Consider the following 47,601-nt stretch of genomic DNA (forward strand, 5'->3'; position numbering starts at 1 on the left):
TATATTATGGAACTAAACCATTGATTTAACTGTATATTTTATGGGTTTGCCAGGCAAAAGGCTGGATCAGCCGCTGCTCTATCAACCCTTGTCGGCCTTCTACGGTGCCGATTCCCAGCCTTGCGAACACCAACATGCGACCTTGGCGCTCAGCCCAGCCGACAAACCACCCCTCAGGGCGGCTACGCTGAATCTGACCACCTGCATTACGCGTCCAACCGCTCCCGGTCTTTCCGTGGACACGCCAGCCCGATTGTGTGCTGAACATCGGCACGATCGTCATTGTCTGCTCAATTGCGGCCCGAGAGACGGGCAATTCGTGGGCCAACATGCGGCGGATGAACGCCGTCTGCTCGCGGGGCGAGATCATCAATGACGCGATCCACGCATGCGATAGACCATTGTCTTTTCCCGGTTCGCCGGAAACATCCATATTACCGTAGTTAAAGTTGTCGACATAGGACGAGAAGCGTTGCGCACCTAGGTTGCGGGCGACTTCGCGGGAGTACCAGAGCACGGAGTCGGCTTGCCAAATGGTAGGATCGACCGGCTTCTTGTCTCGCGCCGGTGCCCGCATTCCTTCCTGCCAGTTCCACAGAGGGCTGTGAGCGTCCGTCAAGATTCCAGCATCATAACCCATGAGAGCGAGTGCGATCTTGAACGTCGAGGCCGCCGTATATCGATCGTCGCACGCTCCCGTTTCCTCGATGGTCGTACCTGTTTGAGCATCAACTATTAGGGTGCATTCCTGCGCATGGGCAGCGCTTGAGAAGGCGACTAGGATTGAGAAGATTAGTGCTGGAAGACGGAACACCTTGATCATGACGCCTCTACATTGAATCTTTGCCTTGGTATTAGGGACTTGGCGTTAGTAAACCGTTCATCAAACCAACCCTGTCGCAAATGTCAGGATTAGCGCGACAAGTGTGATGTAAGAAAATCGGCCGCGCTCCGGTGCGCTGCGCTGGCGTTCCTAGTTCCCGCTTTCAAGAAAAAGTCGTGTCCGCCGCCCTCGTAAACATCAAGGGAAACAGGTCCGCCAAGCTGCTGCGCCATCTGTTGCAGCTCCCGGCCGATCGACAAGGGGAAAGTCTGGTCGGAGCTGCCCCAAATCAAATGCAGAGGTGGCAACGAGCGGACAGGTTGCGCATAGCCGTTCGGGAAACCACCATCGACCAGCACCAAGGCGTCAACGTCGGCCTGTCCAACCGTAGCGGCTGAAGCTATTTGCGCGCCAAGGGAGATTCCGAGAACTCCGACCTTTCCGCCGTGGCGTGATTGACCGTCGAGATAGGTGGCTACGCCATGAACGGCGGAAATCCAGTCCGGCAACCGCTGCGCATAATAGGCAATGCGTGCCCGCGCGCTGCCCGCTGTGACGATGGCGTCGAGGTCGGCCGCCGACAGGACATGAACGAGATAGGCATTCAAGCCCGCTGCCTGGAACGTCTGCCCGATTTTGTCATACACGGGCGCTCCAAAACCTCTGCTGCCGCTCAAGATCAGAACGGCCGGGCAGGTTGCATTTGCACAATTTCCGAAGCGTTCGACCAAAACCCCGCCTCTTGCTGTTGGTACGGTGAATTGCTGTCGAGACGATTGAGCGTTAGCCGCTTCTGGAAAAAGCGAAATGGCTAGGCTCGCAACAATGATACTGAATAAGCGCATGATTCTGCTTGGTGCTTATGTTGCCAAGATCACGATATGGGACCTGGTTGGTCTTAAAATAGCGTGACCGAAGGGGTTCATGATTTTTTAAGCGTAAAACCAAATCGTAAAATTTTATCATTCTTGTTGCGTAAATACGGCACTAATAATGCGCCCACTATGGCAATCGGCAACTGGGGTGGCGCAAATGATTCACATTAGATTCCGCAGACTTCAAAAAAAGTTCCTTATCAAAGTAGCACTGGCGGTCTCTCTGAATATTTCGGCTTACGCTGCTCAAGCTTATGCGGGCTACGCCCACCTCATCGTCGATGCGAATACCGGGAATATACTGAGCGCTGACAACGCAGATGTTGTGAACCATCCTGCCTCCCTCACAAAGATGATGACGCTCTATCTGACGTTCGAGGCACTGCACGCTGGCCGTTTGGCGTGGGATCAGCCTATCACCATGACCAAGAACGGGGCCAACACCATCCCGACAAAACTCGGAGTAGCCGCCGGCAAGACATTCACAGTGCGTGAAGCGGTCCTCGGAATGATCGTGAAATCCGCAAATGACGCGGCAGAAGCCATGGGAGACCACCTTGGGGGATCCGAGGAACAATTTGCGGGCGTTATGACGCGCAAGGCCCGTCAGCTTGGCATGAGCCGTACCACATTCCGCAACGCGTCGGGCCTGCCCGACGGACGACAGGTAACGACCGCGCGGGATATGGCAACGCTCGCTATAGCTTTGATGCGGGACTACCCGAAGGAATATGCTCTCTTTTCCACACGCTCCTTCGTGTTCAGGACCCGCAAAATCGTTGGGCACAATAATCTAATGTACCGCTACAAAGGTATGGACGGCATTAAAACCGGCTACACCAATGCGTCAGGCTTCAATCTCGTTAGCGCCGTAAACGACAATGGCCGGCATGTGGTCGGCGTCATCCTCGGTGGCAAAACAGCTAGAAGCCGGGATGACCGCATGGCTGCTCTTCTGAACAAAGCCGTTCCGGCTGCCTCGGTCCGGAGCGGCGCGACGATCGCTCGCGCTTCGGTCATGACGGATTTCGAGTTAGCGCAAGACAGCATTCCCCTGCCGGTCCCTGCTGATCGAACTAACTCGATTGAGGTCGCCTCGGTGAGCGCTGACATTACGAACTCCATTCCCGCATCCGTAGCGACGCCAGTCATAAGTGAGCGTACCGGATGGGAAATCCAGATCGCCGCATCTGACTCCGATGCAGCCGCCCAGAACCTGCTTGCCAAGGCAAAGGCGGACGCTCTCGGCAGATATGGTGAGATAGCCCCCTATACGCAGAAGATCACAAGCCGCTCTGACACGCTCTATCGCGCACGGTTTACTGGCTTCGATAGCAAGGCTACGGCCTTATCAGCCTGCAGGGAGCTCAAGAGCCACTCCTATGCCTGCTTCGTGCTTGCGAGTAATGGATAGGTTTTGATGAAGCGCGATCCCTCGCGATCGCTGTGCCGGTCAGCATAGGTCACGGCGCAGCGGTCGCGAGCTGCTGTAACAGCTTGACGAAATTACTTGTCCGGATGCCCTTCGCGTTTTGAGCAGGGTCCACAGTTTGCACGACCACCAGATGCTTTGACGGCACAATGGCAATTGCCTGACCGCCATAACCGGATGCCATTGCCGCACCGGGGCCGAATACATCGCGGTTCAACGTCCACCAAAGATATCCGTATCCCATGCTGCCGCGATCGGTGGCAGAATAGGCGGTCGTGGACTCTTTCACCCATGAGGCTGGAATGATCTGCTGACCGTTCCACCGACCGCCATCTAGAAAGAGCTGGCCGAAACGGGCCGCGTCTCTCGCACTGAGGCTGAACGGATAAGCCGGGTGCTCCGACTGACGTTCGGCGATATACCGACCATCCTGCGACGAAAAATCCTCCATACCGATCGGCGCGGCGATCCGCAGCGCGAAGCTGCGGAAAATGTCCTCCCCGGTCTGTTGCCGATAGATTGTGCCAAGCGCATTGAAATCCCAGTTATTATACCACCAGAAGGTGCCGGGGGCGTGACTGCCGCGCTCGGGCCTGTTCCGCCGCATGTCGCCGGTTTCGTACGCGGCAGGATGATAGATGCCGGATTGGGCCATGAGCAGATCGCGCACGGTCGCCAACTTCTCGGTCGCCGTGAGAACCGGGGCCTTATCGTCAATGCCGAGATCGGCAAGGGTGCTGGCGAGACTGATCCGACCCTCCGAAACCGCGATGCCGTAAAGCGCGCTCAACAGGCTCTTACGAACGGAAGCGACATTCACCTCGCGGGACACGTCGCCCCAACTGGCGATCACCTTGCCGTATTGCACAACCACGACGGCCGTGGGTTTCAGGCTGGTGGCATAGTCCTGCGCCGCGTTCAGCTTCTCGACAGACCATCGGGACGACGCAGGATCGGCGCTTTGCCACGGCTGCGCGCCTGCGTTTCCTACGACGGAAAAGAAGATTAAGGCAGTGATAGCAAAGACGATTTCTCGCATAAATATCCCTGAATTCTAGTCGCAAAAATCCCGAAACCTGCAACATCGCTAGCTATCGGTGGAGCTCTGGGTTATCTCACACCCATCATGCCAAGAGCGTGATGAGCGGTGTAGTCAAGCAAGGCAATCGCAACGGTAATAACGCCGGCACAAAGCGCCGAGATTGTCACCGCGAGTATCGGCTGAGTGGTCCGACCTTGAACGATTTGCTTGCCGAGCAAGCCGCCCCAGGCGATCAGACCTAATACCGAATATTCCCATACACCTAAGCTCATACTCTAAATGCCCTCGTCTTCCGGATCGGGTTCGGAAACGAGCTCGCCCGCCAACTCGGAGAGCCAGGGCGAAACATCCTCAATGCGGACGGCATCACCATGAACGGCGAAATAGTCCTTCACTGTCCGGAACTGGTCGCCATAGCGGTCGACAAACAGCTCAGAAACTTTCCCATTGCGGCTCAAGACGCTGGAAATCGCCCGTCCCCCTCTGAAGAACTTTAGCGCGTGTTCCAGCCCCAGAAGATACAGGTATTTGCGCTTGTCCGTCTCGTACTCGGCCAGCATCAGGTAATCTTTGAAGATGCCGTTTTGCCGGATCGATTCAGCGCCGCCACGCCAGCGGATGAATTTGAACTCGGCTACCCGATAATTTGTCTCAAGATCAAAATCGCGGCCGGTGTTGCCCGCGCCTAGCGAGACGGATTGAACCTCTTCGCCTGGCTCAAGAATATGCGGCAGGCATAGCAGGATTCCGAGTGCATGGATGGTGACGTTGATCTGACCGGCCAGCCTCTTCATTTCGGCGGCCGCGGACAAAACTTCGCGCCCTGCCCCGGATTTTTCCAAAAAGGCATTACATTGGTCGGCCGTCACGCCGCGAACAGTGCCCTCGATGCCAGAAAGCGTGCGTGTGAGGTCAGGTCCGGTGAACCGAGCCAGCAGCTTCATGATTTCTGCAGGGTCCGACAATGCTTGCCTCCTAAATGACTTCGACAAGATCAGACCCGTCCCCGTCAATGCGAGCCTCTTCCCAGGTCAGCCGGCACCCTTCGTTGAAGACCGCGATCATCTCTTGAGCGGTCTTTCCGGCTCTAAGCGTCGCCGGCGTAGAAGGGTCGGCAGACATGACGATCTGCGTGATGTGGAGATCGGCTTTTCCCGCCTGATACCAGCGTTCCGCGCCGAACGGCTGGGATATTGAAAGCAGAACGTCTATGTCACCGGGGACCGCTTTTAGCGGCTCTTTGACGAATGAGCCGAAGATATAAGCGCGGTAGGTCCATCCCTTGGCAGCGATAACGGCCAGCTCAGCTTGCAACATGTGGATCAGTTCAATACGGCGGTGATTGAAGCCGTATTCATCCACGAACGCTGACCAACCCATTGCTTTTGCCAACGGCGCTTTCCCTTGCTTCTACCTGCCCGCATTGTGGTCATAGCTGGCTGTCCGGACAATGGGCAACTCGTCAATGCGCGTCGTGTACCTGGGCGAGCGCCTGTCGAACTTGGCTTGCCATTCCTTTTTAATACCGACAGCAGCCGCCACCAACGTGCCGCGGCCGAATTTCGCGTTCACAGCATCGAGGGCGGACATGAGACGGTCGGAATTTTCTCGATCGCGCGCATCAAATAGCGGCCGCGGCGCTGATCGCGCCGGGATCAGATCGTCCATGATGATGCCGGCCTTGGAATATCGAAAGCCATCCTTGAAGATCTTACGCACGCCGCGTTGCGCGGCGCGGATCAGATCGAACGTGTCTGCCGACGCTTCCGGCAGATCGATGGTCGTTTGCGCCGAGTGCGTTGGATCTCGCTCGTTGAATCGAGACGTGTGCATGAACACGGCCAGGTGGGAGGCTTCCAGTCCATGGCGCCGCAACTTCTCCCCTGCCCTCGTGGCATAGGACGCGACCGCTTCGAGCATACCTGCCAAGTCGGTGACAGGCGTTCCGAAAGACCGCGTGACCGCGCATCCCCTTCGTTGCGGCGGCACATCTTCTAGCGCCATGCAGGAAATCCCCTGAAGCTCTAAAACGGTTCGCTCTCCGACGACGCTCAGAAGGTTTCGCGCCAGTCGAGCATTGAGCCGGGACAGGTCGCCGGCAGTCTTGATGCCGAGCTCGAAAAGTTTGGCCTGGGAAGCTCTGCCCACACCCCAGACCTCGCCTACCTCGATCCGATCGAGCCATTCGGCCCGAACCGCATCATCGGTTAGGTCGCAGACGCCTCCCAGGTCGGCATTCTTTTTGGCGACGTGATTGGCGAATTTGGCGAGCGTCTTCGTCGGCGCAATGCCAACGCAGGTCGGTATTCCGGTCCACTTATGCACCGTAGAGCGCAGATCGAGGCCGAAGGTGCGCCGATCGCGCGGACGAACATGGGCCACATCAAGAAAGCTTTCATCGATGGAGTATATCTCGACGTCCGGAGCCCATTGCCGATAAATGGTATTGAGCCTCGCGCTCATGTCGCCATAAAGCGCATAGTTGCTCGAAAAAACCGCCACACCATTGTCGCGGCAAAGATCGCGAATTTTGAAGAACGGTTCGCCCATACCAATGCCGAGGGCCTTGGCTTCGGCGGTCCTGGCAACGGCACAGCCATCATTATTCGACAGGACAATGACCGGTCGCAGCGCCAGCTTGGGCGCGAACACCCTTTCGCAAGAGCAATAGAAGCTGTTGCCGTCGACCAGTGCAAACGACTTCATCGCCGCTTCCTGTCTCGCAACCAGTGGATATTCGACGTTGCCACACCCCAGATTTCGACTTCCGCAATTTCGGGAAGGCTGAAAAGCGGCATGTCCCGGTTTTCGAACAGTAGTCGCGCGCGGCCGCCGTGGAGGCTAAGCCGCTTTAGGGATCGCTCGCCGTGCACAATCGCCACAACAATATCGCCGTCCATCGGCGTCAAACTGCGGTCGACAACCAGCAGATCGCCATGGAAGATTCCGGCATCACGCATGGAGTGACCGTCCACGCGCCACAAGAACGTCGCCGGCGGATTAAGGATCAGCAGGCGCGAGAGGTCGATTGCCTCTTCGATATAGTCATCAGCAGGCGACGGAAAACCGGCGCAGAGCCCATGCAGCATGAGAGGAACGGAAATCTCCGCCTCAATTTTCAGGCTCGCCAGCATTCAAGAAAACTCCTTTCACCGGTGTTGAGCGAAAGGAACAAATAGGGAACATAAGCGATGCCGAAAATCAAGCACCCATAAGCTGCACCTCGATCAAATCAGCGGCGCAAGATCCGATTCGATCCACAAAAGATCGAACCATCGACCATCAAACTCGGTGATGATGAAGTGCTGGGCCTCGGTATAGGTCCGCTTTAGCCAGCCCCGGCTTTGCGTAAACTCGGCCATGTCATTGAACCAATGGCCGCTAATTATGCTGCCTTGAGCAAACACGAGGGCGTAAACGCCTTTGTTTGGAAAGCCCTGTATCAGCGGGATTTCCCGGTTTGATAGAGCAAACTGCATAGGGTTCTCAGTGGCTGTTTAACGCCGCGTCGCAGAGCGTGGCCCATGCCGCGCGCAGTTCCAGCAATTCGGTTTGATGCGAGGTCGGGAAACCGCGCTTCATGCGCTGCGCCATCGACAGGCCGAACCGGTTCTTATCCCCGAATCCGGACGGCAGGATTTCACGGGCGCTACACAGTGCGAAGAGCTTTGCGGTCGGTTCGTCAGCATCGGCCGACTGGATGGACAGATCGACGGCCGAGCCGAGATAGTCGGCCAAGAACTGACCGAACGCCGACGCCAGCCGTTCGCATTGATCGTTCTGCAGGGCAGACGGCAAGTGCCCCTCCCAGAGGGTCGCCAGATTGGCATCTGACCGCTTTTCGGCCTCTTCCGCGAGCGTCCAAAGATGCTCCCGATTTTCAGCCCAGGGCGCAGAAATGTTCGCCGGCACGATGATCTGAGATTGCAGAATCCGGCGTGAACAGGAAGGTCGATGGACCTCTCCATTCACGCCGCGCAGCTCCTGGCCGCTCTTATCAGCGGCGACAGCGATAACGCTGGTATTTTGGCGACGGCCGATCCGCACGACCTTGAGGACGTGCAAGCCGGTCGGAACGATAGTCATTAGCTGCCATTGGGATCGAATTTCAGGAACACCCGATCCTCCCATGTTGTCCGATTCCAGACATGCGGCCCGTTAGCTGGTTGATCGTCGGCGTTGCTCTCAATCACCTTGCCGTCGAACTCGATGCTGATCTTGCCGCTGGCGCGAAGGCCAACCTCGTTCAGATCGGCCAAGGCTTGCGCCGGCACTTCCGGCGATGAAATCACAACCGCACCGTCTTGCTGGCGACGGATCGTGAGAAAATTGTTGTTGCTGCCCCGCGCGTCGGGGAAGCCGACGACCGGTGCGGCTTCCGTCAACTCCCCATTGACCTTCATGGCGAAGTCATAACGGCCCTCGCCCACATAGGCGAAGCGCGTCATGCCGGGGAGCGCCAATCCTCCGGCCTCTTGCTTTTTCAAGTCTGCATCATGGTTTGGCGGTATTGCTTGACCCTTGGCGATCGCGCCCACTGTGCGCGGTTCAGCAAGACGGCCCTCAAGGGCAGCGTCATAGCTGTAACCCTTCATCACTATGTCGGCGTCGAGCTGTTCAGGCAAAACGCAGCCGCTCAAAAGAGCGGCTACGCCAAGGATCAACGGGAGCGTCAGGCCCCTTCTCGAAAGTATGGGCATTTATCTCTCCACATAGCCGGTTTGATAGGCGCCGGGAAAAACAATGTCCTGATCCACGAGGATATTGAAATTGTACCCCGGCCGAATTTCCAGCGTCGGCTGGATATTCATGTTCCGGTCGATGGTGCGATCCGCCACACGGCCGAAAGTCTCAGCAAAGTTGCGGCGGGCCGCGTCAGTAGGATCTTGCTGTGTCACGCCGAAAGCGTTCCGATTGCTTTCGGGCATTGCCATGTCGATGCCCGTTCCGATCGCTGCGACGAGGATGGCATTCCCCCATATGCGCCAGAAATGGTTGTCCACCTTGTCGTTGAAACCGCCATAGCCCTGCGTGTCCACGCCAGCCATGCCGCCGATTTGCAAGGTCGAGCCATTGGGGAAGATGATATCGGTCCATACGACCAACACCCGCTTTTGCCCAAAGGAAACCTCTGAATCGTAACGGCCAAATAGCTTTGTTCCCTGCGGGATCAACAGCCGATGGCCTGTCGCGCTATCATAGACATGTTGACGGACCTGGCCGGTGATCCGGCCGGGAAGGTCGGAGTTTATGCCGGTAATGAGGGTGGCAGGGATCATCGAGCCGCGCTTTAGCTCGAATGGCGAAAGCTGCGGAACAACTTGATTCGGCAAATAGCCGGCGTCAGCAATGTCCTGATTAAGGAACGAGATTTTGCCTTGCTGATTGTTCGGATCGGCCATGCCCCCCGCACCGCCCGGCCCGCCGCCAGCTGCGCGCATCGCGGCCGAAAGCAGGTCAGCATAGCCGCCCTGCTGTCCACCTGCACCGGTGCCCTGCCCCTGCCCTTGACCCTGTTGCCCGCCGCCCTGCTGCTGGGTCACACTGCCAACGTCAATCGCCATTGGGCTGTTGCGGGCATTGGTGTTTGCCTGCAAAGCCGCAAGTTGCTGGCGGTTTTGCTCACGCAAAAGGTTTTCCTCATGCTCGCGCATGAGGCGTTCGCGCCAGTCCGCTTCTGGCTCGAGTGTCGAAACCTGCTGTTGTTGTGCCGGCTGCTGTGTGTTGGGCCGTGACCCTGGCTGAAATGGATTTATCCCTTCGGGACTTTCCATCGCTCCCGTACCGGGCGTGATAATCAGCGGATCTTGCCGGGGCGGTTCATTCACCCCGTCGCTGATATTGCGCGTCAGCTCGTCCGCGAAATCCGATGCTGGCTGGCCGGTACTTTCCTCTGGCTGCGCGCCGCCGCCACCCATGAGGCCGCGCTGGGACATGCCCCAGATTACGACCACAACGAGGATGACGATGATGCTGATGAATATGATGATGGGGAGCCGGTTGAGGCGGCGGATTTTCGGTTCCCCCTCATTATCCCCGGCTGATCCTAAATCGATAGAACTCATATCCCAGCCCTCTTACGTTTCGCCGCGCTTCATCACGGAAAGCGGACTGGACGGCACGGCGCCAGTCGTCGTCGCCTGATAGGAGCGGGCCAGCTCGACGCTCGATGTCGAGATCCGCGCAAGCACCTGACCGTCAGCCGTATCAACCGTGTAGGCCAACGGGATCGCGCCGGCGCCGGTGGCGGCCGGATCGACCGCATAACCCCAGCTACGCAGATGCTTGTCGAAAGCCGTCGCAAAGGCGCTGTTGTCGCTCTTGAGAGCGATCGTGCCTGTACCTGGGCCAACATGCTCCGCGAGCCGTGCAACCATGTCGGCGGCTACGCCTTCTGCCGAGGTCGCGTCAAGTTTTGCGGCGTCCATGCTGGCCTGCGGCGAGAAGTAGCCGCCTGTCGTGGTGCAGGCTGCCAGAGAGAGCGAGACGAAGGCGACGGCTGCAATGCGCGAAATTTTGGAGTTTACCAGCATCGGTTAACCCCTCCTGTTGATGGTGATTTTCTGCTGCTGACCACCGACGCCAGAAATCAGGATGGCACGGTCGATCAGGTAATCGACCACCATCATGTTGTTGTTCAGCCGGTAGTTGACGATCTGGTTTTGCCCGCCTGAGACGACATAGAGGACCGGGGCATCACCGCTCCCGAGGTGGCCGGGGAACTGAATGTATGTCTTGGTGCCGTCCGTATAGATGCGGGTTGGCTTCCAGCGAGCAGAGCCCGACATGGAAAAATTGAAACTCAGATTTTCGGCAGGAACGCCAGCGCCGGGAATGATGCTGTCCGAAATCTGTTGATTGACGGCCGCAAGCTGCTGGCGAACGTCTTCCGGGTAGTTGAAGGCCACACGCGCCATGTAGCGCGAGCCGTGGGATTCCAGATTGATATGATAGGTGCGGCGCGAGGTCGTGACGACCATGGACGTCTTAAGGCCCGCTTCGGCGGGCTTGACGATCAGGCTGATACGCTGGCCTTCCGGCGAGCCGGAAGAGGCCGGCTCCACCTGCCAACGAACGGTGTCGCCTACCAGCACGTCGCGCACGGCTTCGCCGGGCTGCAACTGAACTTCGCAAAGCTGCAATGGCGCGCAAACAACCGTCGGCTGCGTCTCGCCAAAAAGATAGATAACCTGGCCGTCCGGCCCGCGCGTCATCACAGCGCCGGCACCCTGCCATTGACCCGAAAGCTGGGTTCCCCGCTGGGCGTTATAGTCGGCTGTCTGGCCCAACGAGGGCGCGACGGTGGACAAGATCAGCGCGGCAGCAACGCTCGCACGCAATTTCACAATGTTGAACATCAGTCTCTCCGCGAGCGTATTAAAGTTGGGCCGTCCAATCGAAGTCTTTGAGGTAAAGACCGATTGGATTCAGACGAATGATAGCCTCGTCCTGGGGTGGCGATAGGGTAACGGTGGCAACTCCGCGCCAACGGCGGGTTCGCAATTCTTTGCCGGAACGGTCGCGTTCAATCTCGGTCCAATCGATCTGGTAGGACTGGTTTGAGAGGGCGACGATGTTGTTGATTTCAACCGAAACCGTGATCGTGCGAGCGCGATCAAAAGGCGAATTGTTGCGGAACCAGTTGTTGACCTTCTCGGTCGATGGGTCCGTGCGCCGCAGCAGTGCATAGGTGCGGTCGATATAGCCCTTCTGGACCACATTATCCGGCGTGATCGAGCGGAAGTTCGTCACCCACTGGCCGATCATGTTGCGAACGACGCGCTCGTCCGCATACTCGATCTGGGCAGGAAAGCCGCCAGAAACCGAATTGCCGAGGGTATCGACCTCCACAATGTAAGGGACAAGTTTGACCTGTGTTGCCTGATACAGCGAAAACCCGGTGGTGATGGTCGCCAGCACGAGAGCGACAGAGCCGACCGTCATCCACGCTTTAGCGGCGCGGCCCGCGCCGCCCATTCGCTCATTCCACTCATGGCGAGCCGCAAGGTACGGGTTCTCCAAATGCTTTAGTTTTTTGGCCATGGCCTAAAATCCTGCCTTTTAAGATGCGCGGGCCATGCCGCTTATGATTTTGTCTTATTGTTTCGCAGGCCCATCGATCGCGATGAGCCGCCTACGTCAGAACCGTGCGATCCCATGGCGGCTTTCGCCGCCGTTCCGGCCAAGGCGCTCCCGCCACCCTTCATTCCCGCAGCTACTTGACCCATGAGGCCCGAACCGGCCGCTTTCGCTGCACCTGCCGCCGCGAAGCCCGCGCCAACGCCAGCCGCGGTTGATGCCGCAAAAGCTGTGACCTGCGCGCCGGATCTGATCGCCTCCATGCCGTTCGACACTGAGACGCCCTGGACGACACCTTGGATGATGTTCGGCACGTACATTGCGATAATAAAAACAACGACTGAAAGGCCGCCGACGATGATCGAGCTAAGCCACTGTTGTTCGCCTGCAGGCGGAGCCTGCGAGAACGAAATCAGCGTCTCGGAACCGATAGCCGCGATCATGACAAGAGCCATGAGCTTCATGCCCACCGAGAACGCATAGACGAGGTACTTGATGGCGAAATCCTTAGTGAAGCTGGACCCGCCAAGGCCGAGCATAATCATGCCGGCCAGCAGGCCCACGTACATTTCCACCAGCACGGAAACGAAGATAGCTGCGACCAAGGAAAAGCTGACGATGACGAGGATGCAGGCAAAAACCGCCGCGATCGCGCCAACATTGTCTTCAAACAAACCGACCTTGATGTGGTTCGAAAGCTCGCTTGCCACATTGATGCCGGCGTTGAAGGTATTGGCGGGGGAGGCGGACCCTGCGCTGCCAGATCCAATCTGGAAAAGACTGGAAACCATGGCTTTCGCGAACTCCGGCCCTGTCTGCAACAGGAACAGGAAGAAGCCAATGAACAACACGCGGCGGATGATTTCCGCAACCCATGTATCGAGTGATGGAGCAGCGATCGCGAGCCATACAGCGGCGATGCCGATCTCAATACCGGCCAAGATCCAGAACAGGGAAGTAGCGCCTTGAAGAAGGCGCGTTTCCCATGTTTTGGCGGCGTTAGACATGGAGTTTTCAAGCGTCGTGAGAACGCTACCGTCCTGAGCAAATGCCGCATCGGTCAAGCCGAATGCAGCGATGGCGAATACCGCCAATCCTAAAACCGTCGCCCCGCGCATGGTGTGATCCTTAGAACCTTGGTTGCATTTCCTGCCCGCCCGTAGTCGGGAGCGGATCTCGCGGCGCGAATACATTCCGCGACGGTTGCTCGGCGTCGGCTGGTGCCGACGCCTCTTGGTTCGTGACAAAAAAGTAGGAGATACCTCCGCCCGCCGCAGCAACGATCACGAGAAGGACAATCAGGAGGGGGAGTTTGATCTGCATCAGAACCGCACTTCCATGTCCTGCCCGCCGCTCGTTGACGGCTTATTGCTGTCAAAGAACGTTTCTCTACGCTGCTGGGCGAGATCCTTGGCCGCCTGTTCAGACTGGTACCAAGTCCCCATCATCGTGGACTGCTGGGCGATCAAAGCACGAAGCTTTTGCATCTGGTCGACCTGCTGGCTGGCGATCGAGTGGCCGACCTGCAAAGCCTGCATCTGGCCCACTGATGACTGCGACTGCTGCTGAAGCTGACGCATCGTGTTCTGTTCGGTATCGAACTGCTGGGCCGTCATGCCCGCCTGAGCGAGCGTGCCGCCGATCGTGTCGCGGTTGGTCTGTGACCACTTGCCGTATTGTTCGGAATAGTTTTCGCCGCCCTGGACGCCGGAAGCGAAGTCCTCAAAGCTGGGAAAGCGCTGTTTCAGAACATCGTCCAAGCCACCCATCGAGAAGGCGATGCCATCACCTTGCTGGGTCAGCTGGCGCAGGCGGTTGAGATCGTTCATTGCCTCGCCCCAGATGTTGTCGGGGAGCTTTTCGAGGTTCTGCAACATCGTCCGGTACTGGTCGAGCTGGTTCTGAATCTGTGTGACCTGGTGGGCAATCTGCTGCGCCTCGTTGGCGAGCGATTGCACCCCCTGCCCCGACTGTTCGAGCAGCTGGGCATTGTTGAGCAGCTGGGTCCACTCGGTGGAGCCACCAGCCGCTGCCCCGGCCTGAACGGCCGTAGGGCTTACGGCCAGCAACAGGCCGACAATTGCATTACGAAGCAAAGAGCTGCGCTGCATTTTCGATTCCTCTCATTTGAAGCCAATGACGCGGCCAGTCATCACCATGCTGGTCGTACAGTTCGTTGATGCGCTTGAGGTCTTCCTTGCCGGACACGCCGACGAAGGACAGGGTGATAGGGCCAAGAGCCATGTCAAAAAGGCGCCGGCCATCGGGCGAAACCACGTAGTATTCCCGCTTGGGCGTGGCGGTCGCGACGATTTCAATCTGGCGATCGTTGAAGCCGATCCGCTCATAGAAATCACGGGTGCCGCTCTCGCGTGCCGCGCCATTCGGCAGGCAAATCTTGGTCGGGCAAGATTCCTTGAGAACGTCCATGATGCCGGAATTGTCGGCGTCCGAGATCGACTGCGTTGCCAGTACGACCGCGCAATTGGCGCGGCGCAAGGTTTTGAGCCATTCGCGGATCTTGTCGCGAAAGGCCGGATGGCCGAGCATGATCCAAGCTTCATCGAGAATGATAAGGCTGGGCTGGCCGGTCAGGCGCTTTTCGATGCGGCGGAATAAATAGAGCAGAACCGGGACAAGGTTGCGCTCGCCCATGTTCATCAGCTCGTCAATTTCGAAGGTCTGGAAATTCGAGAGGTTGAGGTTGTCCGTCTCGGCATCGAGCAGATTGCCCATCGGGCCATCCACCGTGTAGTGGCGCAATGCTTCCTTGATAGACTTCAACTGGACGCCCGACACGAAATCGGAAATCGAGCGGCGCTGCGACTTCGACATGAGATCGATCTGGTGAGCGATCGCATTGCGATGGTCAGGCGTTACCGTCTCGCCCGACATGACGATCAGGGTTTCAATCCATTCGGATGCCCAGGCCCGGTCAGAGTCGGTTTCAAGCTCACTCAGCGGGCAGAACGCAAGCGTTTCGCTCGCCCCCACATCGTAGAAGTCGCCGGCGACTGCCCGCGTGAGCGGGTACATCGAGCGGCCCTTGTCGAAAGCGAAGACTTGGCCCTTGTCGTATCGGCGGAACTGCGCCGCGATCAGCGCCAGCAAGGTTGACTTACCCGAGCCGGTCGGCCCGAAAATCAGCGTGTGGCCCAAGTCGCCAACATGCAGATTGAGCCGGAACGGCGTCGAACCTGACGCCACCAGCATCAGCGGCGGCGAGTTTTCGGGGTAGAACGGGTTCGGGTTGTTCGGCTCGCCGGACCATACCGAATTAAGCGGAACCAAATCCGCCAGATTGCGCGTGTGGATCAGCGGTTCGCGGATATTCGCATACCAGTTCCCCGGTAGACTGCCCAAAAAGGCTTCCGTCGAATTGAGGGTTTCGATCCTGGCGCCGAAACCTTCCGACTGGACGAGGCGACGCACAAACTCGGCTTGCTTGCGCAGTTTGGCATCATCATCACCGAACAGGACGATGACCGGCGTATAATAGCCATAGGCAACGAGCTGGGAATTGGCCGCTGCAATAGCGTCCTCTGCCTCGCCCACCATCAGCAGGGCGTCTTGGTTCACCGATCCGCTATTGGTCTTGAAAAGCTGGTCGGTGAAGGGTCGAACCTTCTGAATCCACTTCTTGCGCGTGCGCTCAAGTCGCTGCGTGGCCTCAAGCGGGTCCATGAACATGAATCGGCTCGACCAACGATAGGTCAGCGGCATGAGATCCAGCACGTTGAGAATGCCGGGATAGCTTTCGGCCGGAAAACCGTCGATGGCGACGATCTGCATATAGCGCCCGTCCACCATGGGAGAGAGGCCATGGTGAAACTCGGCCGTCGCCAGATAGTCGAGATACATCGGTATCTCGGGCAGGCGAACAGGGTGGTTCTCGCCCACAAGGCAGAACCGCACGAACTGGAAAAGATCGTCGTATTTCGCAACGCGATAACCGCCGCGATCAGGCACTTCCTCAGTGACCATGCGGCGGATCGAGACCAGATTGCCCATGTATTGCTCGAACTCGCGGATCGAGTTTTTGAAATACTCAAGGATGCGGTCGGCATTGCTGGTAGTGCGGGATTCCGGGTCCGCGTAGATGTATTTCACCAGACCGGACTTGCGCCCATCCGGTTCGCGATAGGTCAGGATGATGGCGTGCTGGCTTTCAAAGTGGCCTTCCGCCGCCTCGAAACGCTGCCGGCGCTCATCATCAATGAGCGCGCTCACCTTGTCGGGGAAATGGGATCGATCCTTGGTCGGATAATCCGTGGTGGGCACCCGCACGGCCTCAACTTGGATCATCCAGCCCGTACCCAGGCGCGAAAGAATGGAATTAATGCCGCGCGAAACTTCGTTGCGCTCGAAATCGGTCGAGCTTTCGCTGTCGGGGCCAGCAAAATACCAGCCCGCCATCAGCGAGCCGTCCTTGAGCAACATGATGCCGTTATCGACAAGACCCGCGTAGGGCATGAGGTCAGAAAAAGATGCGCCGGTGTGGCGGAATTTCTTGAGTGATACCATCGTCAGTATTTCCGCCACGGCGTTGAGGTGGGCCGGTAGTACGAGCGGTATTTGATGTGCCGCAGATAGACTTGGCGCATGAGCGGATCAGCCTTCGCCATCATGCGCAGCGCGCCGACGACAAGAATCCAAATGGCGAAGCCAACCACGGCAGAAACGACCGTCAGCACCACGAAGATGAGGATGACCGCAGTTAGCCCGGTCACGAGGACAAGCTCACGGTCAGCCCCGAAAAGCAGGGTTGGACGTGAGAGGGCGCGGTGAATCCGCACCCTATCCAGTCGGCTTTCCTGCTCAGCCATGCGCACGATCCAGCGTCACAGTCTGGTGCGCCTCGAGCGGAACACCGATCGAGGAACCGCCGCCGCCGAACAGGCCAACAACCTGCGTCGCACCGAGCAAAATACCGCAGACAAGGACGACATAGGCGAGACGTCTGGCAAAGTCGTTGATCTCGCCGCCAAAAATGAGCATGCCGCCCGCGACCGCAACGGCAATCAGGGCGATACCCATAGCGACCGGGCCGGTGATGGACTGCTGAATCTGCTGCAACGGGGCTTCCCAAGGAAGACCGCCGCCGCCACCACCAGCGAAAGCGGGTTCGACCATCATAAGCGAGACGGCCGCGAAGCCGAGAAGCGTCAGAAATTTACGCGACATGGAGATTTCCCTGAGTTTTGGAGTTGGGCTTACCAACTGGCGTGATGAGATATTTTCCCTCGCGAAACCCATCGACCTTGAGAATTTCCCGAACCACGCGCCCCTTCGGGGTGCGCTCGATGGAGACGATCAAATCGACCGCCTCCCCGATGACTTCGGGCATAGGCTGGGAGCTTACTTCCGCGACGAGCTGTTCAAGGCGGGTGAGAGCCGCAAGGGCCGAATTGGAGTGAACCGTTGCGATCCCGCCGGGGTGGCCGGTATTCCAGGCTTTTAGAAGCGTGAGGGCTGCGCCATCACGCACCTCACCAACGATGATGCGATCCGGCCGAAGGCGCATCGTTGATTTCAGCAAACGGCCCATATCGACCGTATCTGTCGTATGCAGGATGACGTGGTTTTCCGCCGCGCACTGAATTTCGGCGGTGTCTTCCAGAATGACCAAGCGGTGATCGGGCGTCACCTCGACCAGTTCCGCGATAATCGCATTGGTCAGCGTGGTCTTGCCCGTTCCCGTACCGCCCGAAATGACGATGTTCTTGCGTGCCCCGATGGCTTCGCGGATCGCGTCGACCTGTGCCGGCGTCATGATCTCGTCGGCCACGTACTTGTCGAGCCGGATCGCCATGGAGGCTTTCTTGCGGATCGTGAACATTGGCAGAGGCGAAGCTGGGGGCAACAGCCCCTCGAAGCGATGCCCGCCAAGCGGCAGCTCGCCCGAGATAATCGGGCGGTCCTGATCGACTTCGGTTTTGAGAGCGTGGGCGACCTTGCCGATGACGATTTCAGCATCATGGGAGGTCATGGTGCCGGCGATATCCATTCCGGCGCCAATGCGCTCGATGAAAATATTTCCGTCCGGATTGAGCATCACTTCGACCACAAGCGGGTCGTCGAGTGCTTCGATGATGATTTGGCCGAGCGCATCGCGCAGGCTGTTTTCAAGCCTCCGCCGAGACTCTTTCGCGCCGTCCCTACTCATGCCCGCCCCCTAAGCGTTCAAAGTCATATGACTATGTTGCGCTGGTGGTTCTGATTTAGACTCTTATTCGTGTCAACCTCACCCTCTGGAAAACCTTCCTGGGCTGGATGGTTTTTGCAAGGTTGGGCGGAATGTGTAACTCGACAGCACCACCAGTCGGAATCGCCTAAAGGCGTTTTTCCGACTAAGAAAAAGCCCAGACACCATCAATTTCGATGGCTAGACTTTTCTATATGTGAAAGTTAAAAGGGATGCAACCGCAAGACCGACTCGTATGGCATCTGGTGAAACAGGTTGTTGAATCCATATTACCCGACGAAACAGGGCCGGCCCGCCTTCAACAGGTGGCCGTACTGCTCACCATCAATGCTTTGCAGGATGGACCCGAGCCGGTGACGACAGCCCGAATTGGGGAGATTTACGGGATCACCCCTTCGACAGCACACAAGCTGATTACCCGCCTACTGGAGCGGGGGCTGATCGAGAAAGAAGTAATCCGCAACAGGCAAAACCGTGGTCATTCCACGGCTTTGCGGATCGTAGAGACTGAAGAAGTTAAGCAACTTCGTTCCGTAATACACACCGGCAATTGATCGGCATGGGGGTTTTGTGACGCGCGGGCCAAATTATACAGACAAGATTAGCCCGCTGCGCTCCCCTATAGCCTTCCCCCTGTCCTCTTTTCACTTCCATCACAGCAACTCGCCCAGGTCGTTATCCACGGCCAAGGCAGGACCGGTCACGGCTGGATTGCAGATGGTTACTGGTAAATTAACGAAAGGGAGTAGAATTGGCCGGGTGCCAGATTCGCACCGAGTCGCGAGCCAGGGCGTCCCAAAAGGGCGGGGCGATTTAACATTCCTGCGGAACGGTCCTCATTTTTGAAAAATGTCGATCCGCAGAAAAATAAAATCGCGTTCCTCACGTTCGTTAAACACGGTCCTCAGAAACGTTAAGCGCTTTTGAGTGGCCTTGCATGTCAACCGCGAATCCGGCATCAATGCCAATGTCTCAGATCAAGATTGGAAGGATGAAGTTTGAAGACAGCCCAAAAAGAATAAAGGCCCCGTAGCCGAAGCGACGGAGCCTATCTTCATACCCTGGGTCGCCAAACCCTAGAGCAGCTGGAAAACTTGCTCTCGAAGATAGTCTCTCCGGAAATTTTGTCAATCAAAAACGCCGCTTCTGGCGACGGGATCGCTTTGCCATTTTCAAGGAGATCCTATGTCGACACCAACCGGATTCCGGGCAATGACGCCTGGAATAAACAAAGCCCATTTGCTCGCTGAGCAATGGGGCGCGCAGACGGCAGTTGCCAAAGACCGCGCCCTACTTGCGTTCAACATGACCGCGAAACTCATCGGGGTTTCTGCCCAAGGTCGCGAGATCATCAACATGATCGCCAGCTTTACCCGCGATTGCGATTGGGAAGGTGACAGCCGCCCGCTCGCATGGCCGGACAATCAGAGGCTAATGGATCAGACAGGCCTTTCACCGGCCGCGCTCAAGCGAAACTTTCGCGCCTTGGCCGAGGCCGGCCTGATCGCATTCAAAGATAGCCCGAACGGTCGCCGCGTCGGCCGCCGCAATGCTCACACCGGAAAGATCGAGCTGGATCGCAGCTACGGTATCGATCTGGCTCCCCTTGGGATCAGAACGCCCGAGCTGGAACAGGTCGCCGCAGAAGAGCGCCGCCGTTCCGATCACACCCGCAACCTGGCCCACCAGTTTACGAGACAGCGAAAAATGCTGACCTCGATCTTGGAAGCGGCCACCGAGAACGAACTTCCCGGCCCTTGGGAAGATTGCGCCGACGAGCTGGCAACATTGGCATATGCCCGTCGCGGCCGTTGCGATACCGCACGGCTCGAAAGCCTTTGCGACCGTATCGCGGCCGTCCTTGAGCGGGCCAATACGGCATACACCGCAGCGGTCGATAGATTCCGCAATGGTTCGACTGCCCGCCCTGCCCCCGCCGAGGCGACGACAGGAGCCGAAGGCAATTCATTCGACATGAATATGAGCCCCTTGGGGTCCGTCAGCGAGCCGCACATACAGAATACAACCGAGAAAAAAATCCACGATTTGTACAAGGATGAACGGCGAGCCGCTAACGCGGCCCAACTCGGTTTGTTAGACGCCGGCACTGCCGGCGAAGAGGGCTTTGGAATAAAGCCTGAGAGCGCGGAAGCGCCGGCGCAAGACGGAAAAATCAATGCCCAGCCGATCGATTTGACAACGATCAAGACGCTGTGCCCCGGTTTTTGGGAATGGGTGTACGCCAAGAACGGCGTGGCGACCTGGGATGACGTGGTTGTGGCCGCCGCTGGGGTGGTCCGCGCCGGAATGCAAATCCCTGAATCGACATGGAAGGCCGCGGCGCATCTTTTAGGCCGGGAAAGGGCCGCCGTTGCGGTCGCCCTGATCTTTGAAAAGAACGCAGAGGGTATTATTACGACGCCCGGAGCTTATCTAAACTCAATGGTCACGCGAGCCGAACAAGGAAACTTGCACCTGGAACCGTCGCTTTTCCATTGGCGTAAGCCGAGAAAAGGGCGCGGAAATCCGCCCAGAACGATAAATTAGGAGGCCGGCCATGCAGATGACGACCCGCACGGACAATGCCATCAAGATCATGCTCTATCTGGCCGCCCAGATGGAAGATCGATGGGTGCCCGCCTCTGAAATCGGTTCCGCCATCGCTGCATCAGGCTTCGTCGTCCAAAAAATCGTTCTCGATCTGTCGCTTGCAAACCTTCTCAGCACGTCGCGAGGCCGCTATGGCGGCATTAAACTCAAGCGCGACCTGGCCGACATTCCGCTTTCGGAAGTCGTCGCCGTGGGTGAACGCGAGACCGGCTGGAAGTTTACCGAGTGCGATCGGCGGCCCGATTGCGACTGCTATTTGAGCGGCGGCAAGTGTACTTTGCGCGCGATGTACCGAAATGTCCAAGAGCAGATCATGGGTATATTCGGGGGCATAACGTTAGCGCAGCTTCGGACAAAAGAAACTGACCAAGCCGCGCGTGAACACTATGCAAACTATCGTTCTAAAGCCGTTGATGACATAAAAGTGAACGTGAATACGTAAGCTGTGACGGGCATTTAGCCCGGAAATAGATCGTATTAGACGCTTTCGAACAGTTTGAAGCTAACATTTGTTATTTAAGGGCTTGCCGTGGAGCAATTGTCCAAACTATGGGCTTTGGCCCTATCAGCGATTGTGCTTTCAACATCACCAGTTGTAGCGCAGTCAATGAGCGGCAAGGTTTCCGTGGTCAATGGAAGCCAATTTCAGATGCTTGGAGCGAACGTTTCTGTTCAGCTCTATGGCATCGAGGCGTGTGCGATGGATCAGATCGCGCACTACAATGATGTAGCATGGCGCTGTGGCGTCGTTTCTGCAGGATGGCTTACGCAGCTCACTCTTGGATACGAGGTCAAGTGTTTGGAAGAGGGGTCAGCCGGTTATGCCTCCATTTATGGGCGATGCTTTTTGCCCAATGGAGATGACATCGCAAAGCTGGCCCTAGAAGCTGGAATGGCATTGGCCGCTCGTCAGAATGGTCAGCCGATCGAGAGTACCTATGGATTGATCGAAGACGAAGCCCGCAAGAAAAAAGCCGGGATTTGGTCTTCTAATTTTGTGCATGGGGGGGTGTTGTATCGCGCAGGGAGCCTTTGAGTGACGTTAGGACGTGCATTTAAGACTATTTTTGGCGCATCCGGGCTATCGCCCGACCCGGCTTTCCCCGCCCTTAAAGGGCTTATCGAGCCAAATCCGGCTCACTTCGGGGGCTTCCTAAAGCCCGCCGCCGTCTCCTACGGAGACGCCTGCCGGCAAGGAAACCCAACCTCGCAATTGGTTTGTCTCGCCCTATCGGGGTCAATCCGTCGCGCTAAACTGTCGTTTTCTAATCGGGGGAACGACGCGTGGACGTAAATTCCAGACAGGAGCTGCCGGCGCAGCTGGGGCCAGTATATTACCAATACGCCGTCGATAAAATCATCTGCTCGCGTGGCGACACGATCAACCAGTCAATGGCGATAAAATGCGTCGGCCTCTACACCGTTATCTGCCGCCTGGTTGCAGAAGATCCGGACCTAACTCAAACCAAATTGGCCGAACGCCTCGGGACAACATTTCCCGGTCTGAATCGTCCGCTCGACTATCTCAAAAGCCTCAAGCTCGTTTCGGCCGCGCTGCATAAAGTGCCTGGCACACAGATCAACGTCCAGCGTTTGCAGGTTCCTCGTCCAGTGGTCGAGATGTTCAAACGCGATCTCAAGCGCGCTAACACGAGCGAGCCAGACGAAGATATTGTCGAATACGGCCAGATGGTCCCGAAAGAATGGCTCGATATAGTCGGCCTCGTCATCACCAACCGCGGCTGCGACACCCCGGCCCGAAAGCTCAAGGCTCTCGGCCTGATACCATTCATGGCGCGGCTGGCCGCCGACGGTTTGCCTGTCACGCGACCCGTCCTTTCGCGGAAGCTTGGTATGGCTGAAAATACCCTGGGCCCGTTCATAAAGTTTCTCGAGCACACCAAGCTGGTCGAGATTGAGGAACGGCGCATTCCCGGACATATCGGTAAAGAATACGCAATCCACATCCCGGCCGCGATTGTCGATCGCGTCCGCCGTGCCGTGCGCCGGCTGGAAAAAGAGGGTGAAAGCCGAGACTGGCCGGGTAGCGTCCAGTTCCGAGAAATGGCCCGAGACATGCACCAGCAACTAGGCGAAATCTACGGCCAACGAAACGCGGCCGAATAAACTCCGGTCGCAACTTATGGGGGGTCAGCCGCGACCGGAGGTACTGATGCACCAATGGCGCGAATAATATAAACCATGGCTAGTCTTCATCGACAATAACAACCATGGCAATAGTTCAAGATCTGCGATTGATGCCATCGAATAACGCGATATTAGATCAACATAGAACGGTTTTGCCGGGGGCAGTCGGTCCCGGCTTTCGCTTCGCGGCGCTATGCTAAGCCTCCTGCGGCTACCCTGTTTCCGGTCAAAACCGTGTCGAGAATTCCCGCTTTCCCGCCCAGGGGCGGCGCTATGCTGAAAGCTCCGATGCTCGTCTTTGTCTGCATTGAATCTCGGCCGATGGCCGGTTGATCCAATCTTAGAGGGGAGAGAGGGAGCGGCCCCCTCTCCCCAGCAAGCCAGACAGGGCATCCCCCATCCTTCACTCATGCGACCAGGCGCAGGCTTTGCCTCGCTTGGTCTGTTCGTTGCAGGACGCGGACGCGGATTTGCTGCGCGGATCCGCGTTACCGCGCGCCTTTGGCGTGGGTGGTCCCCCCTGCCCTTTTCTGGCTTGCCCCCCTCTTCGCCGTTCGGATCGCCGAATGCTCGGGAGCAGGAGCGGGGCTCCTGCCCGATCAGGCAGGTGCTTCCGCTTCGCGGGAAAAGGGAAAAATAGGAGTTTCACCCCATGTCCGAGATCATCACCGTACCATTGAACAAGCTGGACGCTGACCCCAAGAACGTCCGCAAAACCTATACCGCCGAGAGCATCGAGGGCCTTGCCGCATCCCTGCTGGCACAAGGTCAGTTGCAGAATATCGTCATTCGCAAAGCCACAAAGGGCCGTTTCTTCGTCACCGCTGGCGGCCGCCGTCACGCCGCCTTCATGCTGCTGGCCGAGCGCGGCCAGATCGCGGCAGACTTCGCCATCGAGGCCAAGTTGAAGCAGGGCGATGACGCCACAGAAATCAGCCTGACCGAAAACGTCATGCGCGAGGACATGCACCCCGCCGACCAGTTCACCGCCTTCAAAGCCTTGTTCGATGACGGCAAGACCGTCAAGGACATTGCCGCCCGCTTCGGAACGACCGAAAACACGGTTACGCGCCGTCTGGCGCTGGCGCGTGTTTCCCCGGTGCTGTTTGAAGCCTACCGCGCCGAGCAAATGGCATTTGACCAGCTGGCCGCCTTCACCATCACCGACGATCACTCCCGACAGGAAGAAGTCTGGAAGTCCATCGCCGGGGCATGGGACAAGAGCGCCGACACCATCAAGCGCCGCCTGACCGGCGATGAAGTCGAGGCCAGCGATAAGCGCGTGGTCTTCATTGGTGGTCTGGACGCCTACGAGCTTGCCGGTGGCCCGGTTCGCCGTGACCTGTTCGCTGACATGAACGGCGGCTTTGCGTGTGATCCGGCATTGCTGGATAAGCTGGTGGCGGAAAAGCTTGAGGCCGAGGCCGAAGCCGTCAAGGCCGAGGGCTGGAAGTGGGTTGAAATCCACATGCAGCAGCCCAACAACTATTATTCCATGGATCGCATTTACGCCAAGACGGTCGAACTCAGCGAGGACGACAAAGCCAAGCTGGCCGAGCTTGAGGCGCAGCGCGACGAGCTGGCCGCGCAGATCGAGGCAGGACCAGAGGACGAGGCCGCAGAGGATCGATTCTCCGATCTGGAATTGCAGATCGACAATCTGCAAAACCGCGAAAAGGTCTTTACCGACGAGGACCGCAGCTATTCCGGCGTCATGGTGCTGATCGACTATCACGGCAAACTCAGCGTCACCCGTGGCATGGTCAAGGCCGAGGACGTCAAGAAGAAGGCACAGGCCGCAAGCGGCGAACCCATCGACAGCGACGACGACGAGGGCGAGGAAAAGGCCGCGACCCTCTCCCATTCGGCAACCTTGATCGAGGATTTGACCGCCCAAAAGACCGCCGTGCTGCGTCTCGAAATGGCGAACAATTCCGATATGGCCCTTGTCGCCGTGGTCCATGCCCTGCTGCTCAGCACCATCTATCGTGGCCGCGCCATGATGGGGAAGGCGCAGAGCGTCTTGCAGATCAGCCTTACCCATGAACGCCTTGAGGGATCGATGAAACGCCCCGACGAGAACAAGGCGCTTGAAGGCTGGGAAAGCCTCAAGGAGAACTTCGGCCATTCCCTCCCCGGCGATAGCGACGACCTTTGGGAATACCTCATGGAGCGTTCCCGCGATCAGCTTTTGAACCTGATGGCCTTCGCCGCCGCCCATTCGGTCAACGCCGTGGAGCTGAAATATTCCGGCGACCGGAAACAGGCTTTCGCCAATGCCGACCAGCTGGGCCAAGCCCTCAATGTGAAGATGGGCGACTATTTCACCCCGACCGTGGACACCTATTTCAGCCACTTGAACCGCCAGAGCATCGGCGCGGCTGTTGCCGAGGTTTGCGGCGCTGACTTCGCCGCTGGTGTTTCCAGCATGAAGAAGGCCGACGCCGCTGACTACGCTTTCAAGTCAGTCAAAGGCACCGGCTGGCTCCCGCCGCATATCCGCATTGCCCCGGCCCCGACCGACGAGGCCGAGGGCGCAGAAATCCACCAGTTCCCCGCAGCGGCTGAATAATCAGCCAATGCACCCCCGGCCACGTCGCTCCTTGCGTGGCCGGGTTCCCCCATTCTTGAGGTATAGACCCATGACCGATATTCGCCCCCTCACCAGCGACGAACATGCAGCCGTTCAGGCTTACGCCTTGGAACATGGCAGCGACTGGAAAGCCGCGCTGCGCGACGACTGGATGAACGCCAAAACCACCGGCACCCTACAGGCGCTGCGCAATTCTCACGGCCCAAGCTGGCTCGATGCCTATTCGATTGCCGACTGGCCCCGGTCCCTGTTCAGCGCCGAGATCGCGCTTGATCAGACCCCCGACCCGCGCCTTGCGGGCCTCGCTTGCCGCAAGCTGATTGCCGCATTCATCGAGTCCGAAGGATCGGTGAAGTGGGAAGAACTAGAGGACGCTTGCGCCCTTGCCGTCGAGGCGTTCGGACTGCCAGCGGATTTCATCGCAATAGCGCAGGAGGTGGCACCGTCCGATTGAGGGGAAGCCCGCTCCCCTTCCCCTCAAACTCCCCTTCCCGCCACGACCTCGCCCTTTAGGGGGCGGGGTTTTGAACTGGAAGAGATATGAAAACTAGGATATTATAATATCCTCGAAAGGATATGTTGCCATGCCGCTTTACATCAAAGACCCAGAGGTGGACAGGCTCACCAGCGAGCTTATCGCCATCACAAAAACTAGCAAGGTCGATGCGGTCAAGGATGCGCTCAAGAGCGCGATTGCCAGCAAAAAGGCCAAATTGCCCATCCGCGAACGTCTCGCCAAGACCCTCGCCATGGCTGATGCCGCAGGTCCGTTTCATCCCGGCGATCATAAGCAGGAAACAGATGAAATGTGGGGCGAGGATTAAGCATGCTGTTTATCGATGCCTCAGTGGCAGTCGCCATCATCGCCAAGGAGGACGATGGTCCTGCTCTCATGGAACGGCTGGAAAGTGACGGCGGCCCCTTTTACGTGTCCTCTGTCATGAGGCTTGAGGCTACGCTGTCCGTCGCGCGGCGTTTGGCCGGGAAAGACAACCCGGCCACACCTGAAATGTTCTCGACGGCGCGTGCCTTGGTCGAACAATTCATCGCTGACATGGAGGCCCGAGAGGTTCCGATTTCGGGCGATATTGGAACAAAAGCCGTCGATGCAGCCCAGGTGTACGGGAAGATCATCAACCACGCTGCCAAGCTGAATCTTGGCGATTGTTTCAGCTACGCTTGCGCGAGAGCCTACCGGACGAAGGTTGCTTATAAGGGCAATGACTTCATCCACACCGACATAGGCTGGCCGACACACTAGCTCTAAAGCCCGCCATTGGCGGGCTTTTTCATCTCTACAATTAAACATTTCCGAGCTTCGGGGCTTCCCGATAGCTTGACGGATTCATTGGCCCTATAGTGCCAATGTCACAAAGCGACGGAGAATGTTCGCACTATAGAAGGGGTTACACCATGGACGAGCTATATATGAAAATAGCAATTGGACTGGTCGGGATCATCGGCGCGGTCGTGGCCATCGGTGTGCTTCATTCAGTGGTCGAGACAAAGACCGGCTATAGGCCGTTCACCCGCCAAAGGCTCACCCTGTTGAGCTTTGTCGCTGCCCTCTACCATGGCGCGTTCTATCTGGCCGACCATACCGGCTACCTGGCCGGAAAACCGTGGGCTTTCCCGGCTATGGTCGCCGGTGCTGCAATCCTTGGCGGCGTCGTGATCTTCCAGAACTTCAAACATGCCGGAATTGTCTGGGGCGCAGTCGTCACCGCAGCGCAAGCCGTTATCCTGATCGTGCTTGGCCCGATGTTCGCGGCTATGCTGGCGCTGTTCGTCTTCAGAGGAATGACCAAGAGCTGGGGCAATGGCGGGGGCGCTGTCGCTTCCGCCCCGGCTCCCCAGCCTAATTTCCTCTACCCGAACAACATGCCGTACTGATTTCACTCCGCCGCCCTGTTCGGGCGGCTTCTTTTCATCATCGTCAGAATGTTGACCGTCCGTATTTGAAGGGCCGGAACAATGAGTCTTGAGTCCAAGAAGCCAACTTCCCTCGATAAAGAGATCGGCGCCAGAATTAGAAGCCGCCGCAAGGCGCTCAATATGACCCTTGCCAATCTTGGCCTGTCCGCAGGGATTTCCCATCAACAAGTGGTCAAATACGAGAAGGGCGATAACCGCGCCTATCCGGCTGCATTGGTGGCCTTCGCCCGATCGCTCGATGTGCCGATCAGCTACTTTTTCGGGGAAGCCCGCGACGAGCTGGCCGAGGACGAACCGGTTTTCCGGTTCGTCACAACGCCCGAAGGCATCGAGCTCAATTCCGCCTTCGCCAATGTCGTCGATGCTGGAAAGCGCCTTATGATCCTCGATATTGTCGAGGATCTTGCCGACTTGCATTCCCGGCTTGGGGCGGCTTCGCCCGCCCAGGCCGAAAACTACGCCGGAATGTAGGAGATCACCATGAACGACCAGCAGCCCGACAAGTCGCCCGAGGCCATCGCCGCTCGAAAGTCGGCCACCGATCAGGCTCGCGCCATGATCGCGCGGGCCGGATATCAATATGACCTCGATCTTGAAGCCGCGACCGCCGCCTATGTCGCTGGCGATCTCACCCATGAGGAATACCGGGCGCGGGCTTTGCTGACGGCCATGGACTGACGGCGGCCGCCAGCCTCGCGACCGGATCAGAAAAATGAAAGCCCGCCGATTGGCGGGCTTGCTTTCGTTCTGCAGGAGGGGAGAGAGGGAGCGGCCCCCTCTCCCCAGCAAGCCCGAAAAGGGCATCCCCCATCCTTCACTTCATGCTACCTGGCCGGACAAGCCGGGCTAGGTCTTTTCGTTGCAGGACGCGGGCGCGGATTTGCTGACGCGGATCCTCGCCGTCGCGCGCTGGCGCGTGGGTGGTCCCCCCTACCCTTTTCGGGCTTGCCCCCCTCTTCGCCGTTCGGGTCGCCGAATGCTCGGGAGCAGGAGCGGGGCTCCTGCCCGATCAGGCAGGGAGCCGCTTCGCGGGAAAAGGAGATAACCATTCATGGCAAAACTGACAAAGGCGCAGCGCAAGGCCCATGCCGAGGCAGAGGCAATTCTGACCAAAGACCGGCTTTCAGAGGACGAGCGGGAATTTGTGTTCCGCAATTGGCACGAGGGCGCGGAGTTCATCAACGGCGCAGCGGGCGCGTTCTTCACCCCTTATGATCTGGCGGGAGACTTCGCCCTTGATGGCGCGGGCGGTCGCGTCGTCGACCTTTGCGCCGGTATCGGCATTCTCTCTTATTTTATCGGAGAGCGGGCCAAGTATGGGAGCCGCGTCACCGAACTGACTTGCATCGAGATCAACCCAAAATATTGCGACGTAGGGCGCAAGCTCTTGCCCGATGCGCGTTGGATCAATGCCGATGTATTCGACTGGCGCGAGCTCGATCTAGGCCGGTTTGATATTGCCGTTGGCAATCCCCCGTTTGGCAAGGTCCGCCGCAGCGCGAACGGCCCCCGCTATCGCGGTGCGGAGTTTGAATTTCACATCATCGACATTGCCGCCGAGCTGGCCGACCACGGCGCTTTCATTGTCCCGCAGCAGTCAGCCGCCTTTCAGTATTCAGGGCGTCGTTTCTATGAGCGCCGCACCAGCGGTAAGGGCGTCGATTTCGAGAAGACGACCGGATTTGCAATGGAGGCGGGCGTGGGGATCGATACCGCCCTTTTCAAAGACGAGTGGAAAGACACCAGCATCATTACCGAAATCGTGTGCTTTGACTTTGCCGAGGCCCGCGACCGTCGCGCCGCAGAGGTGGCGCGGATCGCGGCGAAGCCGACGCCCCGCCCTTCCGCTCACCCCGCCCAACAGTTGGCATTGCTCTAAGGGAAGCCCCGATGAAAAAGGCATCGATGTGGGCCAGCTTGCGGCAGGACGTGGAGCGGTTTGAGATAGGGACCGATGCCCGTTGGCGAGCAGAATACAGGCAAGCCCAATATGAAAAGCGCCTTGCAGGCGTCCAACCGGATTTGTTCGGTGGTCCGACCATCGAGCATTTCCACCAAGTCACGACCGAGCGACCAGAACTGTGGACGCCCAATTATGAAGTGCAATGGTTTCAGGACCTGTCAGAAGAACAACGGTTGGAACTCCTGGGCGCTGATCCGCAAACGCCTTTTGCCCGGACAACCCGAAAGGCTTTTTCAAAAGCTGAGACAGATGCACTCGTTGCCTCTGCTCAAAATTGGCTGCGACTAGGCCAACGGGTGCGCGTAACTGGCTCGTCAGTGTCATTCGACGGGGAGCCGGAAAAACGTGTGGGGCGAAAGGGCACAATCTGGCGCTTATGCAGTGCTGCATTTTCAGACCGTGTCTATGTAAACCTTGATCCTCTTAGAAGGGAGCGCAGCGAAAAAGTCGCCTTCCTTGAAATACGAGATATCGAGCCGATTACCGACGAGGGCAAACGATGAGCCGCTACACCGTAGAAGTCAGATCAGAGACGGAAGCTGACCCAGAGGCGACCATTGGCTATGATCCGCCTTGCGCACCTTCTTTCTTACCGCCTTCGTCACCGACGAGGAAACGGACGCTACCGAGCTATGGCTTGGTGGCGCTCTTGAAGAATACCCCAACCTTGAGGGGCTTATTCTCAAAGCCCGATCCATGGGATTCGAGATTGTCGGACTGAAACATGCCGATATGATTGCCATGCTGGCCGAGGCTGGCAAGCAGTATCCGCCCAGCGTTGGCGAGTATTTCGGGTTTGTCCGATAACAGGACCGGCCCGGCCAACCGGCAGGCGCATCGAGCGCCTGCCGTCTGGAACGAGGGGAGCCCCTAAAGCCCCTCCCCTCGCGCTCCCCTACCCCCGCACGGACAACGCCTCGCTCCGCTCCGCGTGAAGGTCAGCCGGTTTTGGCGACTAAGGCAGGTTGTCGGCCTTTCTCATGACGCATCGCGGTAGATCGCCGGGGGGAAGCCGATGGTCACACCGTCGCGTCGTTCATCCGCCAAGCTGAACAGCTTCTTGCGCCCAGGTCGAAATGTGTGCCGCGCACCGGTGCTGGCCTGTTTCATGGCGGTCAAAATGATGAGCTTTTCGATGGTCTGCTGCGCGAATTTAGCGGCTGACCGTTTTCAGCAACCCTGCGGGTTCTCCACGTCGTTGCGATCGCTGCGCGATGCGAAAAACGGCCGGACGCCGTTGCATTAGCTACGCACCATGCGAAATCATCATTTTTAGGAGAACCGCCATGAAACAAACCATCACCTTCCTCCGTGTCACCGGTCGCCGCATCATGGGCTTGATCAAGAAGCTGTTCAGCATGGCTCAGCATCAGGGTACGCTCAAAATCGGTGTGACCATCGGCTTCCCCCCTCTTTTCTCGATCTCCCTAAGCTACGATGCGAAGTTCGACGGCAAGGCCGACAACGACAATAAGAAAGTCGCCAAAACCGGCTGACCTTCACGCCGCCCCTTCAGGGGCGGATTTTTTGTCCGTGCTCCCAAATCGGTTCCAACTCAGAACCGACATAGAACCAGATCGGTTCTAACTCGGTTCTGACAAAGAACCCGGTTCCAAGTCGGTTCCATGTGACCTTGTGGCGACCATGTGCCGGGTTTAAGGTGGCTTCCAACTGCGTTGGAAGTGACAATGTGGTAACTTCTTTATTGTATAGAACTGGGTAGGAACTCAGTTGGAAGGGAGATTGGCAATGCCGGTAATCGTACTTTGCTCGACCAAAGGCGGCGTGGGGAAGTCCACGACTGCCCTTGTCTTGGCCCAGGTCTTCGCCAAAGCGGGATCGAACGTCACGCTTATTGATGCTGACCCCAACCAGCCCATAGCCACATGGCAGAGCAGGTTTAGCGACACGGTACCCGAGAAGCTGCGGGTGCTTGGCGGCATCAACGAGGAAACCATTGTTGATGCCATCGACAATTCGGCTGCAGAACATCCGTTCGTGATTGTCGATCTGGAAGGATCGGCAAACCTTACGGCCAGCTACGCAATCAGCCGTGCGGACCTCGTGCTTATTCCCATGCGCGGCAAGCAGCTCGACGCCGACCAAGCGGGCAGGGTGATTTCCCTTATCGAGCGCGAGAGCAAGGCATTCCGGCGCAAGATCAATTACCGGGTTATCTTCTCAATGACCTCGGCCCTACAGAGCCGGGAACAGCGCCATATCCGCACCAGCCTTGAGGACAAGGGCATACCGATCCTTCCAGCAGCAATGATGGATCGCGCTGCATTCAGCGCCATGTTCCAGCTTGGCGGCACGATCTTTGATCTGTCCACAGATGATGTATCAAACCCGCAGGCGGCGTTGGTCAACGCCCAGGAGCTTGCAACCGCAGTTCTCAACGTTCTGCGCCAGACAGAGGTTGAAGCAGCATGAGCAAGGACCGCGTACCACTCGATCTGCCCGATCTCGGGGATATGACAGCCTTCAAGCCGCGTACAGCGCCGCCAGCCGACACCACGGAGGCGGTTAAAGAGGTGGCAGAGCGCAACAATTTCACCACGCGCCATGCCCCGGCCAAGCCGAAAAAGGCGGTCGAGCCAGAGCCATCGAGCTTTGATGCTCGCAGCCTTCGCCGGTCGAACAAGACCGCCAAGCTCAATATCGCCACGACCGAGGCCAACCGGGAGCGTTTCTGGATATTGGCACAGTCCATGGGGATCACATCAGGGGATGCCGCACTGGCCGCTATGATGGATGCCCTTGAGGCACAGCAGGGAAGGACAGGGGGCCAATAGGCTCCCGATCCATATTCATCCAAAGCAATGCCGGCCGGCGCCAGAAAACGCCGGTCATGACGCGCAGAGCATATAGCGGGCAGGTCGCAGCATTCCTTTGCCTTGTCTTGCTTTGATTGACGGACGGCTGACAGCGGGCGCGTCTGGCGCAGCATCGCCGCCCTGAAAATTTCCCCGGCCGTTCGCCTTCCTCGCGCACCAAATTTTAAGGGTGTTGACGCCCTCCATTTCATTCCGGCCCTTCGGGTGCGCCAGCCGCTTTACCCCCTGTCTCTTAGCCACCGTCAGCAAGACGAGGCAAAGGAGATCGCCATGAGCGAAGCCCGCACAGATACCTATCAGCGCATCACGGACACTATCGTTGAAGCCCTTGAGGCCGGCACCCGCCCATGGATGAAGCCATGGAGCGCCAAGAACATCGGTGGCAGCTTCCCCCGCCCCGTCCGCTCGACCGGCGAACCCTATCGCGGCATCAATGTTCTCCTGCTTTGGATCGCGTCGGCCGCTAATGAATTCCAGTTCGACCGGTTCATGACCTACAAGCAGGCGATGGAGCTTGGTGGTCAGGTTCGCAAGGGCGAGAAGGGCACCACGATTGTCAAATATGGCACCGTCACCCGCACCGTCGATAACGGCCGGGGTCAGGACGAGGACCGGGAAATCCCGTACCTCAAGGGCTACACCGTCTTCAACGTCTCGCAGATCGATGGCCTGGCCGAAGATTACTATCTCTCGCCCGAGCCATTGCCCGAAGATCAACGCATCGCGACCGCCGAGCAATTCATTGCCAATACCGGTGCTCGCGTCCGGCATGAGGGCGACAAAGCCGCTTACTTCCCAGCCTTGGACCTTATCAAGATGCCGCCGTTTGCGGCCTTCGAGAACCCCGAGAGCTACTATACGACCCTCTTTCACGAAACCGCCCATTGGACAGGGGCCAAATCGCGCCTCGATCGCATCAAGTCCACCGATATGCGGTCCCAGGACTATGCCTTCGAGGAGCTGGTGGTAGAAATTGCGGCTTGCTTCTTGTGCTCAGACCTTCACATTACCGCTAACGTGCGCCCCGAAAGCGCATCCTATATTGCCAGTTGGCTTAAGGCTCTGAAGCAGGATAAACGCCTTATATTCAAGGCGGCTTCGAAGGCTCAGGCCGCAGCCGACTACCTTCATACATTGCAGGAAAACCGGGCGGCGGCTTAGGCCGCCCCCAAAGAAAAGGGGGCACCATCCCTCGATTCACCTAACCATCTATGTTACATAGTGATTTAACAAATCTGAGGATCGTCATGGCACACGCTATCCGCACCAATAATGAAGCCACCCCGGAGGAAACCATTCGCGCGATTGCGCGGCAGCACGGCATTGTTGCCGAGCGCACCGCAACCGACGAACTGGCCGATACCATCACCGGCCTCGCCGGCGATGAGGTCGTGCATGACGAGATCGAGGATCTTGTCGTCACGATGCAGCGCAAGGGCGTTATTACCGCCGACAAGGCCACATCTCTTTACGGCGATTATCTAGCATCAGTATGACGTTCGATCCCTTCGGTGATTATTCGACCAAAGGTTATCTCAGGAATACCCAAGGTCTGGACGAGACCAAAGTAAAGCGGCTGGAACATGCCGCTTTCCGTGGCGCCCTAGATTCCGCTCTCGAAAACCTGAAATCCAAATCGACGCTGACCTATGAGGACGTTTTGCAGACCCATGCAAAGCTGTTCTCGAGCGTCTATCCTTGGGCCGGTCAGGACCGGACGTTGACCGCACCTGACAGTGCGATCGGCAAGAACGGCAATTTCAATCTGTTTGCCCATCCGGGAGATTCCCGGCGCGCGGTCGATATGGCTTTGGACATGGCCACCAATCGCAACACCATGCGGGCCAAATCCGGCGAGGTTATGGGGCTGCTGGCTTACGCGCATCCCTTCCTCGACGGAAACGGCCGCACGATCATGACCGTGCACGCCGAGCTGAGCCGGCGTGCCGGCATGAACATCGACTGGCAGCAGACCAATAAAACCGACTACCTCAATGCGCTCACCAAGGAGCTTGAGAACCCCGGAAAGGGCCACCTCGACGCCTATCTGAAACCGTTCGTCCGGATCGGCACCTTGGACCAGGCCCAGACCGCCGACGCGCTGCGCGGTCTGCCTGGGCTTGGTCCTGCGGAAACATTGAAACCCGGTCCGGTTATCATCCCGAAACGCGATCTGGACCCGGCCGCGACCAAAGAGGACGTTGCACAGGCCCTCGGTGCGACCGAGGCATTCAAGGATGCCGACCGGGCACTCGAACGCATGGCCGCGGCTGTCTACAAAGACCCGGCGCAGGTTATTGCTGATATTCGAGAAGCGGCCATCAATGGTAAAATTGACGACCGTTCGGTGGTCAAGCGCATCGAGTTGGACCCGGAATCCTATGGACCCTACAAGGGTGCGGGCGGTGTCTTTTCGAGCATGCAGGAGCGGAAAGACTACCGCAACGCTGTTGCTGCCCGATCAGGCTTGCGCGGCGTTGCTGATCAGATGATTACGGCAGCTCACAGCATCCGCCAGACAGTCGCCGCCGAAAAACAGCAGCTTGCAGAGCGCGGTAAGGTCGAGATCTGTTTGCCAGACGCCGGCATGATGAATGCCATCGAGAAGAAACAGCCATTGTCGGAGGCGCAGTCCGCCGAGATCGACAAGGCCATCCGCTCATTCGAGCATCGTTTCGGTGATGATATTGGCAAGGTGCGGACAGCCCGCAACCTTGATCCAGTCGCCCAGAAGCATGGACTTGACCCTCAGCAGCTCACCATGGCGCGGCAGGTTTTGAAGACGCTCGATAAGGGCCATTCCCAGGCGCGTGAGCAAGCACAGGCCATCAAACAGTCTCAGGGGCAAGCCAAGGGCGGTCCAGTCCGATAATCATGCCGGCGTGGCAATGAAAGCGGGGGGGCGATCACCCCCTTGCGAAGCCCCTTGAAGATTCACGTATTGCCGACGATGGGAAGCTAAGGGTGGCGTGTCGGCCAGCAACCGCGCCCAGCTACGATTTTCCCCTGCCTTCGGCATTCCTCGCGAAACAAAATCGCATCCGGTCCCGGTCCTCCGCTGCGCTACGGCCTTCGGTGCGGTCCAACCCGTACCCACCCTTTGAAAGCTCCCATCGGCAACACGCTATCAAGGAGCATCACAATGACCGACACCCTCGCAAACTTCATCCAGATCGACGGCACCAAAATTACCGGCAACATCGCCACCCTCTCTTTCGACATCGACGTGGCCGGCGAGCCGGTCAACAGCGACAACGAGAAAGCCCCCAAGTACCGGCTTTTCGCTCGCAGCCCCAAGGGTAAGAACGTCGAGGTTGGCGGCATCTGGGAACGGCTCAACGCAGATGACAAGCCGTACCTGGCTCTGACTCTCAACACCGGACACTCCCGCTGGTACGCGAACCTCGGCCGCTACCCGGGCCAAGACGACGACACGATCTTGGCCGTCATCCCGAACGATTACCTCAACAGCGATCGCCGGTCCTAATGGACCGGCCTTCCGGCTCAGCCGCTTCGGCGGCCGAGCCGAGCAGGGGAGGCTATCATGAGCAACGATAACACCCGTCTCTATCGCGTAGAGATCCACCACATGACCGGGCAGACAGATTGCCATCAGTGCCTACACGCCGATCAGTTCGGTGAACTTCTGGCGCCGATCGTCGCACAGGGCGAGGGCGCAGCGGGAACGACAATCGAGATCTTCGATTACCAACGTTGGCGTCCGGACGCGGCAAACAAGCCGATGATCCGGTTACAGGCGGGCTAACCCCCGCCCCTTGTTCGACGCGCCGCAGGCCGTCGAACATACCGAGCGGAGCGAGGGGCAGACGCCCCTCGTCCCGACACTTTCAGGACGCCGCGAAGCGCAGGGGAGGGCAGGGGCAACGAAGGAGGGACCGGAGCCACGCGCATCCGCGCAGCGGAGAGCATGGCGAGGACCAGCCCCTTGCCGGAGCCGAGCAGTGTGGCCGATCTCTTCGCTAAGAGCTGGTGCCATACGGAGAGGTGTTTTCTCTCTCAACATGGGGCTATTGGACCAAGCTGGCCGTCATGCGTCAACCATGGACGGTTCCCCCAATTTTGCCGCTGCGCAACAAAATCGGCTCCCCCATCCACCCTTCGGGCCGCTTCGCGGTCGTTGACCCAAGCCGTCCACCTTGGAGCCGAGCCTTTGTTTTAAAACAAAGGAGCTGACGATGACTGCACATGACCACATTCAGGAACTGCGTGCCGAGCTGGCGGTATCGATGGATGCTGTAGAACGCCGCCAGATCGAGGCCGAGCTTGCAGCAGCGATGCAGCAGCACGCAGCGGACGAGGCCGCTTTGGATGCGCTGATGAGCGCCGAGCCGTCCTAAAGGGCGGCTCTCATGAACCGGGTTCCGGCCCGGTTCGGTTTTCCAGCCCGGAGGGCCGAAGACCGCCCCTATGGGGGCGGTCGCAGCAGACGAAGGCCAGAACGCGCTTATCCAAATTGCGCCGAAGAGATGGCCGTAGTCTTGTGGTAAACCGAGCCGGGACGGCTTCCGCACCTATCTGTTGGGATGGATTACAGACCATGTGCCTTCGATCTGGCGCAGCACAATTGCCCTTGTTGTCTTTCGCCCATTGCCGGTCAGCTCAATTGTAATGTCGGCAGCATAGGTCGCTTCGTCCGACGCACGAAGGTTATCAACGGCCGCAATCGAATAAAGACCATCAGGAATTGCATGTAGGGCCGCTGGCTCCGGGCCGAACTGCTTAACCGCAGCTGCATATTCGGCGCTCATGTCTGTTTTGACAGCATTCCGAACCTGCTCCTCAGTAGGCCCGCTTTGGCCGCAGGCGGTAAGGATAATGGCGGTGACGGCAACAAGACCAAACCTTGCAAAACGCATATTGAACTCCATTCATATGAGACTCTATCGCCTCTGCTCTCAAGGGACGTGTGGACCTAGAGCTACGCGCTAGGTCGGTCAGTTTGGTTTTCCAGCCCGGAGGGCCGAAGGCTGCCCCATGGGGGCGGTCGTAGCAGGCGAAGGCATGAACGCGCTCCCCAATAGCGCCGAAGAGAATGCCGCAGCTTGTGGGAAACGTGGCCCGTAAGGCCTCCGTTATTCTACCTCAGCGTCTGCCTTTTGGTTCGGAGTGAACTTTGAGGCACCGACCCTCGACGCCATTTCCTCACGCCGGAAATAGATAGATCGTCCGCAGCGCAGCGGCGGGTTGCCGCTGGTAAATATGATCTGCTCATCGGTTCGCATCTGGGTAACTTCGTGCGGCAAGATCAGCAGCCTTTGGGTCAATTGCTTTGACCTTGTTCGGCCGCTTCGCCCACCGTTGGAGTTGCGCGTTACCTGATCGACCTCGATCGTGGTCGTACCGCAGCGTTTGGAAATGTAGTCCGCGGTGTCGGTGTCATTGACGGCCGCGAACGATACCCAGGACGCGGACTCGAACCATTTGCTGGTCGCGTCGCGGCCGCCAAACGCTTCGCGCATCTGGCCGAGCGACTGGAACAGGAGTAGCAATGTGATGCCGTACTTACGGCCGGCATCGCGGGCCGTCTCGATGATCCGCATATAGCCGAGGCGTGCAGCTTCATCGAGCAGGAAGAGGGCGCGTTCGGACACATCGCCATTGCGATTGTAGAGCGCCTTTAGAAATGCGCCGATAATCACGCGGGCCATGCCCGGATGGTTTTCGAGTGTCGAAAGGTCGATATTGATAAACACTGTGATGTCGCCGGCGGCGACGTCTTCGGTCTTGAAGGTGTTGCCTGACACGATGGCCGAATAGTTGTCATAGGACAGCCAGTGCGTTTCCTTGGTCGCGGTCGCATAGACACCTGAAAAGGTCTGTTCGGTCATGTTGATGAACGGCGCGACGTTCTCCCTCACGAACCGGGAAGACGTGTTCTTGTGGATCTTTTCGAGCTTCGCTTGCAGCGTCTTTTCTGGCTGGGCCAGTCGCCGGCGCACGATGCGCAGCGACTTTTCGCCAGTCATAAACTCCGGGTCTTCGTCTGGATCTTCTTCGGTTTCTTCCCGATCGCTCATCATCGTGTCAGCAATGATCGCGGTTATGAGCTGTTCGGCCATTGTCCGAAAGAAGTCATCCGAGCCGGATGACACGCGCGGTTTTTCGCTCATCAGCCATGCCGCGACAGATGCAATATCTTCTTCCGGTGTATTGCCGTGCTGGCCGATCCAGTCGAGGACGTTGAAACCAACGTGCGGAGTTCGTGGGTCGAGCGACCGCACTTTTTGATGATTGCGGTAGCGATGGTCCGTGACCATCGGCGCAATCTCAGTCGATGGATCGAGGACGATCAGCGAGCCTTTGAACTTAAGCGCCGTGGGAATGACGACAGAGGTTGTCTTGAAGCCACCCGATCCGGCAAAGGCGAGGCCATGCGTCGAACCGAACCCCGCATCGAAGCAGAGCAGGGGAGCTTTACCACCCTTTCCCCATGTCTCTTTCCTGCGTGGATCGAAACCGACCTGGCCGACTGTATCGTCGTCAGGACGGTAGTTCTCACCCACGACAATGCCACCGGTGGGTGGAAAGAGTTTCGCCGCCTGGGCGATGGGCATCCAGTCATTGGCGCCATGGACCGCCCGAGCGCCCTTGAGGCGCTTTGGGCCAGTCGCGCCAAATGCCATATTGCCGCGCTGTCCGACTTTCACGCCGAACATCGCGACAAAGAAGGTCGCGGCCGCCCCGCCGATTGTGAACCAATCGACAAGCGGCCCGAGGTCAACATTAGGCTGATTGGCTTGCAGCGCCATAAGTCGCGACACCTCGCCGCCGACGCCAAGCGCCGCCGATGCGAGGCCACCCAGCATCACGCCCCAACCAGCCCATTGAATGAACAGCGAGCCTTTCGTTGCGAACAGAACGATGACGCCGAGCAGTGCTGCGGCGACATACGGGACTGCAAGGCCAATGCGCCCGAGCGTTTGATAGGACTGATCGCTTGTGCCGAAACCGGCCAACCAGAATTCAATCCCTTTCATCCCGATCACCGCCGCCAGCATTAATGCTGCCGGCATGATCAGGAGCGTCACCTTTTTGCCCGTCATCCTCAAACCCTTTTTTGCCGATCGCTTCCAGTCTCGCCCACTCGCCCGGATCGCTCTTGAGCCGTTCCGCGAGTTCACCAAGCCATCCCAGAAGTACGGCTTTGTTCATTTCGCGAAGACCGGCTTTGACCACCAAACCGCCGAGCTGGATTTTCTCGCGCGTATCTTTCTTGCGATCTTCGGTGCGGGCAGTTTGCAACTGTCTCTCCGTCTGCGCGATCCGGCCTCTAAGCCGTCTGGTTCGACTGTTGCGCTTTGGACTGAAATCGTGCGACCACTTCTTTCAGCGCCTGGATCAGATCGGCGTCGTTGGCATCGATCTCATGAAGACCGGCTTTCACGGCAAGGCCACCGATACGTTCCGCCTCTCTGGCCTCTGCCTCTTTCAGCTCGTTCTTGAGCGCATCAATCTGTGCCCTGATCTCTGCTGGCGACTTCGGCTTCTTTGCCATTTTCTCTACTCCGTTGATGTTGCATATGAAGTTTTGCCCCATCAGGCAGCACCAATCAATTTAAAATTTCTGCGGAGCAGGCATTGTTGCTTTACACTGAACCGGCCTGCCGGTACTTTCTTGTCTGTGTCTAACAGCGCAGTAATACGTTACGTTGCAACGTCTGCTTTTCGCCCCCTTTGGCGGGGCGCTCATTGATCGGAGAATAGCGCTCTTGGCCATCACGCACTTTACGCCCAAGCTCATCAGCCGCGCCTCTGGGCGTTCCGCTGTTGCTGCTGCTGCGTATCGTCATTGCGCCAAGATGGAGAACGAGCGGGAAGGGCGCGTTACCGACTTCACCAACAAGACCGGCTTGGCTCACAGCGAGTTTGCTATTCCTGATCACGCCCCGGATTGGGCAAAGGCGCTGATCGACGGAAAGAAGGCCGCGCAATCGTCCGAGACATTCTGGAACAAGGTCGAGGCGTTCGAGGCCCGTAAGGATGCGCAGCTTGCCAAAGAATTTGTCCTGGCGCTGCCGATTGAGCTAACCACGGAGCAGAATATCGCGCTCATGCGCGATTTCGTATCTGCCGAAATTACCTCAAGGGGCCTCATCGCGGATTGGGCCTATCACGATGTTGAGGGCAATCCTCATGTGCATCTGATGACCAGCCTGCGCCCGCTCACTCAGGACGGATTTGGCGGAAAGAAGGTTCCGGTTCTCGATGAAAACGGCCAGCCATCGCGGGCGAAAAACGGTCAGATACAGTACAAGCTATGGGCAGGTGATAAGGCAGATTTCCTAGAGCTTCGGAATAGCTGGTACGCCTCGCAGAACAAGCATCTGGAATTGAACGGCCATGATGTGCGGGTCGATGGGCGGTCCTATGCAGAGCGCGGTATTGACCTTGAGCCTACCAGTCATATCGGTGTGGCCGCCAAGAACATCCATCGTGAGGCCGAGGCAGAGGGGCGGACGGTAAACCTTGAAAGGCTTGCCGAGCATCAGGCCGTCCGGGTCGAGAATGCCAGCCGCATTTCCAATCGCCCCGAGATCGTCCTTGAGGCGATATCGACCGAAAAGAGCGTTTTCGATGAACGCGATGTGGCGAAGTATCTGCACCGCTACGTCGATGATGCTGGTGAATTTGCGAACCTTTTTGCCCGCGTTATGCAAAGCCCCGAGCTGGCGTTGATCGAGGCCGAGGGCGTCGATTTTGCCACCGGCGAAGTTCTGCCGAACCGCTATGCCACCCGCGACATGATCCGCATTGAGGCGGAGATGGCCGATCAGGCAGAGCGCCTTGCGGTGCGCGGCGGCTTCGCTGTGTCGGCGTCATCAGGGGCGGAAGTCATTGCGGCCCAGGAACACCAATCTGCCGAACGCGATGTTGCCATTGAGCGCATTACCGGCGATGAGCGGTTGTCGCTTGTCGTCGGTCGCGCTGGCTCCGGCAAAACCACAATGATGAAGGCTGCCCGCGAAATTTGGGAAGCCAATGGGTACAAGGTTGTTGGCGGCGCACTGGCAGGCAAAGCCGCCGAGGGCTTGGAGAAAGAGGCGGGTATTACCAGCCGCACTCTCGCGTCATGGCAATTGCAGTGGAAGCGCGAAGAGAACTTGCTGGACGAAAAGACCGTGTTCGTCATGGATGAATCCGGCATGGTCGCGTCCCGTCAGATGGCGGATTTCATCGCCGCCGCCGACAAGGCGGGTGCCAAAATTGTTCTCATTGGTGACGCCGACCAGTTGCAGCCAATTGAAGCTGGCGGCGCTTTCCGCAAGCTTGCTGATACTGTTGGCTATGCCGAGCTTGGAACGATCTGGCGCCAGCGCGAAGAATGGATGCGCGAAGCTTCCATGGATCTCGCCAAGGGCGATGTTGCTGCGGCTCTCACTGCCTACAACGACAATGGGCATGTCAAAGAGACCAAGACCAAGGACGAGGCTATCACCGCTTTGGTCAAGGATTGGATTGCCGATTACGATCCCGGCAAGTCTAGCCTCATCCTTGCATTCATGCGCAAGGACGTTCGTGCCCTCAACGAGCAGGCTCGCGCGGCCCTCACAGAGCGCAAGCTGATCGGAGCCGATCACGCGTTCCGCACTGCCGATGGGGTTCGACAGTTCGCCACCGGCGATCAGATCGTTTTCCTCAAAAACGAGAAATCGCTTGGCGTCATGAACGGTATGATCGGGCGCGTGGTCGAAGCCGAGAAAGGCAAGATCGTCGCGGAGATCGGAGAAGACAAACGCCGTGTCGAGGTCGATCAGGCTTTCTATCAGAATGTCGATCATGGCTATGCGACGACCATCCACAAGAGCCAGGGCGCGACAGTCGATAAGGTCAAGGTTCTGGCCTCGTCGATGTTCGACCGGCATCTGACCTACGTGGCGCTCACCCGTCATCGCGACACCATGGAGCTTTATGCGGCCGCGGATGAATTTGGGCGCTATGGCCGTGTCGATCATGCAGCCGGGATCACCGGCAAGCTGATTGATGCCGGCATGGCGAAGTTCAAGGAAGGCGAGGACGTGAAACCCACGCCCTATGCCGACTTGCTTGATGCAGCCGGCACCACACATCGCCTTTGGGGCGTCAGCTTGCCCGAGGCAATGGAAAAGGGCGGCGTCACCATCGGAGATATGGTTCGGCTGCGAAAAGATGGGACCGAGGAAGTCATTATTTCCGTCCCGGTTGTCGATGAAGTCACCGGAGCCAAAACGTGGGAAGAGCGTGTTGGCGAGCGCAACGTTTGGACCGCTGCGCTAGTCGGTGATCGAGATCCAGCCTCGAAAAGCGTGGCCGCCGCGCACCTGTATTCTAAGGGTGATCGCGTCGATCATAACGAGGGTCTGGTTGGCGAGTTTCTTGAATGCGGCAAGGCCCACTTCCGCGAAAATGGCAAGGGCGACAAGACGCCTTACGCGGATGTCCGCACGCCTGATGGCGTCGTGCATAGGCTTTGGGGTGTCAGCCTGCCTGACGCCATAGACAACTCAGGTGTTGAGGTTGGAGACACTGTCCGGCTACAGCGCAATGGCGTGGAAGAAGTCAAAATTCCGGTGCGCGGCGTCGATCCTGTGACGGGTCGCGACACCCTCACTTTCGAGCCCGCCCAGCGCAATAAGTGGAAGGCTCAGGTTATAGAGATGCGCGAGGCTCGCGAAGCTCGCGCCGAGGCTGCTCAGCAGCAGCCAGAACAATCGAAGCTCCTGGCCCAGCTTGTGGCGCGCATGTCACGCGACGGCGGCAAGACCACCACGCTCGACTATGCGGGGTCGCAGCACTATCGACAGGCGCTCGACTATGCGACGAACCGAGGACTGTTCGGGGTCCGCGTGGCTGCTGCTCTTGCCAAAGATCAGGTCCGATGGGTCAAGACGCAGCGCGACCGGCTGGCAGCAGCAGGCGCGAAACTATCCAGCTTCATCGAACGGTTCGGCCGAGGCCAGACCGTTCAATCTCAGCCCGCCAAATCGGCGGTACAGGGCCGTCCTTGGTTGCGCGGTGTCGCGACCTGGGCCAGCTCGATCAAACAGGCAGTGGAGGCGAAAGTGCAAGGTGATGCCACCCTTACCGTTCATTGGACGGACATTAACAGCCGCATGAAGCTTATCTATGAGAAGCCGGACGACGCCATGAAGGCGATGAATCTGGCGCCGGCACTCAATGGTGATGACGCGACGGCAAAGGCCGCTCAAGATCGCATCATCAACCAACTCAGCACCGGCCCGGAAGCTTACGGCGAACTGCGGGGTAAAACCGGCATGTTCGCATCGAGCGCGGCGAAGGCACAGCGTCAGAACGCCGTGGGCCATGTCGATCCGCTAACGAAATCGATCAAAGATTACGTCCGCATCCGAGCCGAGGTGCAGGAGCTTCACACCGGCACTTTGGCCCAAGAGCGGGATCGTCAGCGCGTCGATGTTCCGTCGATTTCCAACGACGCCAGCCGCACGCTTGAGCGCATTCGTGACGCCATCGACCGCAACGATCTGCATTCCCATCTTGGCTTTGCCCTGTCCGACAGGATCGTGCGAGCCGAGATCGAAGGCTTGAACAAGGCGCTCGATCAGAAGTTCGGATCGAACACGTTCAAGGATGCCGAGGCGAAGGGCAAGACGTTCGATATTGCCGCCTCCAAGGTCGCACCGGCCGAGCGCGCAAAACTCGCGGCGGACTGGCCGCTGTTCAATGCGGCACATCAGGTAGGGGCGCATGAGAAGAAGCAGGCTCAGGCCGAGGCCAAGGCGCAGGCCCAGACCCAGAGGCCGGGGATGACCCGTTGAGCGCCCGTCGCAATGCCCTCGTCATTCTTGGCGCCGGCGCAATATTGATCGGTGGCATTGCCAGCGCCTTCGCCTTTGGCGGCTACCGGATCAATTTCACGCCGTCATACAATCTTGGCCTCTGGCAGATTGTCGCCCTGGACCGTGAGGTTAGGGCAGGGGATCGCATTTTCATCTGCCCTCCTGATGGCGAGGCGGTCGAGCTGGCGCTTGAGCGCCAATATCTTCCGCGTGGCCTTTGCTCCTCTGGCAGTGGTCCGCTCATTAAAACCGTCGCCGCGGTCGCTGGTCAGTCGGTCGAGATCGGCGGCCAGGTCATCATTGACGGAAATCCCCTTCATTCATCGCGCGTCCTCACGGCCGATGCAGAAGGCCGGCCCATGCCGGTCTATGCCGGTGGCACAGTCGGCGAGGGCATGGTTTTCCTGCATTCTGAATTTGTTGGTTCATATGACTCGAGATACTTTGGCCCACTCCCCGCAGACGGCACCCTTGGCCTCGCGCGTGAAATCCTCACTTACGCCCCGTAACCTCGCTATCGGCGCAGCCTTCGTCGCCGGTGGCGCATTCACTGGCGCGGTCGGCTGGAGCGGCTATGCGCTGGCTTTCCCGGTTGGCGTCGCCTTTCCGGCGCTGTGGGCGTTCGCCCCCTCGCGTACCGTGGCGGCGCTGGTGGCGGCCGCCCATTTCTTGGGAGCCTCGCGTGGTCTGCCCATCGGAACGTCGATCTTCTTTGGCGAACAGCTCGCCATCGGCATAGGCTTCTGGCTTGTCGCCTCGATCTTGTTCGTCATCGTTCATGCCGCCCTTTGGACCTCGAAAGGCGGCTGGCATCGTCCGCAGCGCTACGCGATCGCCGCCATTCTCATGAGCTTGCCGCCATTTGGGTTTACAGGCTGGGCCAGCCCGATCACAGCCGCAGGAATCTTGTTTCCGGGCTGGGGATGGTTCGGCCTGGCCGCGATGGCGACCGGCCTTCTCGTCATGACGACGAGGGCTTGGCCGGCCGCTGCGCTCGTCCTTGGAGGACTTTACGCATGGTCCGCCGCAACGTGGACGCCCCCAGCCTTACCGGAGGGGTATGCCGGCATCAACACCGAGTTCAAATTTACCGCTCAAGGGCAATATGCCGACTATTCCCAGCACCTTGAAACCATCGGCATGGTCAAGGACGCCGTAGGGCAGGGCGCGTCTGTTGTCATTTTGCCAGAGAGCGCGCTTGGCCTCTGGGGCACCACCACCGAACGCCTCTGGCAGCGTGAGCTTTCGGGCCTCGATGTTCGCGTGGTCGGCGGTGCAGCCGTAGTCGATCCGACTGGCTACGACAGCGTTATGATGGAGCTGACGCCCGACAGTTCCGGCATCCTCTACAAGCAGCGCATGCCGGTCCCGGTGTCGATGTGGCAACCCTGGACGACTGGCGGCGCTCACGCGCAGATATTCGGCAATCCTTCGATCGAGATTGCTGGTCAGCGTGCCGCGCCGCTCATTTGCTATGAGCTTTTGCTGATCTGGCCGGTGCTGCAATCCATGATGCACGATCCTGACATGATCGTTGCCGGTGGCAACGGCTGGTGGACGGGCGGCTCTAACATCGTCTCGATTTTGAAGGCGAGCGGGGAAGCTTGGGCTTCGCTGTTCGATGTACCTTTGGTATTGGCATTCAACGAATAAGGAAGGACCAGCCATGATTGATGCCGACTTCATCAGGCAATGCGCCGACCCACGATTGAGCGTCGAAATCGTTCAGCAGTTCGTTGAAGAAATCGCCGCGCCCGATCACCTGCAGGTCACTATCAAGAGCGGCAATCGCACCTTCGCCGTGCCAAAGCCGACGACGCCCGAAGCGGCCATGGACCTGACGAAACAGTATCTCGGTCAGGCCGTCATTCGCGTTGGTCTCACTCAATATCCTGCCGGTCTGGGCGTTCAGAACGTCGAGGATTTGAGCATGAACCTTTTCGATTCATGCGAGAACTTGCGCATGGGCACGGCGATGTTCAGCAAGATCTACCGCATCGTCACGAAATGGTACGGCGGTCCCCGGCCAGAGGCGTTCGAGGACGCCATGCTGTCTTATGCCAGCGGCTATTTTGAAGGCCAGAGCGTGTTCTACGCCGAAGACCCCGGCGATGTTGCGGTGTGGAAGCCAGCGCCGGCCGAACAGCTTGCGGCGGCACAGGAGCGCATGGGCGACGGCGAAGCCGCACCCGTCGCGCCCGCCGATCCAGTAGGGGAAGTCCTGGCCGCAGGGCCGGGCGAGGGGACGCCGACACCATCCGAGCCGCCATTTAGTGATGAAGACCCCAACCGCGCTTCCATGAGGATCAACCTCAATGGGATCAAGACCCACAATGTAGAGCCGAGGTCCACGAGCCAGTGAATAGCCATGTAATCATCGAAATCCTGTTGTGCGCCATCGCGTGCGAGCCTGTTCAAGTGAAGGTCTGGGACGGCGATACCATCAGGATCGAGAACCATGGCGTTGAGCGCGTCCGGATTTCCAACATTGATGCTCCCGAGATCGAGGGGCAATGCCGCTACGAAATCAACCTGGCTCAAGATTCCAAGCACCGGCTCGCTGCGCTTCTCGATGGTCAGCGCGTCGAGATCCGCCGAGAGGGCGAAGACCGATATAATCGGACATTGGCGACCCTTCGGGTGAACGGTCGCGATGTTGGCGACCAGCTCGTGAGCGAAGGGCTTGCGAGAACATGGGGTGGCCGACGCGAGCCGTGGTGTTAAATCCGCGCCATTTTCGGATCAGATCATTCCAGTATGAGGATAACTGCAATGCTCACCCACAAGCAGAAGGACGAAGTTTTGCGACAGGCATTTGTCGCCTTCGTGTCGTTCAGCAAGCACTCTCTCTCACCCACCCAGACGTCCTGGGCGCGGGAGCGGGCCGAAAACTGCCTTTGGGCGTTGGGCGTCAAGGAATTTGAGGGCTTCCAAGCTCGTGTACCTGATCCGATTGGCGACACCATCGACCTCGAAGCCACCCGGCTAATGCCGACTGATAATTCTGAATCATAGCTTGCGACCAGAAGCCGCTCTACTCGATGGAGCGGCTTTTTCTTGCCTTTGCTGGCGCGTCTTGTAATGGTGAACAATCGAAATCCATTGTTCGCATAATATATATTATGGAACTAAACCATTGATTTAACTGTATATTTTATGGGTTTGCCAGGCAAAAGGCTGGATCAGCCGCTGCTCTATCAACCCTTGTCGGCCTTCTACGGTGCCGATTCCCAGCCTTGCGAA

General features: G+C 58.2%; 58 protein-coding genes. 32 read left to right on the plus strand and 26 right to left on the minus strand.

The annotated features are described in order from the left end of the window. Positions 1-25 precede the first annotated feature (25 nt). Both blaOXA and ACRQ1B_RS28460 read right to left on the minus strand, forming a co-directional pair. A complete protein-coding gene (gene blaOXA / locus ACRQ1B_RS28455; protein WP_432297663.1) occupies positions 26-823 on the minus strand; it encodes a class D beta-lactamase in 798 nt (265 codons plus the stop codon). Positions 824-912: 89 nt separating this feature from the next. Then, positions 913-1,470, minus strand: a complete 558-nt coding sequence (locus ACRQ1B_RS28460; RefSeq protein WP_432297664.1) for an alpha/beta hydrolase — start codon at positions 1,468-1,470, stop codon at positions 913-915. A gap of 385 nt (positions 1,471-1,855) precedes the next feature. Here ACRQ1B_RS28460 and ACRQ1B_RS28465 point away from each other — a divergent pair, with 385 nt between their 5' ends. Then, the gene (locus ACRQ1B_RS28465; protein WP_432297666.1) at positions 1,856-3,112 is read left to right on the plus strand and encodes a serine hydrolase; all 1,257 of its coding nucleotides are present in this window, start codon (positions 1,856-1,858) and stop codon (positions 3,110-3,112) included. 49 nt (positions 3,113-3,161) lie between these two features. Here ACRQ1B_RS28465 and ACRQ1B_RS28470 read toward each other — a convergent pair whose 3' ends face one another. The 20 genes from ACRQ1B_RS28470 to trbB form a co-directional block, all read right to left on the minus strand. Further along, positions 3,162-4,169 carry a serine hydrolase domain-containing protein gene (locus ACRQ1B_RS28470; RefSeq protein ID WP_432297667.1) on the minus strand — a complete coding sequence of 336 codons (1,008 nt, stop codon included), beginning with the start codon at positions 4,167-4,169 and terminating at the stop codon, positions 3,162-3,164. Positions 4,170-4,240: 71 nt separating this feature from the next. Next, positions 4,241-4,444 carry a hypothetical protein gene (locus ACRQ1B_RS28475; protein ID WP_432297669.1) on the minus strand — a complete coding sequence of 68 codons (204 nt, stop codon included), beginning with the start codon at positions 4,442-4,444 and terminating at the stop codon, positions 4,241-4,243. A 3-nt stretch (positions 4,445-4,447) separates the two neighbouring features. Next, positions 4,448-5,137 carry a hypothetical protein gene (locus tag ACRQ1B_RS28480; RefSeq protein WP_432297670.1) on the minus strand — a complete coding sequence of 230 codons (690 nt, stop codon included), beginning with the start codon at positions 5,135-5,137 and terminating at the stop codon, positions 4,448-4,450. 10 nt (positions 5,138-5,147) lie between these two features. Beyond that, entirely contained in the window at positions 5,148-5,564 is a 417-nt protein-coding gene (locus ACRQ1B_RS28485) for a DUF6932 family protein (RefSeq protein ID WP_432297671.1), read from the minus strand. A gap of 18 nt (positions 5,565-5,582) precedes the next feature. Then, positions 5,583-6,878, minus strand: coding sequence for a Y-family DNA polymerase (locus ACRQ1B_RS28490; protein WP_432297672.1), 1,296 nt, complete (start codon positions 6,876-6,878; stop codon positions 5,583-5,585). Further along, positions 6,875-7,306 carry a LexA family protein gene (locus ACRQ1B_RS28495; RefSeq protein ID WP_432297674.1) on the minus strand — a complete coding sequence of 144 codons (432 nt, stop codon included), beginning with the start codon at positions 7,304-7,306 and terminating at the stop codon, positions 6,875-6,877. The genes ACRQ1B_RS28490 and ACRQ1B_RS28495 overlap by 4 nt, the downstream gene beginning before the upstream one ends. Positions 7,307-7,399: 93 nt before the next feature. Next, entirely contained in the window at positions 7,400-7,651 is a 252-nt protein-coding gene (locus ACRQ1B_RS28500; protein ID WP_432297675.1) for a hypothetical protein, read from the minus strand. Between the two features lie 7 nt (positions 7,652-7,658). After that, the gene (locus ACRQ1B_RS28505; protein ID WP_432297676.1) at positions 7,659-8,258 is read right to left on the minus strand and encodes a MobA/MobL family protein; all 600 of its coding nucleotides are present in this window, start codon (positions 8,256-8,258) and stop codon (positions 7,659-7,661) included. Next, a complete protein-coding gene (locus ACRQ1B_RS28510; protein ID WP_432297677.1) occupies positions 8,258-8,872 on the minus strand; it encodes a hypothetical protein in 615 nt (204 codons plus the stop codon). The genes ACRQ1B_RS28505 and ACRQ1B_RS28510 overlap by 1 nt, the downstream gene beginning before the upstream one ends. Next, entirely contained in the window at positions 8,873-10,237 is a 1,365-nt protein-coding gene (trbI, locus tag ACRQ1B_RS28515) for an IncP-type conjugal transfer protein TrbI (RefSeq protein ID WP_432297679.1), read from the minus strand. Between the two features lie 12 nt (positions 10,238-10,249). Next, complete coding sequence (gene trbH / locus ACRQ1B_RS28520) at positions 10,250-10,705, minus strand: conjugal transfer protein TrbH (protein ID WP_432297680.1); 456 nt, start codon at positions 10,703-10,705, stop codon at positions 10,250-10,252. Between the two features lie 3 nt (positions 10,706-10,708). Then, complete coding sequence (gene trbG / locus ACRQ1B_RS28525; protein ID WP_432297682.1) at positions 10,709-11,530, minus strand: P-type conjugative transfer protein TrbG; 822 nt, start codon at positions 11,528-11,530, stop codon at positions 10,709-10,711. A gap of 19 nt (positions 11,531-11,549) precedes the next feature. Next, the gene (gene trbF / locus ACRQ1B_RS28530; protein WP_432297684.1) at positions 11,550-12,215 is read right to left on the minus strand and encodes a conjugal transfer protein TrbF; all 666 of its coding nucleotides are present in this window, start codon (positions 12,213-12,215) and stop codon (positions 11,550-11,552) included. Between the two features lie 41 nt (positions 12,216-12,256). Then, entirely contained in the window at positions 12,257-13,369 is a 1,113-nt protein-coding gene (gene trbL, locus ACRQ1B_RS28535) for a P-type conjugative transfer protein TrbL (RefSeq protein ID WP_432297685.1), read from the minus strand. Positions 13,370-13,379: 10 nt separating this feature from the next. Beyond that, entirely contained in the window at positions 13,380-13,574 is a 195-nt protein-coding gene (locus ACRQ1B_RS28540) for a DUF2749 domain-containing protein (RefSeq protein WP_432297687.1), read from the minus strand. Continuing rightward, positions 13,574-14,362, minus strand: a complete 789-nt coding sequence (gene trbJ / locus ACRQ1B_RS28545) for a P-type conjugative transfer protein TrbJ (RefSeq protein WP_432297689.1) — start codon at positions 14,360-14,362, stop codon at positions 13,574-13,576. The genes ACRQ1B_RS28540 and trbJ overlap by 1 nt, the downstream gene beginning before the upstream one ends. Then, complete coding sequence (locus tag ACRQ1B_RS28550) at positions 14,337-16,775, minus strand: conjugal transfer protein TrbE (RefSeq protein ID WP_432297691.1); 2,439 nt, start codon at positions 16,773-16,775, stop codon at positions 14,337-14,339. Before ACRQ1B_RS28550 ends, trbJ begins: the two co-directional genes overlap by 26 nt. A 2-nt stretch (positions 16,776-16,777) precedes the next feature. After that, the gene (locus tag ACRQ1B_RS28555; RefSeq protein WP_432297692.1) at positions 16,778-17,077 is read right to left on the minus strand and encodes a conjugal transfer protein TrbD; all 300 of its coding nucleotides are present in this window, start codon (positions 17,075-17,077) and stop codon (positions 16,778-16,780) included. Continuing rightward, a complete protein-coding gene (locus ACRQ1B_RS28560) occupies positions 17,070-17,435 on the minus strand; it encodes a TrbC/VirB2 family protein (RefSeq protein ID WP_432297694.1) in 366 nt (121 codons plus the stop codon). The genes ACRQ1B_RS28555 and ACRQ1B_RS28560 overlap by 8 nt, the downstream gene beginning before the upstream one ends. Further along, entirely contained in the window at positions 17,425-18,417 is a 993-nt protein-coding gene (gene trbB, locus ACRQ1B_RS28565) for a P-type conjugative transfer ATPase TrbB (protein ID WP_432297696.1), read from the minus strand. Before trbB ends, ACRQ1B_RS28560 begins: the two co-directional genes overlap by 11 nt. Before the next feature lie 284 nt (positions 18,418-18,701). Here trbB and ACRQ1B_RS28570 point away from each other — a divergent pair, with 284 nt between their 5' ends. The 25 genes from ACRQ1B_RS28570 (at position 18,702) to ACRQ1B_RS28690 (ending at position 36,900) form a co-directional block, all read left to right on the plus strand. Continuing rightward, positions 18,702-19,010, plus strand: coding sequence for a MarR family transcriptional regulator (locus ACRQ1B_RS28570; RefSeq protein ID WP_432297698.1), 309 nt, complete (start codon positions 18,702-18,704; stop codon positions 19,008-19,010). Between the two features lie 631 nt (positions 19,011-19,641). After that, positions 19,642-21,003, plus strand: a complete 1,362-nt coding sequence (repC, locus tag ACRQ1B_RS28575) for a plasmid replication protein RepC (RefSeq protein WP_432297700.1) — start codon at positions 19,642-19,644, stop codon at positions 21,001-21,003. 10 nt (positions 21,004-21,013) lie between these two features. Then, the gene (locus ACRQ1B_RS28580) at positions 21,014-21,508 is read left to right on the plus strand and encodes an RrF2 family transcriptional regulator (RefSeq protein ID WP_432297701.1); all 495 of its coding nucleotides are present in this window, start codon (positions 21,014-21,016) and stop codon (positions 21,506-21,508) included. A 165-nt stretch (positions 21,509-21,673) separates the two neighbouring features. Further along, the gene (locus tag ACRQ1B_RS28585; RefSeq protein ID WP_432297702.1) at positions 21,674-22,102 is read left to right on the plus strand and encodes a thermonuclease family protein; all 429 of its coding nucleotides are present in this window, start codon (positions 21,674-21,676) and stop codon (positions 22,100-22,102) included. Between the two features lie 248 nt (positions 22,103-22,350). Next, positions 22,351-23,193, plus strand: a complete 843-nt coding sequence (locus tag ACRQ1B_RS28590) for a hypothetical protein (RefSeq protein ID WP_432297704.1) — start codon at positions 22,351-22,353, stop codon at positions 23,191-23,193. Between the two features lie 673 nt (positions 23,194-23,866). Continuing rightward, a complete protein-coding gene (locus tag ACRQ1B_RS28595; protein WP_432297705.1) occupies positions 23,867-25,786 on the plus strand; it encodes a ParB/RepB/Spo0J family partition protein in 1,920 nt (639 codons plus the stop codon). 70 nt (positions 25,787-25,856) lie between these two features. Continuing rightward, positions 25,857-26,261: a hypothetical protein gene (locus ACRQ1B_RS28600; protein WP_432297707.1), complete on the plus strand. Its 405-nt coding sequence runs from the start codon at positions 25,857-25,859 to the stop codon at positions 26,259-26,261. Positions 26,262-26,391: 130 nt separating this feature from the next. Continuing rightward, a complete protein-coding gene (locus tag ACRQ1B_RS28605; RefSeq protein ID WP_432297708.1) occupies positions 26,392-26,631 on the plus strand; it encodes a type II toxin-antitoxin system VapB family antitoxin in 240 nt (79 codons plus the stop codon). Between the two features lie 2 nt (positions 26,632-26,633). Continuing rightward, positions 26,634-27,068 (plus strand): type II toxin-antitoxin system VapC family toxin, encoded by a 435-nt coding sequence (locus tag ACRQ1B_RS28610; protein WP_432297709.1) that lies wholly within the window; start codon positions 26,634-26,636, stop codon positions 27,066-27,068. Between the two features lie 167 nt (positions 27,069-27,235). Continuing rightward, complete coding sequence (locus ACRQ1B_RS28615) at positions 27,236-27,700, plus strand: hypothetical protein (protein WP_432297711.1); 465 nt, start codon at positions 27,236-27,238, stop codon at positions 27,698-27,700. Between the two features lie 81 nt (positions 27,701-27,781). Further along, positions 27,782-28,213 (plus strand): helix-turn-helix domain-containing protein, encoded by a 432-nt coding sequence (locus ACRQ1B_RS28620; RefSeq protein ID WP_432297712.1) that lies wholly within the window; start codon positions 27,782-27,784, stop codon positions 28,211-28,213. A gap of 9 nt (positions 28,214-28,222) precedes the next feature. Beyond that, on the plus strand, positions 28,223-28,420 hold the full coding sequence (locus ACRQ1B_RS28625) for an antitoxin VbhA family protein (protein ID WP_432297713.1): 198 nt from the start codon (positions 28,223-28,225) through the stop codon (positions 28,418-28,420). Between the two features lie 373 nt (positions 28,421-28,793). Next, a complete protein-coding gene (locus ACRQ1B_RS28630) occupies positions 28,794-29,621 on the plus strand; it encodes a class I SAM-dependent methyltransferase (RefSeq protein WP_432297714.1) in 828 nt (275 codons plus the stop codon). Positions 29,622-29,632: 11 nt separating this feature from the next. Beyond that, positions 29,633-30,208: a hypothetical protein gene (locus ACRQ1B_RS28635; RefSeq protein ID WP_432297715.1), complete on the plus strand. Its 576-nt coding sequence runs from the start codon at positions 29,633-29,635 to the stop codon at positions 30,206-30,208. A 70-nt stretch (positions 30,209-30,278) separates the two neighbouring features. Then, positions 30,279-30,512, plus strand: coding sequence for a hypothetical protein (locus tag ACRQ1B_RS28640; RefSeq protein WP_432297717.1), 234 nt, complete (start codon positions 30,279-30,281; stop codon positions 30,510-30,512). 208 nt (positions 30,513-30,720) lie between these two features. After that, complete coding sequence (locus ACRQ1B_RS28645; RefSeq protein ID WP_432297719.1) at positions 30,721-30,951, plus strand: hypothetical protein; 231 nt, start codon at positions 30,721-30,723, stop codon at positions 30,949-30,951. A 40-nt stretch (positions 30,952-30,991) separates the two neighbouring features. Then, positions 30,992-31,201 (plus strand): trans-acting factor B, encoded by a 210-nt coding sequence (locus ACRQ1B_RS28650; protein WP_432297720.1) that lies wholly within the window; start codon positions 30,992-30,994, stop codon positions 31,199-31,201. A gap of 253 nt (positions 31,202-31,454) precedes the next feature. Continuing rightward, positions 31,455-32,138, plus strand: coding sequence for a division plane positioning ATPase MipZ (locus ACRQ1B_RS28655; RefSeq protein ID WP_432297721.1), 684 nt, complete (start codon positions 31,455-31,457; stop codon positions 32,136-32,138). Continuing rightward, positions 32,135-32,500 (plus strand): hypothetical protein, encoded by a 366-nt coding sequence (locus ACRQ1B_RS28660; RefSeq protein ID WP_432297723.1) that lies wholly within the window; start codon positions 32,135-32,137, stop codon positions 32,498-32,500. Before ACRQ1B_RS28655 ends, ACRQ1B_RS28660 begins: the two co-directional genes overlap by 4 nt. A 312-nt stretch (positions 32,501-32,812) precedes the next feature. Further along, on the plus strand, positions 32,813-33,703 hold the full coding sequence (locus tag ACRQ1B_RS28665; RefSeq protein ID WP_432297724.1) for an ArdC family protein: 891 nt from the start codon (positions 32,813-32,815) through the stop codon (positions 33,701-33,703). Positions 33,704-33,789: 86 nt separating this feature from the next. Beyond that, positions 33,790-34,038 carry a hypothetical protein gene (locus tag ACRQ1B_RS28670; protein ID WP_432297725.1) on the plus strand — a complete coding sequence of 83 codons (249 nt, stop codon included), beginning with the start codon at positions 33,790-33,792 and terminating at the stop codon, positions 34,036-34,038. Continuing rightward, positions 34,035-35,414 carry a Fic family protein gene (locus ACRQ1B_RS28675; RefSeq protein ID WP_432297726.1) on the plus strand — a complete coding sequence of 460 codons (1,380 nt, stop codon included), beginning with the start codon at positions 34,035-34,037 and terminating at the stop codon, positions 35,412-35,414. The genes ACRQ1B_RS28670 and ACRQ1B_RS28675 overlap by 4 nt, the downstream gene beginning before the upstream one ends. A gap of 270 nt (positions 35,415-35,684) precedes the next feature. Continuing rightward, positions 35,685-36,029 (plus strand): DUF736 domain-containing protein, encoded by a 345-nt coding sequence (locus ACRQ1B_RS28680; protein ID WP_432297727.1) that lies wholly within the window; start codon positions 35,685-35,687, stop codon positions 36,027-36,029. 57 nt (positions 36,030-36,086) lie between these two features. Beyond that, positions 36,087-36,308 carry a hypothetical protein gene (locus tag ACRQ1B_RS28685; protein WP_432297728.1) on the plus strand — a complete coding sequence of 74 codons (222 nt, stop codon included), beginning with the start codon at positions 36,087-36,089 and terminating at the stop codon, positions 36,306-36,308. A 430-nt stretch (positions 36,309-36,738) separates the two neighbouring features. Next, a complete protein-coding gene (locus tag ACRQ1B_RS28690; RefSeq protein ID WP_432297730.1) occupies positions 36,739-36,900 on the plus strand; it encodes a hypothetical protein in 162 nt (53 codons plus the stop codon). 174 nt (positions 36,901-37,074) lie between these two features. Here ACRQ1B_RS28690 and ACRQ1B_RS28695 read toward each other — a convergent pair whose 3' ends face one another. The 4 genes from ACRQ1B_RS28695 to ACRQ1B_RS28710 form a co-directional block, all read right to left on the minus strand. Beyond that, a complete protein-coding gene (locus tag ACRQ1B_RS28695) occupies positions 37,075-37,419 on the minus strand; it encodes a hypothetical protein (protein ID WP_432297732.1) in 345 nt (114 codons plus the stop codon). A 216-nt stretch (positions 37,420-37,635) separates the two neighbouring features. Then, positions 37,636-39,606 (minus strand): Ti-type conjugative transfer system protein TraG, encoded by a 1,971-nt coding sequence (gene traG / locus ACRQ1B_RS28700; protein ID WP_432297733.1) that lies wholly within the window; start codon positions 39,604-39,606, stop codon positions 37,636-37,638. Next, the gene (gene traD / locus ACRQ1B_RS28705) at positions 39,527-39,805 is read right to left on the minus strand and encodes a conjugal transfer protein TraD (RefSeq protein WP_432297735.1); all 279 of its coding nucleotides are present in this window, start codon (positions 39,803-39,805) and stop codon (positions 39,527-39,529) included. Before traD ends, traG begins: the two co-directional genes overlap by 80 nt. Positions 39,806-39,833: 28 nt before the next feature. Next, positions 39,834-40,058: a TraC family protein gene (locus tag ACRQ1B_RS28710; protein ID WP_432297737.1), complete on the minus strand. Its 225-nt coding sequence runs from the start codon at positions 40,056-40,058 to the stop codon at positions 39,834-39,836. Between the two features lie 214 nt (positions 40,059-40,272). Between ACRQ1B_RS28710 and traA the strand changes: the two genes are divergently transcribed. The 6 genes from traA to ACRQ1B_RS28740 are packed head-to-tail and all read left to right on the plus strand — an operon-like array spanning position 40,273 to position 47,373. Beyond that, a complete protein-coding gene (traA, locus tag ACRQ1B_RS28715; protein WP_432297738.1) occupies positions 40,273-44,337 on the plus strand; it encodes a Ti-type conjugative transfer relaxase TraA in 4,065 nt (1,354 codons plus the stop codon). Then, the gene (gene traF, locus ACRQ1B_RS28720) at positions 44,334-44,867 is read left to right on the plus strand and encodes a conjugative transfer signal peptidase TraF (protein ID WP_432297739.1); all 534 of its coding nucleotides are present in this window, start codon (positions 44,334-44,336) and stop codon (positions 44,865-44,867) included. Before traA ends, traF begins: the two co-directional genes overlap by 4 nt. After that, on the plus strand, positions 44,842-46,011 hold the full coding sequence (locus ACRQ1B_RS28725) for a conjugal transfer protein TraB (RefSeq protein WP_432297740.1): 1,170 nt from the start codon (positions 44,842-44,844) through the stop codon (positions 46,009-46,011). Before traF ends, ACRQ1B_RS28725 begins: the two co-directional genes overlap by 26 nt. A gap of 13 nt (positions 46,012-46,024) precedes the next feature. After that, a complete protein-coding gene (locus ACRQ1B_RS28730) occupies positions 46,025-46,720 on the plus strand; it encodes a lysozyme family protein (protein WP_432297742.1) in 696 nt (231 codons plus the stop codon). Continuing rightward, the gene (locus ACRQ1B_RS28735; protein ID WP_432297743.1) at positions 46,717-47,082 is read left to right on the plus strand and encodes a thermonuclease family protein; all 366 of its coding nucleotides are present in this window, start codon (positions 46,717-46,719) and stop codon (positions 47,080-47,082) included. The genes ACRQ1B_RS28730 and ACRQ1B_RS28735 overlap by 4 nt, the downstream gene beginning before the upstream one ends. Positions 47,083-47,130: 48 nt before the next feature. Then, the gene (locus ACRQ1B_RS28740) at positions 47,131-47,373 is read left to right on the plus strand and encodes a hypothetical protein (RefSeq protein WP_432297744.1); all 243 of its coding nucleotides are present in this window, start codon (positions 47,131-47,133) and stop codon (positions 47,371-47,373) included. The last annotated feature ends 228 nt before the right edge of the window (positions 47,374-47,601 follow it).

It is taken from the genome of Endobacterium panacihumi (assembly GCF_050847465.1).
Taxonomy (GTDB): domain Bacteria; phylum Pseudomonadota; class Alphaproteobacteria; order Rhizobiales; family Rhizobiaceae; genus Neorhizobium; species Neorhizobium panacihumi.

Bases quoted from the DNA above. Each gene is read 5' to 3' on its own strand.
- ACRQ1B_RS28580 (WP_432297701.1), top strand. From the start codon at position 21,014: ATGCAGATGACGACCCGCACGGACAATGCCATCAAGATCATGCTCTAT.
- ACRQ1B_RS28600 (WP_432297707.1), top strand. From the start codon at position 25,857: ATGACCGATATTCGCCCCCTCACCAGCGACGAACATGCAGCCGTTCAG.
- trbG (WP_432297682.1), bottom strand. From the start codon at position 11,530: ATGTTCAACATTGTGAAATTGCGTGCGAGCGTTGCTGCCGCGCTGATC.
- ACRQ1B_RS28550 (WP_432297691.1), bottom strand. From the start codon at position 16,775: ATGGTATCACTCAAGAAATTCCGCCACACCGGCGCATCTTTTTCTGAC.
- ACRQ1B_RS28675 (WP_432297726.1), top strand. From the start codon at position 34,035: ATGACGTTCGATCCCTTCGGTGATTATTCGACCAAAGGTTATCTCAGG.
- trbB (WP_432297696.1), bottom strand. From the start codon at position 18,417: ATGAGTAGGGACGGCGCGAAAGAGTCTCGGCGGAGGCTTGAAAACAGC.
- ACRQ1B_RS28680 (WP_432297727.1), top strand. From the start codon at position 35,685: ATGACCGACACCCTCGCAAACTTCATCCAGATCGACGGCACCAAAATT.
- ACRQ1B_RS28690 (WP_432297730.1), top strand. From the start codon at position 36,739: ATGACTGCACATGACCACATTCAGGAACTGCGTGCCGAGCTGGCGGTA.
- ACRQ1B_RS28500 (WP_432297675.1), bottom strand. From the start codon at position 7,651: ATGCAGTTTGCTCTATCAAACCGGGAAATCCCGCTGATACAGGGCTTT.
- ACRQ1B_RS28655 (WP_432297721.1), top strand. From the start codon at position 31,455: ATGCCGGTAATCGTACTTTGCTCGACCAAAGGCGGCGTGGGGAAGTCC.
- ACRQ1B_RS28560 (WP_432297694.1), bottom strand. From the start codon at position 17,435: ATGTCGCGTAAATTTCTGACGCTTCTCGGCTTCGCGGCCGTCTCGCTT.
- ACRQ1B_RS28505 (WP_432297676.1), bottom strand. From the start codon at position 8,258: ATGACTATCGTTCCGACCGGCTTGCACGTCCTCAAGGTCGTGCGGATC.
- ACRQ1B_RS28465 (WP_432297666.1), top strand. From the start codon at position 1,856: ATGATTCACATTAGATTCCGCAGACTTCAAAAAAAGTTCCTTATCAAA.
- ACRQ1B_RS28740 (WP_432297744.1), top strand. From the start codon at position 47,131: ATGCTCACCCACAAGCAGAAGGACGAAGTTTTGCGACAGGCATTTGTC.
- ACRQ1B_RS28595 (WP_432297705.1), top strand. From the start codon at position 23,867: ATGTCCGAGATCATCACCGTACCATTGAACAAGCTGGACGCTGACCCC.
- ACRQ1B_RS28510 (WP_432297677.1), bottom strand. From the start codon at position 8,872: ATGCCCATACTTTCGAGAAGGGGCCTGACGCTCCCGTTGATCCTTGGC.
- ACRQ1B_RS28635 (WP_432297715.1), top strand. From the start codon at position 29,633: ATGAAAAAGGCATCGATGTGGGCCAGCTTGCGGCAGGACGTGGAGCGG.
- repC (WP_432297700.1), top strand. From the start codon at position 19,642: ATGTCGACACCAACCGGATTCCGGGCAATGACGCCTGGAATAAACAAA.
- trbI (WP_432297679.1), bottom strand. From the start codon at position 10,237: ATGAGTTCTATCGATTTAGGATCAGCCGGGGATAATGAGGGGGAACCG.
- ACRQ1B_RS28730 (WP_432297742.1), top strand. From the start codon at position 46,025: ATGATTGATGCCGACTTCATCAGGCAATGCGCCGACCCACGATTGAGC.
- ACRQ1B_RS28625 (WP_432297713.1), top strand. From the start codon at position 28,223: ATGAACGACCAGCAGCCCGACAAGTCGCCCGAGGCCATCGCCGCTCGA.
- trbL (WP_432297685.1), bottom strand. From the start codon at position 13,369: ATGCGCGGGGCGACGGTTTTAGGATTGGCGGTATTCGCCATCGCTGCA.
- traG (WP_432297733.1), bottom strand. From the start codon at position 39,606: ATGACGGGCAAAAAGGTGACGCTCCTGATCATGCCGGCAGCATTAATG.
- ACRQ1B_RS28495 (WP_432297674.1), bottom strand. From the start codon at position 7,306: ATGCTGGCGAGCCTGAAAATTGAGGCGGAGATTTCCGTTCCTCTCATG.
- ACRQ1B_RS28665 (WP_432297724.1), top strand. From the start codon at position 32,813: ATGAGCGAAGCCCGCACAGATACCTATCAGCGCATCACGGACACTATC.
- ACRQ1B_RS28645 (WP_432297719.1), top strand. From the start codon at position 30,721: ATGGTCACACCGTCGCGTCGTTCATCCGCCAAGCTGAACAGCTTCTTG.
- ACRQ1B_RS28710 (WP_432297737.1), bottom strand. From the start codon at position 40,058: ATGGCAAAGAAGCCGAAGTCGCCAGCAGAGATCAGGGCACAGATTGAT.
- trbH (WP_432297680.1), bottom strand. From the start codon at position 10,705: ATGCTGGTAAACTCCAAAATTTCGCGCATTGCAGCCGTCGCCTTCGTC.
- ACRQ1B_RS28615 (WP_432297711.1), top strand. From the start codon at position 27,236: ATGAAAATAGCAATTGGACTGGTCGGGATCATCGGCGCGGTCGTGGCC.
- ACRQ1B_RS28540 (WP_432297687.1), bottom strand. From the start codon at position 13,574: ATGCAGATCAAACTCCCCCTCCTGATTGTCCTTCTCGTGATCGTTGCT.
- ACRQ1B_RS28670 (WP_432297725.1), top strand. From the start codon at position 33,790: ATGGCACACGCTATCCGCACCAATAATGAAGCCACCCCGGAGGAAACC.
- ACRQ1B_RS28620 (WP_432297712.1), top strand. From the start codon at position 27,782: ATGAGTCTTGAGTCCAAGAAGCCAACTTCCCTCGATAAAGAGATCGGC.
- ACRQ1B_RS28585 (WP_432297702.1), top strand. From the start codon at position 21,674: ATGAGCGGCAAGGTTTCCGTGGTCAATGGAAGCCAATTTCAGATGCTT.
- ACRQ1B_RS28610 (WP_432297709.1), top strand. From the start codon at position 26,634: ATGCTGTTTATCGATGCCTCAGTGGCAGTCGCCATCATCGCCAAGGAG.
- trbJ (WP_432297689.1), bottom strand. From the start codon at position 14,362: ATGCAGCGCAGCTCTTTGCTTCGTAATGCAATTGTCGGCCTGTTGCTG.
- ACRQ1B_RS28555 (WP_432297692.1), bottom strand. From the start codon at position 17,077: ATGGCTGAGCAGGAAAGCCGACTGGATAGGGTGCGGATTCACCGCGCC.
- ACRQ1B_RS28695 (WP_432297732.1), bottom strand. From the start codon at position 37,419: ATGCGTTTTGCAAGGTTTGGTCTTGTTGCCGTCACCGCCATTATCCTT.
- ACRQ1B_RS28685 (WP_432297728.1), top strand. From the start codon at position 36,087: ATGAGCAACGATAACACCCGTCTCTATCGCGTAGAGATCCACCACATG.
- ACRQ1B_RS28630 (WP_432297714.1), top strand. From the start codon at position 28,794: ATGGCAAAACTGACAAAGGCGCAGCGCAAGGCCCATGCCGAGGCAGAG.
- ACRQ1B_RS28470 (WP_432297667.1), bottom strand. From the start codon at position 4,169: ATGCGAGAAATCGTCTTTGCTATCACTGCCTTAATCTTCTTTTCCGTC.
- ACRQ1B_RS28650 (WP_432297720.1), top strand. From the start codon at position 30,992: ATGAAACAAACCATCACCTTCCTCCGTGTCACCGGTCGCCGCATCATG.
- ACRQ1B_RS28660 (WP_432297723.1), top strand. From the start codon at position 32,135: ATGAGCAAGGACCGCGTACCACTCGATCTGCCCGATCTCGGGGATATG.
- trbF (WP_432297684.1), bottom strand. From the start codon at position 12,215: ATGGCCAAAAAACTAAAGCATTTGGAGAACCCGTACCTTGCGGCTCGC.
- ACRQ1B_RS28490 (WP_432297672.1), bottom strand. From the start codon at position 6,878: ATGAAGTCGTTTGCACTGGTCGACGGCAACAGCTTCTATTGCTCTTGC.
- blaOXA (WP_432297663.1), bottom strand. From the start codon at position 823: ATGATCAAGGTGTTCCGTCTTCCAGCACTAATCTTCTCAATCCTAGTC.
- ACRQ1B_RS28605 (WP_432297708.1), top strand. From the start codon at position 26,392: ATGCCGCTTTACATCAAAGACCCAGAGGTGGACAGGCTCACCAGCGAG.
- ACRQ1B_RS28475 (WP_432297669.1), bottom strand. From the start codon at position 4,444: ATGAGCTTAGGTGTATGGGAATATTCGGTATTAGGTCTGATCGCCTGG.